This is a genomic window from Pseudarthrobacter sp. R1, assembly GCF_024494415.1.
In the GTDB taxonomy this organism is placed as follows: Bacteria; Actinomycetota; Actinomycetes; order Actinomycetales; family Micrococcaceae; genus Arthrobacter.
In genome coordinates, this window is sequence record NZ_JAMKFI010000007.1 from 1 (window position 1) to 57,179 (window position 57,179).

The 57,179-nt window shown below is 65.3% G+C and carries 52 protein-coding genes, 1 tRNA gene and 2 rRNA genes (1 of these 55 running past the window's edge); 37 read left to right on the top strand and 18 right to left on the bottom strand.

Going from position 1 to position 57,179, the window contains the following annotated elements; all coding sequences use genetic code 11:
* From M8J71_RS07865 to xerD, 11 genes are all read left to right on the top strand, one after another.
* Positions 1-239 (top strand): 23S ribosomal RNA (locus M8J71_RS07865); the annotation flags it as partial.
* Between the two features lie 235 nt (positions 240-474).
* Positions 475-591: ribosomal RNA gene (gene rrf, locus M8J71_RS07870) — 5S ribosomal RNA — on the top strand.
* Between the two features lie 670 nt (positions 592-1,261).
* Positions 1,262-3,211 (top strand): hypothetical protein, encoded by a 1,950-nt coding sequence (locus M8J71_RS07875; protein WP_256247391.1) that lies wholly within the window; start codon positions 1,262-1,264, stop codon positions 3,209-3,211.
* A gap of 5 nt (positions 3,212-3,216) precedes the next feature.
* Entirely contained in the window at positions 3,217-4,206 is a 990-nt protein-coding gene (locus M8J71_RS07880) for an HAD-IIA family hydrolase (RefSeq protein WP_256247392.1), read from the top strand.
* A gap of 9 nt (positions 4,207-4,215) precedes the next feature.
* The gene (locus tag M8J71_RS07885; protein ID WP_256247393.1) at positions 4,216-4,470 is read left to right on the top strand and encodes a hypothetical protein; all 255 of its coding nucleotides are present in this window, start codon (positions 4,216-4,218) and stop codon (positions 4,468-4,470) included.
* Positions 4,470-5,285, top strand: coding sequence for a TlyA family RNA methyltransferase (locus M8J71_RS07890; protein ID WP_256247394.1), 816 nt, complete (start codon positions 4,470-4,472; stop codon positions 5,283-5,285). Before M8J71_RS07885 ends, M8J71_RS07890 begins: the two co-directional genes overlap by 1 nt.
* 13 nt (positions 5,286-5,298) lie before the next feature.
* Positions 5,299-6,324: an NAD kinase gene (locus tag M8J71_RS07895; protein ID WP_163162955.1), complete on the top strand. Its 1,026-nt coding sequence runs from the start codon at positions 5,299-5,301 to the stop codon at positions 6,322-6,324.
* A 3-nt stretch (positions 6,325-6,327) separates the two neighbouring features.
* On the top strand, positions 6,328-8,067 hold the full coding sequence (gene recN, locus M8J71_RS07900) for a DNA repair protein RecN (RefSeq protein ID WP_256247395.1): 1,740 nt from the start codon (positions 6,328-6,330) through the stop codon (positions 8,065-8,067).
* 112 nt (positions 8,068-8,179) lie between these two features.
* Entirely contained in the window at positions 8,180-9,949 is a 1,770-nt protein-coding gene (locus tag M8J71_RS07905; protein WP_256247396.1) for a CTP synthase, read from the top strand.
* A 26-nt stretch (positions 9,950-9,975) separates the two neighbouring features.
* Positions 9,976-10,635, top strand: a complete 660-nt coding sequence (locus tag M8J71_RS07910) for an NUDIX domain-containing protein (RefSeq protein ID WP_256247397.1) — start codon at positions 9,976-9,978, stop codon at positions 10,633-10,635.
* Complete coding sequence (xerD, locus tag M8J71_RS07915; protein WP_256247398.1) at positions 10,635-11,702, top strand: site-specific tyrosine recombinase XerD; 1,068 nt, start codon at positions 10,635-10,637, stop codon at positions 11,700-11,702. The genes M8J71_RS07910 and xerD overlap by 1 nt, the downstream gene beginning before the upstream one ends.
* Positions 11,703-11,753: 51 nt before the next feature.
* Here xerD and M8J71_RS07920 read toward each other — a convergent pair whose 3' ends face one another.
* On the bottom strand, positions 11,754-12,443 hold the full coding sequence (locus tag M8J71_RS07920; protein WP_256247399.1) for a hypothetical protein: 690 nt from the start codon (positions 12,441-12,443) through the stop codon (positions 11,754-11,756).
* A gap of 75 nt (positions 12,444-12,518) precedes the next feature.
* On the opposite strand from M8J71_RS07920, the gene M8J71_RS07925 reads away from it, so the two are divergent.
* Positions 12,519-13,001, top strand: a complete 483-nt coding sequence (locus M8J71_RS07925; protein ID WP_256247400.1) for an 8-oxo-dGTP diphosphatase — start codon at positions 12,519-12,521, stop codon at positions 12,999-13,001.
* A 69-nt stretch (positions 13,002-13,070) separates the two neighbouring features.
* On the opposite strand, the gene M8J71_RS07930 is transcribed toward M8J71_RS07925, so the two are convergent.
* The 6 genes from M8J71_RS07930 to M8J71_RS07955 form a co-directional block, all read right to left on the bottom strand.
* The gene (locus M8J71_RS07930) at positions 13,071-14,210 is read right to left on the bottom strand and encodes a bifunctional 2-methylcitrate synthase/citrate synthase (RefSeq protein WP_163162965.1); all 1,140 of its coding nucleotides are present in this window, start codon (positions 14,208-14,210) and stop codon (positions 13,071-13,073) included.
* A 58-nt stretch (positions 14,211-14,268) separates the two neighbouring features.
* Positions 14,269-15,171 (bottom strand): methylisocitrate lyase, encoded by a 903-nt coding sequence (gene prpB, locus M8J71_RS07935; protein ID WP_256247401.1) that lies wholly within the window; start codon positions 15,169-15,171, stop codon positions 14,269-14,271.
* On the bottom strand, positions 15,171-16,691 hold the full coding sequence (locus tag M8J71_RS07940; RefSeq protein ID WP_256247402.1) for an MmgE/PrpD family protein: 1,521 nt from the start codon (positions 16,689-16,691) through the stop codon (positions 15,171-15,173). The genes prpB and M8J71_RS07940 overlap by 1 nt, the downstream gene beginning before the upstream one ends.
* A gap of 9 nt (positions 16,692-16,700) precedes the next feature.
* Positions 16,701-17,342, bottom strand: a complete 642-nt coding sequence (locus M8J71_RS07945; RefSeq protein ID WP_256247859.1) for a GntR family transcriptional regulator — start codon at positions 17,340-17,342, stop codon at positions 16,701-16,703.
* Between the two features lie 130 nt (positions 17,343-17,472).
* Positions 17,473-18,186 carry a response regulator gene (locus M8J71_RS07950; protein ID WP_256247403.1) on the bottom strand — a complete coding sequence of 238 codons (714 nt, stop codon included), beginning with the start codon at positions 18,184-18,186 and terminating at the stop codon, positions 17,473-17,475.
* The gene (locus M8J71_RS07955; protein ID WP_256247404.1) at positions 18,183-19,817 is read right to left on the bottom strand and encodes a sensor histidine kinase; all 1,635 of its coding nucleotides are present in this window, start codon (positions 19,815-19,817) and stop codon (positions 18,183-18,185) included. The genes M8J71_RS07950 and M8J71_RS07955 overlap by 4 nt, the downstream gene beginning before the upstream one ends.
* Before the next feature lie 165 nt (positions 19,818-19,982).
* On the opposite strand from M8J71_RS07955, the gene M8J71_RS07960 reads away from it, so the two are divergent.
* The 10 genes from M8J71_RS07960 to M8J71_RS08005 all read left to right on the top strand — a co-directional run bounded on the left by M8J71_RS07960 (position 19,983) and on the right by M8J71_RS08005 (position 29,615).
* Complete coding sequence (locus M8J71_RS07960; protein ID WP_256247405.1) at positions 19,983-21,329, top strand: cation:dicarboxylate symporter family transporter; 1,347 nt, start codon at positions 19,983-19,985, stop codon at positions 21,327-21,329.
* A gap of 234 nt (positions 21,330-21,563) precedes the next feature.
* Positions 21,564-22,463, top strand: coding sequence for a ParA family protein (locus M8J71_RS07965; protein ID WP_104045332.1), 900 nt, complete (start codon positions 21,564-21,566; stop codon positions 22,461-22,463).
* A 7-nt stretch (positions 22,464-22,470) separates the two neighbouring features.
* On the top strand, positions 22,471-23,283 hold the full coding sequence (locus M8J71_RS07970; protein ID WP_256247406.1) for a segregation and condensation protein A: 813 nt from the start codon (positions 22,471-22,473) through the stop codon (positions 23,281-23,283).
* On the top strand, positions 23,280-23,942 hold the full coding sequence (scpB, locus tag M8J71_RS07975) for an SMC-Scp complex subunit ScpB (RefSeq protein ID WP_256247407.1): 663 nt from the start codon (positions 23,280-23,282) through the stop codon (positions 23,940-23,942). Before M8J71_RS07970 ends, scpB begins: the two co-directional genes overlap by 4 nt.
* 114 nt (positions 23,943-24,056) lie before the next feature.
* On the top strand, positions 24,057-25,265 hold the full coding sequence (locus M8J71_RS07980; protein WP_256247408.1) for a pseudouridine synthase: 1,209 nt from the start codon (positions 24,057-24,059) through the stop codon (positions 25,263-25,265).
* Between the two features lie 3 nt (positions 25,266-25,268).
* Entirely contained in the window at positions 25,269-26,378 is a 1,110-nt protein-coding gene (locus M8J71_RS07985; RefSeq protein WP_256247409.1) for a prephenate dehydrogenase, read from the top strand.
* A complete protein-coding gene (gene cmk / locus M8J71_RS07990; protein WP_256247410.1) occupies positions 26,378-27,091 on the top strand; it encodes a (d)CMP kinase in 714 nt (237 codons plus the stop codon). Before M8J71_RS07985 ends, cmk begins: the two co-directional genes overlap by 1 nt.
* Before the next feature lie 46 nt (positions 27,092-27,137).
* Entirely contained in the window at positions 27,138-27,818 is a 681-nt protein-coding gene (locus M8J71_RS07995; protein ID WP_256247860.1) for a lysophospholipid acyltransferase family protein, read from the top strand.
* A gap of 10 nt (positions 27,819-27,828) precedes the next feature.
* Entirely contained in the window at positions 27,829-29,379 is a 1,551-nt protein-coding gene (der, locus tag M8J71_RS08000; protein ID WP_256247411.1) for a ribosome biogenesis GTPase Der, read from the top strand.
* 159 nt (positions 29,380-29,538) lie between these two features.
* Positions 29,539-29,615 (top strand) — tRNA-Pro (locus M8J71_RS08005).
* 102 nt (positions 29,616-29,717) lie between these two features.
* On the opposite strand, the gene M8J71_RS08010 is transcribed toward M8J71_RS08005, so the two are convergent.
* The gene (locus M8J71_RS08010; protein WP_256247412.1) at positions 29,718-30,080 is read right to left on the bottom strand and encodes a hypothetical protein; all 363 of its coding nucleotides are present in this window, start codon (positions 30,078-30,080) and stop codon (positions 29,718-29,720) included.
* Positions 30,081-30,403: 323 nt separating this feature from the next.
* On the bottom strand, positions 30,404-31,273 hold the full coding sequence (locus M8J71_RS08015; RefSeq protein WP_256247413.1) for an Fpg/Nei family DNA glycosylase: 870 nt from the start codon (positions 31,271-31,273) through the stop codon (positions 30,404-30,406).
* Positions 31,274-31,436: 163 nt separating this feature from the next.
* Here M8J71_RS08015 and gcvH point away from each other — a divergent pair, with 163 nt between their 5' ends.
* The 5 genes from gcvH (at position 31,437) to M8J71_RS08040 (ending at position 34,526) form a co-directional block, all read left to right on the top strand.
* Positions 31,437-31,823 carry a glycine cleavage system protein GcvH gene (gene gcvH / locus M8J71_RS08020; RefSeq protein WP_163162994.1) on the top strand — a complete coding sequence of 129 codons (387 nt, stop codon included), beginning with the start codon at positions 31,437-31,439 and terminating at the stop codon, positions 31,821-31,823.
* Between the two features lie 153 nt (positions 31,824-31,976).
* The gene (locus M8J71_RS08025; protein WP_163162996.1) at positions 31,977-32,453 is read left to right on the top strand and encodes an FHA domain-containing protein; all 477 of its coding nucleotides are present in this window, start codon (positions 31,977-31,979) and stop codon (positions 32,451-32,453) included.
* A gap of 23 nt (positions 32,454-32,476) precedes the next feature.
* Positions 32,477-33,193, top strand: a complete 717-nt coding sequence (ftsR, locus tag M8J71_RS08030) for a transcriptional regulator FtsR (RefSeq protein ID WP_256247414.1) — start codon at positions 32,477-32,479, stop codon at positions 33,191-33,193.
* Positions 33,193-33,696 (top strand): bifunctional nuclease family protein, encoded by a 504-nt coding sequence (locus M8J71_RS08035; protein ID WP_138135016.1) that lies wholly within the window; start codon positions 33,193-33,195, stop codon positions 33,694-33,696. Before ftsR ends, M8J71_RS08035 begins: the two co-directional genes overlap by 1 nt.
* 236 nt (positions 33,697-33,932) lie before the next feature.
* Positions 33,933-34,526, top strand: a complete 594-nt coding sequence (locus M8J71_RS08040; protein ID WP_163163000.1) for a MerR family transcriptional regulator — start codon at positions 33,933-33,935, stop codon at positions 34,524-34,526.
* 81 nt (positions 34,527-34,607) lie between these two features.
* On the opposite strand, the gene M8J71_RS08045 is transcribed toward M8J71_RS08040, so the two are convergent.
* Positions 34,608-35,426 carry a ParA family protein gene (locus tag M8J71_RS08045; protein ID WP_256247415.1) on the bottom strand — a complete coding sequence of 273 codons (819 nt, stop codon included), beginning with the start codon at positions 35,424-35,426 and terminating at the stop codon, positions 34,608-34,610.
* 301 nt (positions 35,427-35,727) lie between these two features.
* On the opposite strand from M8J71_RS08045, the gene M8J71_RS08050 reads away from it, so the two are divergent.
* Positions 35,728-39,126, top strand: a complete 3,399-nt coding sequence (locus tag M8J71_RS08050; RefSeq protein ID WP_256247416.1) for a pyruvate carboxylase — start codon at positions 35,728-35,730, stop codon at positions 39,124-39,126.
* Between the two features lie 258 nt (positions 39,127-39,384).
* Here M8J71_RS08050 and M8J71_RS08055 read toward each other — a convergent pair whose 3' ends face one another.
* Positions 39,385-41,193, bottom strand: coding sequence for an AMP-dependent synthetase/ligase (locus tag M8J71_RS08055; RefSeq protein ID WP_256247417.1), 1,809 nt, complete (start codon positions 41,191-41,193; stop codon positions 39,385-39,387).
* A 178-nt stretch (positions 41,194-41,371) separates the two neighbouring features.
* On the opposite strand from M8J71_RS08055, the gene M8J71_RS08060 reads away from it, so the two are divergent.
* On the top strand, positions 41,372-42,463 hold the full coding sequence (locus tag M8J71_RS08060) for an ROK family glucokinase (RefSeq protein ID WP_256247418.1): 1,092 nt from the start codon (positions 41,372-41,374) through the stop codon (positions 42,461-42,463).
* Positions 42,464-42,467: 4 nt separating this feature from the next.
* Here the strand turns inward: M8J71_RS08060 and M8J71_RS08065 are convergent, their stop codons facing one another.
* The 3 genes from M8J71_RS08065 to M8J71_RS08075 are packed head-to-tail and all read right to left on the bottom strand — an operon-like array spanning position 42,468 to position 44,630.
* Positions 42,468-43,046, bottom strand: coding sequence for a hypothetical protein (locus tag M8J71_RS08065; protein ID WP_256247419.1), 579 nt, complete (start codon positions 43,044-43,046; stop codon positions 42,468-42,470).
* The gene (locus tag M8J71_RS08070; protein WP_256247420.1) at positions 43,033-43,845 is read right to left on the bottom strand and encodes an alpha/beta hydrolase; all 813 of its coding nucleotides are present in this window, start codon (positions 43,843-43,845) and stop codon (positions 43,033-43,035) included. The genes M8J71_RS08065 and M8J71_RS08070 overlap by 14 nt, the downstream gene beginning before the upstream one ends.
* Positions 43,842-44,630: an alpha/beta hydrolase gene (locus M8J71_RS08075; protein ID WP_256247421.1), complete on the bottom strand. Its 789-nt coding sequence runs from the start codon at positions 44,628-44,630 to the stop codon at positions 43,842-43,844. The genes M8J71_RS08070 and M8J71_RS08075 overlap by 4 nt, the downstream gene beginning before the upstream one ends.
* A 111-nt stretch (positions 44,631-44,741) precedes the next feature.
* Here M8J71_RS08075 and M8J71_RS08080 point away from each other — a divergent pair, with 111 nt between their 5' ends.
* Entirely contained in the window at positions 44,742-45,599 is an 858-nt protein-coding gene (locus M8J71_RS08080) for a 1-acyl-sn-glycerol-3-phosphate acyltransferase (protein WP_256247422.1), read from the top strand.
* 116 nt (positions 45,600-45,715) lie between these two features.
* Positions 45,716-47,107 carry a class II 3-deoxy-7-phosphoheptulonate synthase gene (locus M8J71_RS08085; protein ID WP_256247423.1) on the top strand — a complete coding sequence of 464 codons (1,392 nt, stop codon included), beginning with the start codon at positions 45,716-45,718 and terminating at the stop codon, positions 47,105-47,107.
* Positions 47,108-47,206: 99 nt separating this feature from the next.
* Here the strand turns inward: M8J71_RS08085 and pknB are convergent, their stop codons facing one another.
* Complete coding sequence (gene pknB, locus M8J71_RS08090) at positions 47,207-49,306, bottom strand: Stk1 family PASTA domain-containing Ser/Thr kinase (RefSeq protein WP_256247424.1); 2,100 nt, start codon at positions 49,304-49,306, stop codon at positions 47,207-47,209.
* A 104-nt stretch (positions 49,307-49,410) separates the two neighbouring features.
* Positions 49,411-50,793 (bottom strand): lytic transglycosylase domain-containing protein, encoded by a 1,383-nt coding sequence (locus tag M8J71_RS08095; RefSeq protein WP_256247425.1) that lies wholly within the window; start codon positions 50,791-50,793, stop codon positions 49,411-49,413.
* A gap of 242 nt (positions 50,794-51,035) precedes the next feature.
* Here M8J71_RS08095 and M8J71_RS08100 point away from each other — a divergent pair, with 242 nt between their 5' ends.
* Positions 51,036-51,389 carry an Rv2175c family DNA-binding protein gene (locus M8J71_RS08100; RefSeq protein WP_205484251.1) on the top strand — a complete coding sequence of 118 codons (354 nt, stop codon included), beginning with the start codon at positions 51,036-51,038 and terminating at the stop codon, positions 51,387-51,389.
* Between the two features lie 34 nt (positions 51,390-51,423).
* On the opposite strand, the gene M8J71_RS08105 is transcribed toward M8J71_RS08100, so the two are convergent.
* The gene (locus M8J71_RS08105; RefSeq protein ID WP_256247426.1) at positions 51,424-52,518 is read right to left on the bottom strand and encodes a polyprenyl synthetase family protein; all 1,095 of its coding nucleotides are present in this window, start codon (positions 52,516-52,518) and stop codon (positions 51,424-51,426) included.
* A complete protein-coding gene (locus tag M8J71_RS08110; RefSeq protein ID WP_256247427.1) occupies positions 52,515-53,042 on the bottom strand; it encodes a hypothetical protein in 528 nt (175 codons plus the stop codon). The genes M8J71_RS08105 and M8J71_RS08110 overlap by 4 nt, the downstream gene beginning before the upstream one ends.
* Before the next feature lie 140 nt (positions 53,043-53,182).
* Between M8J71_RS08110 and dinB the strand changes: the two genes are divergently transcribed.
* The 5 genes from dinB to M8J71_RS08135 form a co-directional block, all read left to right on the top strand.
* The gene (gene dinB, locus M8J71_RS08115; protein ID WP_256247428.1) at positions 53,183-54,340 is read left to right on the top strand and encodes a DNA polymerase IV; all 1,158 of its coding nucleotides are present in this window, start codon (positions 53,183-53,185) and stop codon (positions 54,338-54,340) included.
* Positions 54,341-54,615: 275 nt separating this feature from the next.
* Complete coding sequence (locus M8J71_RS08120) at positions 54,616-54,990, top strand: DUF3040 domain-containing protein (RefSeq protein WP_256247429.1); 375 nt, start codon at positions 54,616-54,618, stop codon at positions 54,988-54,990.
* 371 nt (positions 54,991-55,361) lie between these two features.
* A complete protein-coding gene (mraZ, locus tag M8J71_RS08125; RefSeq protein ID WP_256247430.1) occupies positions 55,362-55,790 on the top strand; it encodes a division/cell wall cluster transcriptional repressor MraZ in 429 nt (142 codons plus the stop codon).
* A 166-nt stretch (positions 55,791-55,956) separates the two neighbouring features.
* Positions 55,957-56,946, top strand: coding sequence for a 16S rRNA (cytosine(1402)-N(4))-methyltransferase RsmH (rsmH, locus tag M8J71_RS08130; protein WP_256247431.1), 990 nt, complete (start codon positions 55,957-55,959; stop codon positions 56,944-56,946).
* Positions 56,946-57,179: the 5' portion of a hypothetical protein gene (locus M8J71_RS08135; protein WP_256247432.1), read on the top strand. The gene runs 444 nt beyond the window's last position; 234 of the gene's 678 nt are visible here — the first part of the coding sequence; it begins with the start codon at positions 56,946-56,948; its stop codon lies beyond the right edge, outside the window. Before rsmH ends, M8J71_RS08135 begins: the two co-directional genes overlap by 1 nt.

The window sequence follows — 57,179 nt, forward strand, 5'->3', positions numbered from 1 at the left end:
GGACGGACGAACCTCTGGTGTGTCAGTTGTACTGCCAAGTGCACCGCTGATTAGCTACGTTCGGATGGGATAACCGCTGAAAGCATCTAAGCGGGAAGCTCGCTTCAAGATGAGATTTCCATACACCTCGTGTGTGAGAGGCCCCCAGCCAGACCACTGGGTTGATAGGCCGGATGTGGAAGCGAGGACTAACGACTCGTGAAGCTGACCGGTACTAATAGGCCGATAACTTACACCACACACCACCCCCGCAAACGGATTCAAAAGCGTTTGCACCCAAGGGGTTGGTACAAAGATAAACAAGAATGCTTGCGTCCACTATGTGGTTCCCAAACAACAAACCAAACCGGTACGTTGCTTGAGAACCAAACAACTGAATAACAACACCACAGCACCCGCAAGGGAGCACACAATTGTTGTAACCACACAAGATTTCCCACCCCCGGCAGCATCGCAGGGGTGCGGGGCAAGGGTTACGGCGGTCATAGCGTGGGGGAAACGCCCGGTCCCATTCCGAACCCGGAAGCTAAGACCCACAGCGCCGATGGTACTGCACCCTGGAGGGTGTGGGAGAGTAGGTCACCGCCGGACAACCATTAGGTCGAGGCCCCAACCACCAGGTTGGGGCCTCCCACATTTAACAAACAGTACCCCCGGGACCCTCTCTCACTTAACGCGGGTTTTTCCCGGTCCTTCTCTCACCCGACGCGGGTTTTCCCCGGTCCCTCTCTCACCTGACGCGGGTTTGTTCCCGGTCCTTCTCTCACCTGACGCGGGTTTTTCCCGGTCCTTCTCTCACCTGACGTGTTCCCGCAACCAACGGTCTCTCACCCGTCCATGCGCTCGAGGCTCCGGTCGGCAGCATCCCAAACCAGCCGCCGTCGAACGCCCCCTCACACCGAAGAGCAACACCTGGAACACCCCGCCAACTGAGCGAGCATCACCCCAAAACCGGCATCGAGTGAGAGAGCGTCACCGAAGGCCACATCAACTGAGAGAGCGTCACCCAAAGGGCCACATCAAGTGAGAGAGCGTCACCCAAAAACCCACATCGAGTGAGAGAGGGTCCTGGGGAGTGTGAATATTGCCACGATGCTGGTCCCTGGCCCTGCCCGGTCCTGCCATGTTGGGCAACTCCACTAGAATTGATGAAGATGTACGGACTTCGAAGCGCTTGATTTCGGGTTGCGTAGGAAAACGAAACACGGATACGAGCGGCTGCAGTTGCGCCAGTGGTCGGCTCACAACAGGAGGAATCCACATGGCTGAGCACAACGGCGGCAACCGCGGCGGAAATGACCGTGGCGGGTTCCGCGGTAACAACAATTCCGGTGGTGATCCCCGCGGATTCCGCTCCCGGGCCAACCGCGACAACGCAGGTTCCGATCGGTCAGCCGGCGGGGGAGAGCGTAAGCCGTTCGGTGACCGTGACAGGAAACCGTTCGGCGATCGTCCGCGCCGTGATGGTGAGGGGGACCGTCGCGGTTCAGGTGCCGGCGAGCGTAAGCCCTTCAGCGGTGGTGAGCGTAAGCCGTTCGGGGACCGGGATCGCAAGCCCTTTGGTGACCGCGACAAGAAGCCGTTTGGTGATCGCCCGCGGCGGGATGGTGAGGGGGACCGTCGTAGCTTCGGCGGTGGTGAGCGTAAGCCGTTCGGGGACCGCGACCGCAAGCCCTACGGTGACCGCGACAACCGGTCCTTCAACGACCGCCCGCGCCGCGACGGTGAAGGCGACCGCCCCCGCCGGGATGGCGAGGGGGACCGTCGTAGCTTTGGTGGCGGTGAGCGTAAGCCGTTCGGGGACCGCGACCGCAAGCCCTACGGTGACCGTGACAACCGTTCCTTCAGCGACCGTCCGCGCCGGGACGGCGAAGGTGACCGCCGCGGGTTTGCCGGCGGCGAGAACAGGAAGCCCTTCGGCGACCGGAGCGACCGCCCCAGCCGTGGGGGTGACCGCCAGGACCGGGGACCCCGCAATTTCGACCGCGACGCCGGTCCCCGCAGTTTCGACCGTGACTCCAGTCGTGCCGCCGGTCCCCGCAGTTTTGACCGTGATGCCAACCGCGACGCCGGTCCCCGCACCTTTGGGCGGGACCGCCAGGAAGATCGTCCGGCCCGCGTCCCGAATGTGCGTGACCTTCGCAGCGCCAACCGCCCGGACCGAGAACGGTCGCCTCAGATAGACGAGGATGTCACGGGTAAGGAGCTGGACCGAGCCACACAGCACCAGATCAAGACGCTTGAGGCTAACAGCGCCGAGTGGGTGGCGCGCCACCTGGTGATGGCCGGCCGCCTGATTGACGACGAGCCCGAACTGGCCTTCCAGCACGCCCTGGCCGCGAGCCGGCGCGGCGGCCGGCTGGCTGCTGTCCGGGAAGCGGTGGGGCTCACAGCCTATGCCGCCGGCCACTACGGCGAAGCGCTGAGGGAATTCCGGACGTACCGCCGGATCAGCGGCTCCAACGTGCACCTGCCGGTGATGGCAGACTGCGAGCGTGGGCTTGGCCGTCCCGACCGCGCACTCGATGTGGTCCGCTCCGAGGAAGCCCAGGACCTGGACGCGCCAGGCAAAGCTGAACTCGCCATCGTGGCCGCCGGGGCTCGCGCCGACCTCGGCCAGCTCGACGCCGCCGTGGCGGAACTGGAGATCCCGCAGCTGGACATCAACCGCGCGTTCTCCTACAGCCCGCGCCTCTTCCGCGCCTACGCCGACGCACTCGCCGCCGTGGGCCGCACAGCGGAGTCGGAGAAATGGCAAAAGCAGGCCGTCGTGGCGGAAAATGCACTGGGCCTGGGCGTTGACGAAGAACCGGACATCATCGACTTGGGCTGGGACGAGGAAGAGGAAGCCCGCGAAGAGAAAGAACGCCGCCGCCTCCTGGAGCGGGCATCCACCGCTTCGGGTGCTGCCGCTGAAGCTTCGCCCGCAACAGCAACTGACGCTGCCGGCAGGTCCACCGCAGCCGTCACGTCCACCGCCGCCAGCGAGGAGACGCCCGCTGGTTCCGGCGAAGCCGTCGAGGCCAGCATCGACGACCAGGAGCCGGATTACTTCGTATCCGACGACGCTGAGTCCGACGAGGACTCGGCGGAGTCCGACGAGGACTCCGTGGAGGCCAACGAACTGGACCACGACGAACTGGACCACAACGGAGAGGGCCTGCCGGACAGCGCAACTCCGGAGGACCACCAGGATCGCCGGGAAGACTAAAGCGGATGACTGAAGCCACCCTGATTTCCCTGTTCGATGCGCTGCTCGCGGACCTCGACGGCGTGGTCTATGCGGGCCCGCACGCCATTCCGGGTGCGGTGGAATCACTGCAGCAGCTGGAAGGCCTCGGAGTTGGCCTGGGCTACGTGACGAACAATGCGTCGCGCACTCCTGCCGACGTCGCAGCCCACCTCCGTGAGCTCGGCGCGCCGGCGGCTGACAACCAGGTAGTCAGCTCCTCCCAGGCCGCTGCGGAGCTGCTCGCCTCGGAGCTGCCCCCGGGTTCGAGGGTGCTGATCACCGGAAGCCCGGCGCTTGCGCAGGAGATCGAATTGGTGGGCCTGGTGCCCGTGTACGGCCAGGACGAGGATCCGGTGGCAGTGGTGCAGGGCTTCAACCCAGCCATTGGCTGGAAGGAACTCGCCGAGGCAGCTTACGTGGTGTCGGCCGGGGCCGTCTGGGTGGCCACCAACACGGACATGTCCATCCCGCAGGCCCGTGGCATCGCGCCGGGCAACGGCACCCTCGTTGCCGCGGTCACCGCAGCCACTGGCCAAACGCCCCGCGTCGCCGGCAAACCGGAAGCGCCGCTGTTCCACTCGGCCGCCAAGCGCCTCGCCGCAGAGCGCCCCCTCGTGGTCGGTGACCGGCTGGACACTGACATCCTGGGCGGCAACAACGCAGGCTTCGCAACGGTTGCCGTACTGACCGGCGTCGACACACGGGAATCCATCCTGGCTGCCAAGGCCGCCGAACGGCCCAATTACATCATCAAGGACCTGACGGAGCTGTACAGCCCCTACCCCGAGGTGAGGCACGACGACGGCACGTACTTGTGCGGCGAGGCGACGGCGCGGGTGGCCAATGGTGCGGTGGGCATCATTGGCAGCCAGGACAACCTGGACTCCTGGCGGGCAGCGTGCGCAGCCTGGTGGGCGGCCACTCCGGATGCGTCCACGGCGCAGGCGCCGCAGCTCGTGTGGCTGGATCACTAGACTGGTTGGATGACTGAGCTGAGCCCCCCTGACGAGTCCGCAGCAGCCCAGCCTTCCTTGGACTGGCCGCGGATAAACCACGACGAGGTGCCGGATCATCTGGTGCAACAGTCCCTGGCGCGTCTGGACGGTGTGCCCGGGACACCGGTTGCAGAGCACGAAGCGGCCTACAGTGAACTCCACGACGAACTGCGCGCTGCCCTGGACGCCGACCCGGCGGAGCAAACCCGCCCCCGCATCAACCTCCCGGAGAGTGGCGCCTGATGCCCGTGCGCCTTGACCAGGCGTTGGTTGCGCGCGGCCTTGCCAGGTCCCGCACCCATGCCGCCACGCTCATCGCTGAAGGAAAAGTAAGTTCCGCCGGGCAGGTCCTGAGCAAGGCATCCGTCCAGGTCCCGGAGGACAGGGACCTGGTGGTCCAGCATGATGAGCAGGACACCTACGTGAGCCGGGCGGGCCACAAACTGGCCGGCGCCCTTGACGCCTTTCCCGACGTTTCGCCGGGCGGGAAAAGGTGCCTCGACGCCGGCGCCTCCACCGGCGGCTTCACTGATGTCCTGCTCCGGCGCGGCGCGGCGCATGTCGTGGCGGTCGACGTCGGGCACGGCCAGCTGGTGCCCCAGCTGCGGGAAGATCCCCGGGTGGAAGTCCATGAGGGGCTCAACGTCCGGTACATGTCGCCCGAGGACATCGGCGGCCCCGTAGCGCTCACGGTGGCTGACCTGTCCTTCATCTCCCTGACCCTGGTGGTCCGGCCCCTGGCCCTGTGCACGGAGCCGGGCGGTGACCTGGTGCTGATGGTGAAGCCACAATTCGAAATCGGCAAGGACCGGCTGGGACGGACCGGTGTGGTGAATTCCGAGCGGGAGCGTCGGATGGCAGTGGAAAAAGTGGCTCGGGCAGCCTTCGAGGCCGGCCTGGACCTCCTCGGCCTCGCGCAGAGCCCGCTTCCCGGCCAGGACGGAAACGTCGAATACTTCCTGTGGATAAAGCGCAGGATCAGCGAAGAGTTGCCTAAGATCGAAGAGCGAGACGCAGCCACCGCTGCGCTGCTCGGAACGATCTGGCACAACCACTAGAGAGCGGAACCTGATGAGCAGGCGCGTATTGGTCCTCGCCCACACCGGCCGCGAGGAATCACTGAAGGCCGCCTGGGAGGCCTGCGCGTTGCTGCACGCCTCCGGCATCGTCCCGGTGATGCAGGACTCCGAGCTGGACGACATGGAACGGTTCTTCGGGCACCTGTCCCAGCCCGTGGAGGTGCTGCACGACCACGTCCAGCTCCCCGACGTTGAACTGGTGATGGTTTTGGGCGGCGACGGCACCATCCTCCGCGCGGCCGAGCTGGTCCGCGAAGTGGACGTGCCGCTGCTGGGCGTGAACCTGGGCCATGTGGGCTTCCTGGCCGAGAGCGAGCGGGCGGACCTGGCCCAGACCGTTGAATGGATTGCCAGCCGGGACTACACGGTGGAAGAGCGCATGACCATCGATGTCCAGGTGTGGGTCCGGGGACAGAAGATCTGGCACACGTGGGCCCTGAACGAGGCTGCAATCGAAAAGGCCAACCGGGAGCGAATGCTGGAAGTGGTCACCGAGGTGGACGAGCGTCCGCTCACGACTTTCGGCTGCGACGGCATTGTGCTGGCGACCCCCACGGGTTCCACGGCCTACGCGTTCTCTGCCGGGGGCCCGGTGGTGTGGCCGGAGGTGGAGGCCCTGGTGATTGTTCCCATCAGTGCGCATGCGCTGTTCGCCAAGCCGCTGGTGGTATCGCCGCGCTCACGCCTCGCCGTTGAAGTCCTGGGCCGGACAGATGCCCAGGGCGTGTTGTGGTGTGATGGCCGGCGTTCGGTGGACCTGCCGCCGGGTGCCCGGGTGGAGGTCACGAAGTCAGCTACCCCCGTGCGCCTGGCACGGACCCATCAGACCCCGTTCTCGGCCCGGCTGGTGCGGAAGTTCGAACTGCCCATCCACGGCTGGCGGGGGCCGGTCCCCAAGGCTGACGCCATCCACACCGGCCCCATCCCCATCGTCCGGACACCGCGGCCGATGCCGCCGCTTCAGCTGCCGCACACCGGGCAGCCGGACGTCGATCCCGATCCCTCAACCGCAAAGTGAACCATGCTTGAAGAACTGAGAATCCGCGATCTGGGCGTCATCACCGACGCAACACTGCCGCTGGGCCCCGGGCTGAGCGTGGTGACCGGCGAGACCGGCGCGGGCAAAACCATGGTGGTCACCGCCGTCGGCCTCCTCCTGGGAGCCCGTTCGGATGCCGGTGCCGTCCGGAGCGGCGCCAAGAGCGCAACCGCCGAGGCCGTACTGAAGCTCGACGCCGGACACCCCGCCATCGCGCGCGCACTGGAGGCAGGCGCCGAGGCGGAAGAGTTCGACGGCGGCGCTGAGCTTATCCTCGCCCGCCGGCTGGGCGCGGATGGCCGCAGCCGTGCTTTCCTGGGCGGGCGGGCCGCCCCCGTCGGCGTCCTCGCCGAGATCGGCGAAACGCTTGTGGTGGTCCATGGCCAGTCGGACCAGATCCGGCTCAAGGGTGCCGTAGCCCAGCGCGGCGCGCTGGACAAGTTCGCCGGGGAAACGCTGGCCGGGCCCCTCGCCAACTACCAGGGCCTGTATAACCACTGGAAATCAAGCCAGTCGGAGCTTGATGCACTCCGCAGTGCCGCCCGGGACCGGCTCCGCGAAGCCGAATCCCTCGAGGCAGCACTGGCCGAGATCGACGACGTGGACCCGCAGCCCGGCGAGGATGAACTCCTCAAGGCAGAGGCAGTAAAGCTGGCCAATGTCGAGGAACTGCGGATCGCGGCGAGCACGGCCCACCAGGCCCTGATCGCCGAGGACTTCGGCGAAGCGGGTGACGCCACCACCCTTGTGGACGCTGCGAAGCGGACCCTCGAGCACGTGGCCGAGCACGACGCCGAACTCGGTTCCGCAGCAGCGCGCCTGGCCGAGGTGGGCTTCCTGCTGAACGACATCGCCACCGAACTGGCGAGCTACCAGGCCGGGCTGGACAGCGAAGGACCGGAACGCCTGGCGGAGATCGAGGACCGGCGCGCCGTCCTGGCCAAGCTGATCCGAAAATATGCCCCGTCCATTGACGAAGTCCTCCAGTGGGCTGAAAACGCCCGGGTGCGCTTTGACGAGCTCCAGGACGATTCAACCCGCATCGAAACACTGGACGCGGAAGTGGTAAGGGCCGAGGCTGACCTGCAGAAGCAGGCCGCTGCCATCACCAGGATCAGGACCAAAGCCGCCAAGGAGCTCTCCTCCCGGGTCAGCGCCGAACTGAAGGCCCTGGCCATGGCAGACGCCACGCTGGTGATCACTCTCGAGCCGACCGGCCAGCTTGGACCGCACGGCGCGGACGAAATCAGTTTCCTGCTGCAGCCGCACTCAGGGGCTCCGGCCCGGCCGCTAGGCAAGGGGGCGTCGGGTGGCGAACTCTCCAGGGTCATGCTGGCCATCGAAGTGGTGCTGGCCGCCGTCGACCCCGTTCCCACGTTCGTCTTTGACGAGGTGGACGCCGGAGTGGGCGGACGCGCCGCCGTTGAAATTGGGCGAAGGCTCGCCATGCTGGCGCGGCACGTCCAGGTGCTTGTGGTCACGCACCTTCCGCAGGTGGCAGCCTTCGCGGACCAGCACATCACGGTCACCAAAACCTCGGTCCGGGGAGCCGACGGCAAAACGGCAACCGGGTTCACATCAAGTGATGTCCGCCTCCTTGACGGCCCCGAGCGGGTCCGCGAACTGGCCCGGATGCTTGCCGGCCAGGAGGACTCGGAGTCGGCGCAGGCGCACGCCCAGGAGTTGCTGGACGACGCCAAACTGCTGCCACAGCGGGCGTAAGCGCGCCCCTCGCGGGGATCGTCCAACGGAGCGGCCCTTGCCTACGGGACGACCGGACGCGCAGACTGGATCATTTGCGGAAGCAGTTCCCGACCCGTGGAAGGCTCATTTGATGATAGGCTCGAATTCCGTGGTGCAGCGATCAAATTCCCGTGTAAATTCCCGGTTCCCGGGCTCGTCCAAGACGACCAAACACATCTTCGTAACCGGTGGTGTGGCGTCCTCGCTCGGTAAGGGACTGACGGCCTCAAGCCTCGGTCATCTCCTGCGGGCACGCGGCCTGTCTGTAACTATGCAGAAGCTCGATCCCTACCTGAACGTGGATCCGGGCACGATGAACCCCTTCCAGCACGGCGAAGTCTTTGTCACCGACGACGGTGCTGAGACGGACCTGGACATCGGACACTACGAGCGCTTCCTCGACGAAAACCTTGAGGGCTCGGCCAACGTCACCACGGGACAGGTGTACTCCACCGTTATCGCCAAGGAACGCCGCGGCGAGTACCTCGGCGACACCGTGCAGGTCATCCCGCACATCACCGATGAGATCAAGCGCCGGATGCGGCTGCCCGCCGAAGGCAAGAACGCTCCGGACGTCATCATCACCGAAATCGGCGGCACCGTGGGCGACATCGAGTCCCAGCCGTTCCTCGAATCGGCCCGCCAGGTCCGCCAGGACATCGGCCGCACCAACGTCTTCTTCCTGCACGTCTCGCTGGTCCCGTACATCGGACCGTCCCAGGAACTGAAGACCAAGCCCACGCAGCACTCCGTCGCAGCCCTGCGCTCCATCGGCATCCAGCCCGAAGCGATCGTCATCCGCTCTGACCGCGAAGTGCCGGACGCCATGCGCGAGAAGATCGGCCGGATGTGCGACGTCGACATTGACGCCGTCGTGAACGCCGCTGATGCGCCCAGCATCTACGACATCCCCAAGACCCTGCATTCCCAGGGCCTGGACTCCTACATCGTGCGCGCCCTGGACCTTCCGTTCAAGGACGTGGACTGGACCAGCTGGGACAAGCTGCTGGAGGCCGTCCACAACCCCAAGCACCATGTTGAAATCGCCCTCGTCGGCAAGTACATCGACCTTCCGGACGCCTACCTGTCCGTCACCGAGGCCCTGCGCGCCGGCGGCTTCGCCAACGACACCAAGGTCAAGATCCGCTGGGTCCCCTCCGACGAGTGCGAAACCCGGGAAGGCGCCATCAAGGCACTGGACGGCGTCAACGCCATTTGCGTCCCCGGCGGCTTCGGCATCCGCGGCCTGGAGGGCAAGCTCGGTGCGCTGAAATTCGCCCGCGAGACCAAGCTGCCCGTCCTGGGACTTTGCCTGGGCCTGCAGTGCATGGTCATCGAGTACGCCCGCAACGTGGTGGGACTGGAAGGTGCGTCCTCCAGCGAGTTCGAGCCGGATTCGAAGTACCCCGTCATCGCCACCATGGAAGAGCAGCTCGACATCGTCGAAGGCCGCGGCGACCTTGGCGGCACCATGCGCCTTGGCCTGTACGAGGCCAAGCTCGACGCCGGTTCGGTCATCGCCGGTACGTACGGCAAGACCACCGTCAGCGAACGCCACCGCCACCGCTACGAGGTGAACAACAAGTACCGCGACCAGATCGCGGCCGAAGGGCTGGTCTTCTCCGGCACGTCCCCTGACGGCAAGCTCGTGGAGTTCGTTGAGCTTCCCGCCGACGTTCACCCGTACTACGTGGCCACCCAGGCGCACCCTGAGCTGAGCTCGCGCCCCACCCGGCCGCACCCGCTGTTCGCCGGGCTCGTGAAAGCAGCCCTGGACCACCAGGAAGGCGCCGACACGGCCGCAGGCCTGGGTGCTGTTGCCCCCGAAGCCGAGCAGTCCGGTACGGTAGCCGCTAAGTAGTTCCGCACGACACAAAGGACGGCGCGATGCCCGGTACACCTGAAGCCACCCACGTAGTAAAGGTTTCGGATGCACCGAGCCCGCGCCGTCTTTTGTCTACCGAGAAGGTCTACGAAGGCCGGATCTGGGACGTGGTCAGCGACAGCTTCCAACTGCAGGAAACGGGCGAGGCCCTCACCCGGGACTACATTGAACACCCGGGTGCCGTGGCCGTCCTGCCCATGAACGACGACGGCGAGATCCTCCTTCTCAAGCAGTACCGGCACCCCGTGGGCATGGACCTCTGGGAGATTCCCGCCGGACTGCTCGATATCGAAGGCGAGGACTTCGTGGCGGGCGCTGCCCGCGAACTCGCCGAGGAAGCGGACATTGCGGCCAGCACCTGGAACGTCCTGGCCGACTTCTTCAACTCGCCCGGTTCCTCCAGCGAGGCCATCAGGATCTACCTGGCCCGGGACCTCACCGACGTCCCGCACCATGAACGCCATGAGCGGACGGACGAGGAAGCCGAGATCGAGTTCCACTGGATCAAGCTGGACGACGCCGTGGAGTCGGTGCTGGCAGGGAGGCTCCACAACCCGTCCGCCGTCGTCGGGATCCTTGCCGCCGCAGCCGCCCGCGCTGGGGGATATACAAATCTCCGCCCCGCAGACGCGCCCTGGCCCGCGCACCCCAGCCAGCGCTGATGGTCCCTGGTCCCTCTGCTGAGCTGGCACCCGCTGGGCTGCACCCCGCTGAGGCCGCTCCCGCTGGACCGGCCGCGCCGGGACCGGTTCGTGACGCCCCGCCGCCGGCTTCACCGCCGCCGGCTTCCCCGCCACCAGCCATCGAGCGCGCCATCACCGATTACCTTCAGCACATGGGCGTGGAACGCGGCGTGGCCGCCAATACGCTCGCCGCTTACCGCAGGGACCTGGCCCGCTACTCCCGCTACCTGGCAGCCGCCGGGTGCAGCCGCCCCCAGGACATCACCCGCCACCACGTGACCGGTTACGTCCGGGCGCTGACGGACGGTTCCGACGGCGGTTCGGCCCTTGGTGTGCGGTCCGCGGCGCGGACTGTGGTCGCCGTCAGGGGGCTGCACAAGTTCTGGGCCCTGGAAGGGTTCACGCCAACCGACCCCGCCAGCGACGTCCATCCGCCCATGCCCGGAAAGCGGCTGCCGAAGGCCATCAGCGTGGACGAAGTAACCAGGATCCTGGAGGCGGCGGGGACCGACACGGCAACGGGGCTGCGCGACCGCGCCCTCCTGGAGTTCCTGTACTCCACCGGTGCGCGGATCAGTGAGGCCGTGGGCCTGGACGTGGACGATATTTCCCTGCAGGAGGCGGAAACCGGGCCAGCCATCGTCCGGCTCTTCGGCAAGGGCTCCAAGGAACGGCTGGTGCCGCTGGGGTCCTACGGCGCCCGCGCCCTCGACGCCTACCTGGTCCGGGGACGCCCGCTGCTCGCGGCCAAGGGAAAGGGCACGCCGGCGTTGTTCCTGAATGCCCGCGGCGGCCGGATCAGCCGCCAGAGTGCCTGGACCATCCTGAAGGCCGCAGCCGACAAGGCCAACATCACCAAGGACGTCTCACCGCACACCCTGCGTCACTCCTTCGCCACCCACCTGCTCGAAGGCGGCGCCGACGTCCGCGTAGTCCAGGAGCTGCTGGGCCATGCGTCGGTGACCACCACCCAGGTCTATACCCTGGTCACAGCGGACACCTTGCGTGAGATCTACGCGGCCGCACACCCCCGGGCCCTCGGCTGAGCTTGCCCCAAGCACAGTCCCGGGCGGCACAGATGTACTGCCCGGGGACACCTAGAGCAGCGCCTCGATAGTCAGTTCCACCGGCGCCAGCAGGAAAGCCAGCGCCGACGTGCCCATCCCCGCGAGCAACATCAGTCCCGGATGTGCCAGGCCGATCACCACCCGGCGCAGGCGCGCCCGGCCGCGGAGGAACGATTTCGGCACCCTTGAGAATGCAGGAACCTGCCGCCAGCCGCGCAGCCTCCGCAGGAACCAGGCGCACCTGGCGACAAAGGCCAGCCACAGGACGGCCACCACAACCGGGAACAGGGCCGCCATCAGGTTGAAACCCAGGGCTGTCACCTCACGCTCGGAGTCACCCGCCACCGCCTGGATGGTGGTGGAGATGGACGCGCTCAGCACCACCGACATGGCCCACACTATGAAGGCCGCAACGAGTGCCAGGAAACGCACGAAGAACAGGCCCAAAACCGATTCCCGGGCGGCCTTCACTTGCTGCCGGGGAGTCACGTGCAGCACGGCCAGTGTGCTGAGCAATGTGGGCAGGGCGGCCGCGGCCACCAGCAGATACCATGTCCAGCCTGCCAGGTCCACGAATTCATCCACAACAATCAGCACCGTCCAGAAACAGGCCCAGGCCCAGCCCCAGTACAAAGGGTTGCGCACCAGCCACTCCGGCAGGCGGGCGTCGAGGGTCGAGATACGGGCCGGCCGTATCCCGGGTGCAGTTTCGGGAGCCACACGTAGAGCTTGGCATATTCAGCCCCCGATGGCGCTTCCTCGCCGGCAACCCGCCCACCCCATAGGCTTGAACGCATGACTGCAGCAAGGGTGACTCTCTGCTTCCTGCTCCGTGACGGGGATTCCGGCCCGGAGGTGCTGCTGGGCCTCAAACGGACAGGTTTCGGCACTGGAAAGATCGTGGGCATCGGCGGACACGTCGAACCGGGGGAGAGCGAGGCCGAAGCCGTAGTCCGCGAAGTCAGGGAAGAAACCGGCGTGACGGTCCGCCAGGAAGACCTCGCGGACGCCGGCGTCGTGCAGTTTGTGTTCCCGGCCAAACCGGCGTGGGACATGCACACCCGCCTCTTCACCGCCCGGCGATGGGTGGGGGAGCCGGAAGAAAGCGACGAGATCATGCCCCAGTGGTTCCAGACCGGCATCCTGCCGGTGGACCGTATGTGGCAGGACGCCGATCACTGGCTTCCAGTGGTGCTCGAAGGCGGCAGGGTCAATGTGGTGGTCACGCTGAACAGCGACAACGAAACTGTCGCGTCGTCCGTGAGCCTCCTGCCCTAGCCGTTAAGGACCGACGGCGGGATGTCCACCTGCGTGGCCGTCCCGCCGTCGTACGCTTTGCCCTTCAGCCTACGGAACGTGCCGTTCCTCGGGACCGACGTATTCGCTCAACGGGCGGATCAGGGAGTTTGAATCCAACTGCTCCATGATGTGCGCCGTCCACCCGGTGATGCGGCTGGCCACGAACAGGGGAGTGAACGTGGCGGTATCGAACCCCATCAGGTGGTAGGTGGGGCCGGCAGGATAGTCGAGGTTGGGCTTGATGGCCTTGGCTTCGTCCATGGCCTTCTCCAGGCCCTGGTAGAGGCCCAGCAATTCGGGCCGGCCGTAGTGGGCCACCATCTTGTCCAGGGCAGCCTTCATGGTGGGCACGCGCGAGTCGCCGTGCTTGTACACGCGGTGCCCGAAGCCCATCACCTTCTTTTTCTGGGCCAGGGCGTTCTCCATCCACGTCTTGGCACGGGCAGCCGCTTCCTCCAGGGACTCCTGCGGGCGGATGCCGATTTCGTCGAAGGTGTGCATCACGGCCTCGTTGGCACCGCCGTGCAGCGGTCCCTTCAAAGCGCCGATGGCCCCCGTGACGGCCGAGTGCAGGTCCGCCAGCGTCGACGTGATCACCCTGGCCGTAAAGGTGGAGGCGTTGAAGGAGTGCTCGGCGTAGAGGATCATCGAGACGTTGAACGCCTCCACCACCTCCGGCACCTGCTCCTCCCCGAAGGTCATCCACAGGAAGTTGGCCGAATAGCCCAGGTCGTCGCGCGGCTCAATGACATCCTGCCCGTGGCGGCGGCGCTGGTCGTAGGCCACGACGCCCGGCATGGCCGAGAACAAGTCGATGGCTTTGGCCATGTTGGCCTCGCGGGAGGAGTCTTCCGCCAGCGGGTGCCGGGCGCCCATCACCGAGGCAGCGGTCCGGCAAACATCCATGGGATGGGAGCTCTCCGGCAGGGCATCGATCACCTGCTTGACCACCGGATCCAGGGCCCGGCCGGCGCGCTCCCGTGCAGTAAACTCCACCAGCTCCTGTTCCGTGGGAAGTTCACCGTTCCAGAGCAGGTAGGCCACCTCCTCGAAGCTGCACCTCGCGGCGAGCTCCTGGACCGGGTAGCCCCGGTACAGCAGGGAATTGGTATCCGGGTTGACCTTCGAGACGGACGTGTAATCCACCACGACGCCGGCAAGACCTTTTTTGATGTCCTCTTCAGCCATGCTGAAACTCCTTCGTTCCTGTCGCCTGTTGTGCCGGCCGGAGCCGGCGCGGTTTTCCCTACTCCCCGGGGACCCGGAAATTGAACACTCCGCTGTCGAAGCGGTTGTAGCCTTCGTAGTCAACAAGATCGTATAAGCGTGCGCGGGTGAGCATGCTGCCCACCTGCGCCTCCTGCGTGCCCTCAGCCTTGATCGCTTCCAGCGTACGCTCGGCAGCACCCATGGCACTACGGAGGAGGGTGACGGGATAGATCACCATATTCACCCCGACGCCCTGGAGCTGGTCCACGGTGAACAGTTCGCTCTTGCCGAACTCTGTCATGTTGGCCAGGATCGGGACGTCGACGGCGTCGCGGATGGCCTGGAACTCAGCCAGGTCCTTCATGGCCTCCGGGAAGATGGCGTCCGCTCCTGCTTCCACGAGCGCCCGGGCCCGGTCCTGCGCAGCTTGGAGTCCGTCGGTGGCGCGGATGTCGGTGCGGGCCATGATGAGGAAGTTCGGGTCGCGGCGGGCGTCGGCAGCGGCACGGATGCGCTTGGTTGCCGTCTCCAAATCCACCACGTTCTTGCCGTCGAGGTGGCCGCAGCGCTTGGGGTTGAACTGGTCCTCGATGTGCAGCCCTGCCAGTCCGGCGTTCTCAAGTTCTTGGACAGTGCGGGCCACGTTCATTGGTTCGCCGAAGCCGGTGTCGGCGTCCACGATCGCGGGCAGGTCTGTCATGCGGGCGATCTGCCCGGCCCGGGTGACCACCTCAGTAAGGGTGGTCAGCCCGATGTCCGGCAAACCAAGATCGTTGGCCAGGACCGCACCGGAAATGTAGACCCCGGCGAAGCCCTTCTCCTCGATCAGCCGGGCCGAGAGCGGGTTGAAGGCGCCGGGAAACTGCTGGACGGTCCCGGATGCCAAAAGCTCCCGGAACCGGAGGCGCTTCTGCTCCGGCGTGACCTTGGAATACAGCATCAGAAAAGTCCCTTCGGTGCGGCAGCGAGGTCGATCACGCCCGGGGCTGCCGTGATGTTCAGCTGGTCCAGCTCGCCTGCCGCGAGTTCCGGCAGGCGTTCGACGGCGGCGAGGAACCGTTCGATTTCGGCTTCCTCCACGAGGCCGGCGGCCAGGGTGCGGAACTTGTTGATGTACTCCTCGCGGCCGAAGGGGCGGGCACCCAGGGGGTGGGCGTCGGCAACGGCGATTTCATCACGGACCACAGTGCCGTCGGCCAGGGTGATCTCTACGGAGCCGCCGAAGGCCTTTTCTGCGATGTCCAGGGAGTGGTAGCGGCGGGTCCACTCGGGGTCTTCCTCGGTGGTGACCTTCTGCCACAGGTCCACGGTGTCCGGCCGGGCGGCCCGTTCGGGGGAGTAGGAGTCCACGTGGTGCCAGGCGCCGTCCTGCAGGGCCACGGTGAAGATGTACGGGATGGAGTGGTCCAGGGTTTCCCGGGAGGCGGTGGGGCTGTATTTTTGGGGATCGTTCGCTCCGGAGCCGATGACGTAGTGGGTGTGGTGGCTGGTCCTGATCAGCACGGATTTCACATTCGCCGGGTCGGTGGCCTCCGGGTGCTCACGATTCAGCTTCCGGGCCAGGTCGATCCAGGCCTGCGCCTGGTATTCGGCGGAGTGTTCCTTGGTGTAGGTGTCCAGGATGGCACGCTTGGCTTCGCCGGCTTCGGGCAGGGGCACCAGATAGGAGGCGTCGGGACCGTCCAGCAGCCAGGCGATCACCCCGTCCTCGCCTTCGTAGATCGGCACGGGGGAGGTCTGGCCGCGCATCGCCCGGTCTGCCGCCTCAACGGCCATCTTCCCCGCAAAGGCCGGCGCGTGCGCCTTCCAGGTGGAGATCTCGCCCTTACGGGACTGGCGAGTCGCCGTCGTCGTGTGCAGGGCCTGCCCCACGGACTGGAAGATGGTCTCGACGTCCAGTCCCAGCAGGGTGCCGATGCCGGCAGCTGCGGACGGGCCAAGGTGGGCGACGTGGTCGATCTTGTGCTTATGCAGGCAGATCGCCTTCACCAGGTTCACCTGGATCTCATATCCCGTGGCGATGGCCCGCACCAGGTCCCGGCCGTTTGAGCCAACGTGCTGGCCCACAGCGAGGATCGGCGGAATGTTGTCGCCAGGGTGGGAGTAGTCAGCAGCAAGGAAGGTGTCGTGGTAATCCAGTTCGCGCACCGCCACGCCGTTGGCCCACGCGGCCCATTCCGGTGAGACGCGCTCGCCGATACCGAAGACCTTGGCGCCCTTTCCACCGGAACTGGGACCATGGGTGAGGGCCTGCGCCCGGGCTGCCACGATCGGTGCCCTGTTGAGCGAAGCCACGGCCACTGAAGCATTGTCGATCACCCTGTTGATGACCATGTCGGTGACCTCGGCAGGCACCTCCACGGGGTCGGCGGCCACCCTGGCGATTTTGTGCGCAAGCTGGTCCTCGCGGGGCAGGTTTTCTTCGCTCTTGTAGACGCGGACGTGGTGTTCCTTGACCATGGTGCTCCTTCAGCGGGATGGATGGGTGGCTTTGATGTGGGACAGGCTGCGGTGCAGGTGGAGGGTGGTCGCTGCCTGCGCCAGGCGGGGATTGCCGATGGCAATGGCCTCGGCGATGGCTGCATGTTCGGCTGCTGCGGCTGTGAGCCGTGCTGCGTCGTCTGCGGCGAGGCGGCGGATACGGACCAGGTGCACCCGGAGGCTGCGCATGGCCTGGGCCAGGTAGGAGTTGGAAATTGCGGCATCAACGGCGGAGTCCAGCCGGTCCACCAGCAGGTAATAGTCCTGCAGTGCGGGTGCCGGCCCGGTAATGAGTAATGGCGCTGCCCGGAATTCCGCTTCAAGCGTGCGGAACGTTTCCGGAGCGCCCCGCTCGGCAGCCAGGGCGGCGGCCTTTCCTTCCAGCGTCTCGCGGAGCTCGAACAGTTCGTCGATATCCGCCAGAGAGATGCCGGTGACGACGACGCCGCGGCCGCCTGCCGCCGTCGTCAGTCCTTCCGCCGTGAGCCGGCCCAGCGCCTCCCGGAGGGGCGTGCGGGAGACCCCCAGCCGTTCTGCCTGTTCCACCTCGGCAAGCAGGGCTCCGGGCTGGAGCCGCCACTGGACGATGTCATCGCGGAGTGCGGCATAGGCCCGGTCGCTGGCTCGCACTGGCTGTCCCTTCGTTGGCATTGAGCCCAGTGTATACACAGGTGGGTTCTTGTGGCGGAGTTCGGGGCGAATTCCTTTAGTTAAACTATCCCTTGTATACAGTGGCTCGTCCCGCGAAGATTCTGCCTGGTCAGCGGCCGCCCCAGCGGTATTCGTTTTCCGGCCGCCCGGGTGTGCCATAACGGGCGGTCCTGGAGACTGTTCCGGCGTCGGCCAGATACTCGAGGTAACGGCGCGCCGTGACCCGCGACATCCCCAGTGCATCCATGACCTCAGTGGCGGACACGGCGCCCTTTTGCAGCTTCATGAATTCCTGGACGGACGCCAGCGTGGAAACTGAAAGGCCCTTGGGTAGGGGCAGTTCGGATGGTGCGCGGAGGCTGGCGAACGCCTGGTCCACGTCGGTTTGGGAGGCCCCAGCCTTCCCGGACCCGGCCTGCGGGCCCGCCAATTGCTGCCGGAACTGCTGATAACTTGCCAGCTTGTCCGCGAAGGTGGCATAGGTGAACGGCTTGATTAGGTACTGGACAACGCCAATGGCAACTGCGCTGCGCACAATGGCCAGCTCACGGACGGCTGTGATGGCGATGATGTCCGCCAGTATTCCCGCAGCCCTCATCCGGCGCGCAATGTCCAGGCCGTGAAGGTCGGGCAGGTTCATGTCCAGCAGGACAAGTTCCACAGGGTTCCCCGCAGCAGCAAACTCGTTAAGGAGCCGCAGGGCGGACTGGCCGTCCGGTGCGGTGCCGGCGAGCTCGAAGCCCGGCAGCCGTCCCACGTATGCTGCATGCGCGGCGGCCGCGATGGTCTCGTCCTCGACGACGAGGACCCGGATGTTGCTCACTGTTCGTGCTCCTTCTGTGCCGGCACCGCTGCGGGGAGGAACACTTCGAACTTGGCGCCGCGCCGTCCGTTGATGGTCAGGGTACCTCCCAGGCGCTGTACCGCCTGCCGCACCAGGGCGAGCCCGATGCCCCGGCCGCCGGGGCCCGCCGGCTTTGTACTGTATCCGTGGCGGAAGATGTTCGCCGCAGCGGATGGATCAAGCGGCGCTCCGGAGTCGTGGACAGAGATGTCGAGGCCTTCCTCATCGGACTCCACCGTCAGTTCCACCCGTCGTGGAGCGGGACCCTCCGCCGCGGCATCGATCGCGTTGTCCAGCAGGTTCCCCAGGATAGTGACCAGGTCCTGCACGGCTATGCCTGCCGCCGTACCTGGTCCCAGGGTGGCGACATCCAACTGAACGCCCCGCTCATGGGCTTCGGCCACCTTGCCCATCACCAGCGCGCCCAGTACCGGCTCGTCCACTGAGCTCACCATGTCATCCGTTAGCTGCTGGCTGAGTTCCAGGTCCTTGGTGGCAAAGTCCAAGGCCTCTTGGGTGCGCCCAAGCTCCAGTAGTGAAACCATTGTATGGAGCCGGTTTGCATGCTCGTGGGTCTGCGCCCGCAGCGCGTCGGAGAGGGTCCGCATGGTTGCCAGTTCGTTTCCCAGCGCCTCGATCTCTGTCCGGTCCCGCAGCGTGGCCACCGTGCCGTACACAGGGGTCCTGCCACGGCTGCCGGCGGTCTCCGGCCCCTTGGCAGGCCCCTGGTTCACCACCAGGACCCGCGATCCGGCCAGGACGATCTCGTCCTTGGCCGTGCGGCCGGACTCGAACAGGCCGCGGAGTTCATCATCGAGGGGAAGGTCGGCCAGCGATGGCGGTCGGATGGGATCCCTGGTGCCGGCTTCATCAAGGCCCAGCAGTTCGGCGGCCTGGTCGTTGTACATAACAACACTGCCTTTGGTGTCGATAAGGATCAGGCCCTCACGCACCGAGTGCAGCACGGACTCGTAGTAGGCAAACAACTGCGCCAGTTGCTCCGGCCCCCAGCCCCGCGTGACACGGCGCAGATACCGGCCCAACAGCCAGGATGCCACGGAGCCGCCCACCAGGAGGGCAAGGCCGATGGCCAACAGGGCTGGCAGGCGGGCGGCGAAGGCAACATCCACGGTTCCCACTGTGACCCCGGCGGCCACCAATGCCCTGACCGCACCGCCGGCATCCTTGACCGGAACGATGGTCCTTACGGACGGCCCAAGGGTGCCCGCGGTGACCTCGGTGAGGGTTCCGCCCTTGAGCGCTGCGTCAACGGAGCCGATGTAGGGGCGCCCTATTTCCTCGTCACGCGGATGGGTCCAGCGGGTACGGTCCGGGGCCATGATGGTGATGAAGTCGACGTCGGCCGCGGCCAAAACGTCGCGCGTATAGGGCTGCAGGAGGGCCGTGGGGTCCGGAGCCGCAGCCGCTTCCAGAACCAGTGGATTTGCCGCCACCGAGGCCGCGATTCCTGCCATCCGCCGGCCAGCCTCGTCATAGGTACGGTCCCGGGCGTCCACGTACGTGGCCGACCCAACGATGGCGATGAATACCACCACAATCAGCAGGTTCGCCACGAAGAGCCGTCGGGCGATACTCCAACGGTGGATCATCCGTACCTCCCGGCATCTTCCGCACAAATATGTGCTCCACGACCAATATGAACGCAACGGTGAGCTGGGTCACCACCTGCCCAATGATGGATATCACACCGGAGGACGCGTTCAGCCCAGAGATTGTGCCGCAGCGTCTATCAGATTATCCAAAGGAGACACATCATGGCTTCTCAACGAGGAGAGTCGCTTGACACCGTGAAGACGCGGCGCAAGGGCATCGACAAATCGCACTACCTCTACATCGCAGTTATCGCCGCCGTTATCCTCGGCGCGTTGGTGGGACTGATGTTCCCTGAGGTGGGCAAGTCCATGAAGCCGCTCGGCGACGGCTTCATCAAACTCATCAAGATGATGATCGCTCCGGTCATCTTCTGCACCATCGTCCTGGGCATCGGCTCGATCGCGAAGGCTGCCACCGTAGGCAAGGTAGGCGGCCTGGCGCTGGGTTACTTCGTCCTCATGTCGACATTCGCGCTCGCCATCGGCCTGGTGGTCGGCAACTTGATCCACCCGGGCGAGGGCCTGAAGCTTGCCCCCTACGACCCCAACAAGAAGGCGGAAGTAGACAGCACCGTTGCCTTCCTCCTTGGCATCATTCCAGGAGATATTCCCGTTCTCCCCACCCTCTTTGCTGCAATCCTCGTAGGGTTTGCCCTCCAGAAGATGGGCCCGCAGGGCGCTCCCATCCTCAAGGCCATCGGCCACGGCCAGGTCCTCGTATTCCGCATCCTGATCATGATCATGTGGCTTGCCCCCGTTGGCGCCTTCGGTGCCATCGCCGCCGTCGTGGGAGCTACCGGCGTCCAGGCCATTGTCAGCATGTTCACCCTGATGGCTGCCTTCTACATCACTTGCGCACTGTTCATCGTGGTCATCCTGGGCGGCCTGCTCAAGGTGGTTACGGGCGTCAACATCTTCAAGCTGATGAAGTACCTGGGCCGCGAGTACCTGCTCATCTTCTCCACGTCATCCTCCGAAGCTGCCCTGCCCCGCTTGATCGCCAAGATGGAACACCTCGGTGTCTCCAAGCCCGTTGTGGGCGTCACGGTACCCACCGGCTACTCCTTCAACCTTGACGGAACGGCCATCTACCTGACCATGGCCTCCCTGTTCGTTGCCAACGCGATGGGCACGCCGCTGGACCTGGGCGCACAGGTCTCCCTGCTCATCTTCATGATCATTGCTTCAAAGGGTGCAGCCGGTGTCACCGGTGCCGGCCTTGCCACGCTCGCTGCCGGCCTGCAGGCCCACAAGCCCGAGCTGCTGGGCGGCGTGGGCATGATCGTAGGCATCGACCGGTTCATGTCCGAGGCCCGCGCCCTGACCAACTTCACCGGCAACGCCGTGGCAACCGTCCTGATCGGCACGTGGGTCAAGGAGATCGACGGTGGCCAGGTCAACCAAGTGCTCTCCGGTGAACTGCCCTTCGACGAGCAGACCATGATTGCCGGCCACGCGGAGCCTGCAGTTACTGAAACCGAAGCACGGCCGGTGCCTGCGAACGCCTAGGCCGCAGCACCCCGGAGCCACCGCCACTGCCCCCGCAGCCTTATGCTGCGGGGGCAGTTGCGTGCAGGGAAAAAGGCAACCTTCGACCTCAGCTAGAGGGTCAAGGCTCAACATCCGGGGAAAGTCAAGTTGCCTGGAATACCGTGTCGGGCGCTGTAACCTTGGGGAGAAGAAGGAGCGTTGCTGGCCAGCCAGCGGCAGGAAATCACCGTCATCGAAAGTGTGGATAGATACGTGAGCAGCGAACAGGGTTCGGCAACTCTGGAGGGCACGCAATTCGACCTGGAAGACGCGGTGATGGGACCCACGGGGCGCCCATACCGCGAGTTCCCGGAACCTGCGCCCCTGGCCTCCCACGGTCCGGCCCGCGTCATCGCCATGGTGAACCAGAAGGGTGGGGTCGGAAAGACCACGTCCACCATCAACCTTGCTGCAGCGCTGGCTGAGTACGGCCGGCGCGTGCTTTTGGTCGACTTCGATCCCCAGGGCGCCCTGTCGGCCGGGCTGGGCGTGAATCCGCATGAACTCGACCTCACCGTGTACAACGTGCTGATGGACCGCAAGGTGGACATCCGCGATGCCATCCACCAGACCGGCGTCGAAAACGTGGACCTCCTGCCCGCAAACATCGACCTCTCCGCGGCTGAAGTCCAGTTGGTCAACGAGGTGGCCCGCGAGCAGGTCCTGGACCGCGCCCTCAAGAAAGTCGAAGACGATTACGACGTCGTCCTCATCGACTGCCAGCCATCCCTTGGCCTCCTGACCGTTAATGCCCTCACGGCGGCGCACGGTGTCATCATCCCGCTGATCTGCGAGTTCTTTGCCCTCCGTGCCGTGGCACTGCTCGTGGAGACCATCGACAAGGTCCAGGACAGGCTCAACCCCCGCCTGCAGGTGGACGGCGTGCTGGCCACCATGTACGACGCCCGCACACTGCACAGCCGCGAAGTCATTACCCGGCTGGTGGAGGCCTTCGGCGACAAGGTCTTCGAGACCGTCATCAAGCGCTCCATCAAGTTCGCCGACGCCACCGTTGCCGCGGAGCCGATCACCAGCTACGCCGGCAATCACGTAGGCGCCGACGCCTACCGCCGGCTCGCCAAGGAACTGATCTCGCGCGGCGGCGCACCCTAGCTACCCGGTGGCCGAATCCAAGCCCGGCTTTGAGGTGCGGCTGGCCAACTTCACGGGTCCCTTCGACCTCCTGCTCGGACTGATCGCCAAGCACCAGCTGGACATCACCGAGGTAGCCATCGCCACGGTGACCGACGAATTCATTAAGTACATCCGGAACCTGCAGAAGCTGGGCGAGGAGTGGGCCTTGGATGAGGCCAGCGAATTCCTGGTGATTGCCGCAACGCTGCTGGACCTCAAGGCTGCCCGGCTCCTTCCTGCGGGGGAAGTTGAAAACGATGAAGACATCGCGTTGCTCGAAGCCAGGGACCTGCTTTTCGCGCGGCTGCTCCAGTACAAGGCCTTCAAGCACGTGGCGGGACTGCTCGGCGAATCCCTCCACCACGAGGCCCTGCGGTTCCCCCGGCAGGTCGCCCTGGAGGAACACTTCGCGGCCATGCTTCCCGAGCTGGTCTGGAAACACAGTCCGGAACAGTTCGCCCGCCTGGCCGAAGCCGCGCTGCAGCCCAAGGTTCCGAAGCAAACAGAAGTAGGACTGGCACACCTGCACGGCGGCAATGTCAGCGTGAAGGAGCAGGCAGAAGCAATGGGCCTGCGGCTTCAGGTTGAATCACCGCTGACCTTCCGGGCCTTGATTGCCGATGCAGAGTCCACCCTGGTAGTGGTTGCACGGTTCCTTGCCCTCCTGGAGTTGTTCCGGGACAAGGCGGTTTCCTTCGACCAGTTGTCGCCGCTGGGGGACCTGGCCGTGCATTGGAATGCCGGGAACGGGGAATGGTCGGCGGAAAACCTGAGCGAAGAATTTGAGGAGCAGCTGTGACCGGGCAGGCAACAGAAGGTACCAGCGAAGGGGAGCCGGAGGTCGCAAACCTTCCGGGTGGGGCCAAAGCCGCCCTTGAAGCGGTGCTGATGGTGATAGACCAACCTGCCACGGAGGAGGAACTGGCCGCCGGACTCGAACTTCCCGTTGACGCGGTCGGTGCCCTGCTTGCAGAACTTCAGCGGGATTATAGCGGCTATACTGTTAAAGCCCCGGATATGGATCAAGCCAGTGGAACTGGTTTTGGCTCCAGCCCCCGGGGTTTTGAATTGCGGAAGGTCGCCGGCGGCTGGCGGATCTACTCCCGTACTGAATTCGCCCACATCGTGGGCAAATATGTGCTGGAGGGCCAAACAGCCAGGCTTACCCAGGCCGCCCTGGAAACGCTCGCGGTCATTGCATACCGCCAGCCGGTCTCCAGGGCCAGGGTTTCCGCAATCAGGGGAGTCAATGTTGACTCCGTCGTACGGACGCTTGCCCAGCGCGGACTCATCGAGGACTCGGGAACGGATCCGGAGTCCGGCGCGGTCCTCTACCGGACCACCTCATATTTCCTGGAACGGATGGGAATCAGTTCGGTGGCTGAGCTGCCGCAGCTGTCTCCGCACCTCCCGGGGCTGGACGGGATTGCGGAGTTCTACGACGCCGAAGGAATGTAGCCGGGGCGCCGCCCTGGCGGCACGTAAGAGTACTTATAAGGGCAGATTATTTCTGCACGGCTGGTTAAGGTTGTCCTTGGACACCTTTCCGGTCAACATATCGAAGGACGGGTCATGACACAGGCGGGACGCCAGGGTTCACCACGTAAAGGTTCGGGACGCGACAGTACCGAACGCAACACATCACAGCGCAGCACCTCCCAGGGCGGCGCTTCCGGCGGCGGGTTCCGCGGCGGGGCCGCCAAGCGCGGCGGCGGATTCGGCAGCGACCGCCCCCACCGCGCACCCAAGCCGCGCGAGGAGCGGTTCATCGATCCGGACCAGGCACCAGCCGGTGGCCAGGGAGGCCGCGGAGCAACGGAACCCAAGTCTGCAAAGCCTTCCTCCCGGAAGCCTGCAGTACGCAAGCCGGGTGCCAAGAAGGCACCGGGAACGCCGGGCGCGCTGAAGCCAAAACCACGGACCGGCGCCCCGGGCGCGGCAGCTTCCCGTGCTTTCGGCAGCGAACGTTTCGGCCAGAACCTGGGTCCGGTACGCCGGCCAAGCCGAAAGAAAGGCCCCCGCGGCGAGGTTCCCCAGTCGGAACTCCACGATGCCGACGGCGTGCGCCTGCAGAAGGTCATGGCCTCCGCGGGCGTAGCGTCACGCCGCGTCTGCGAGGAGATGATTGCCGAGGGCCGCGTGGAAGTGGACGGCCAGGTAGTCACCGAGCTCGGCGTCCGCGTCGATCCCAAGACCGCCGTCATCCACGTTGACGGACTGCGGATCCAGTTGGACGAGAACCTGGTGTACATGGTGTTCAACAAGCCCAAGGGCGTCGTCTCCACCATGGAAGACCCCGAGGGCCGCCCGTGCATCAGTGACTTCCTTCGCCACCAGCACGGCGAACGCCTGTTCCATGTGGGCCGGCTCGACGTCGCCACCGAGGGGCTGCTGCTGCTGACGAACGACGGCGAACTTGCCAACCGCCTCACGCACCCCTCCTACGAGGTGCCCAAGACCTACCTGGTCCAGGTCCGGGGCCCCTTTCCGCAGGGAATCGGCGCCCAGCTCAAGGAAGGTGTGGAACTGGAGGACGGCTTTGCCTCGGTGGATTCCTTCCGCCTCGTAGACTCCACTCCCGGCCACGTCCTGATCGAGGTAGTACTGCACTCGGGCAAGAACCGCATCGTCCGCCGGCTGTTCGACGCCGTCGGATTCCCGGTCCTGCGGCTTGTCCGCGTCAAGGTGGGACCCATCGGTTTGGGCGACCAGCGCCAGGGAAGCATCCGCAACCTCGGCAAGCAGGAAGTCGGCCATCTGCTGGCATCCGTAGGGCTCTGAGGCATGTCCGCTTTCCACAGCCAGGGCCGCGGGCACCTGGACGGGCCCGTGGTGGTCATCGGCACGGGGCTGCTGGGCACCAGCATAGGGCTGGGCCTGCGCGGCCGCGGCGTTCCGGTTTACCTGTCCGACCCTTCGCCCACCAACCAGGCGGTTGCGGTGGATATCGGTGCAGGCCAGCCCCTGGCCGGGCTTGCGGGTGGTGCGCCGCAGCTGGTGGTTGTCGCCGTCCCGCCGGACGTCACGGCCGATGTTGTGGCAAAGGCCCTGGCTGATTACCCGGACTCAGTGGTGGTGGACATCGCAAGTGTCAAGGCGGAGATCCTCTCGGCGCTGCGCAGCCGCGGCGTGGACCTCTCCCGCTACGTGGGCACACACCCCATGGCCGGACGGGAAAAGTCCGGGCCGGTGGCAGCCCGCGGGGAGCTCTTCACCTCGATGCCCTGGGTGGTGTGCCCGTCGGAGGAAACCTCCGGCGCAGCCCTTCAGACGGCCCGCTCGCTCGCCACGGACCTGGGGGCTGTTGTTTCCCAGTTCACCGCCGACGAACACGACGAAGCCGTGGCCCTGGTATCGCACCTGCCTCAGGTTATGTCATCGCTCTTGGCCAGCCGGCTGCAGGGAACGCCGCTGCACGCGTTGTCCCTGGCGGGCAACGGACTGCGCGACGTCACCCGGATCGCTGCCAGTGATCCCTCCCTGTGGGTGCAGATCCTGGGCGGCAATGCAGCCAAGGTGGTGGAGATCCTTTACGGCGTGCGGGAGGACCTCAACCGCCTCATCGGCACACTGGAGGAGCCCACCGCACCGGGCGCCCGGCTTGACCTCGCACAACTAATGAGTGAAGGCAACGCCGGCCAGGCCAGGATTCCGGGCAAGCACGGCGGTCCCCCCCAGGCGTATTCGTGGCTTACCGTCCTGGTGGACGACACGCCGGGCCAGATTGCCCGGCTCCTTACGGAAATAGGGGAGATCGGCGTGAACCTCGAGGACCTGCGCCTGGACCACTCGTCGGGCCAGAACGTGGGTATGGTGGAAATCTCCGTGTTGCCGAACAAGCATGACCACCTGATCGAAGCACTTAACGACCGCGGATGGCGGGTACTCCAGTAATGACACAAGAACTTCTTGACACCCTGCCCGCGCTCCGGATCGGCCGGCCGCTGGTGGTGGCCATCGACGGGCCGTCGGGCTCCGGAAAGTCCAGTGTCAGCAAGGAAGTGGCCCGCCGGCTCCGGCTCGCCTACTTGGACACCGGTGCCATGTACCGGGCACTGACCTGGTTCTGCGTCACCAAGGGCATCGACCTGGAGGACAGTGCGTCTGTGGAGCAGGCGTCCCGGGACCTGGTCCTGGACCTGAGTACAAGCCCCCAGGTGGAGTACGTCCGCGTGGACGGGGTTGACGTCACCGACGCAATCCGTGAGCCTGCCATCTCCTCAGCTGTCAGTTCCGTGGCCACCACCTTGGGAGCCAGGACGGAGCTCATCCGGCGCCAGCGCGAACTGATCGAAAAGCACCACCGCCGGATGGTGGTGGAAGGCAGGGACATCACTACCGTCGTCGCGCCCGGGGCTGAAGTGCGGATGCTGCTCACCGCCAGCGAGGAAGCACGGCTGCGCCGGCGCGGAATCCAGCTCGGCGGCACCCAGGATGCCGAGCAACTGGCGGCTCAGGTGACCCACCGCGACGCCAAAGACTCCACGGTGGTCAACTTCACGCAGGCCGCTTCCGGCGTGGTCACCCTGGATTCTTCGGACCTGGACTTCGACCAGACGGTTGCTGCGGCCCTCGTGATAGTGACCAAGGTTTTGAACCGTGACTGAGCCAATCGTCCGAAAGCCCAGGCCGGAGATCCCGTCCGGTTGGTCCATGGCCTGGAGCAGGCCTGTTGGCTGGGCCCTCGACCACCTGGTGTACAGGACGTCCGTCACGGGCCGGGACAACGTTCCCACCGGCGGGCCCGTGATTTTTGCCGGCAACCACATCAGCTTCCTGGACGGGCCGGTGATGTTCGGCGCGTCGCCGCGGCCCATGCACATCCTGGTGAAACAGGAGATGTTCCAAGGCTTCCTGGGCCGGGTGCTGACGGCGTCCGGTCAGCTGCCTGTCGACCGCACTGGGGACCGTGCTGCGCTGCAGCGCTGCAAGGAAGTGCTCGACGCCGGACGTTGCGTCGGGATTCTTCCCGAAGGCACACGGGGGAGCGGGGCAGCGGCTGACATCAACGGCGGCGTGGCGTGGCTCGCGCTGAACTCCGGCGCTCCGGTGGTGCCCGTCGCGATCCTGGGCACGCGCAAGGGCAACGAGCACCTCGATTCGGTGCCGCGGCCCGGCAGGCGTTTCCATGTCAGCTTCGGTAATGCGCTGACGCTGGGCCGCCGGGCCGGGGAAAGCGGGCGTGCTTCAATGGACAGGGCGGCGCTGGAGATCCGGGCCGCATTGTCAGGGCACGTGCAGGATTCCATCCAGCTCACGGGGCAGCCCTTGCCGGCGGCAGATTTTTCCAAAGACTTCACAGCAGTAGCCGGGAGGCCGGCAGATGACCACTAAGGACAATGCAATGAGCGATACAACCCAAACTTCCGGCCACTCCGGCGCCGGCGATGACGAATACACCCCCTCCGGCACCGACCAGGTGGCCGAGCGGCTGGCGGCGATAGACGACGACGAAGCCGAACTCCGTGCCGCGTCCCTCCGTGCCGGCCTGGAGGACTACGAGCTTGACGAGGATGACGCCGCGCTGCTTAGCGGTGAATACGACGACGAGGACTATGACGGTCCGGTCAAGCTCGATCCGGTCCTGGCCATTATCGGGCGTCCCAACGTGGGCAAGTCCACCCTGGTCAACCGTATCCTTGGCCGCCGTGAAGCAGTGGTGGAAGACACCCCTGGCGTTACCCGTGACCGCGTGATGTACTCCGCCCACTGGAACGGGCGCAACTTCACCCTCGTGGACACCGGCGGCTGGGAACACGACGCCCGCGGCATCCACGCGCGCGTGGCCGAGCAGGCCGAGATGGCCGTGGAACTCGCGGACGCGGTCCTCTTCGTCGTCGACTCCGCTGTCGGCGCCACCGCCACCGACGAAGGCGTGATGAAGATGCTGCGCCGCAGCAAGAAGCCCGTCATCATGGTGGCCAACAAGGTGGACGACTTCGCCCAGGAGGCCGACTCCGCCGCCCTGTGGGGCCTGGGCTTCGGCGAGCCCTACCCTGTCTCGGCGCTGCACGGCCGGGGCGTGGCCGACCTGCTTGACCACGTGATGGATACCCTTCCCGAGTTCTCCACCATCGAAGGACTGGAGCGTTCCGGCGGCCCCCGCCGCATCGCGCTGATCGGGCGCCCCAACGTGGGCAAGTCGTCTTTGCTGAACAAGCTGGCCGGTACCGAGCGCGTGGTGGTGGACAACACTGCCGGCACTACCCGCGACCCGGTGGATGAATTTATTGAACTCGGCGGGCGCACCTGGCGGTTCGTGGACACGGCAGGCATCCGCCGCCGCCAGCACATGGCCCAGGGCGCGGACTACTACGCCTCCCTGCGGACCCAGGCCGCGCTCGAAAAGGCGGAGGTCGCCGTCGTGCTCCTCGCCGTGGACGAGGTCCTCAGCGAGCAGGACGTCCGGATCCTGCAGCTCGCCATTGAGTCAGGCCGCGCCCTGGTGCTGGCGTTCAACAAGTGGGACCTGCTCGACGACGAACGCCGGCGCTACCTCGAGCGCGAGATTGAACAGGACCTCGCCCACGTGGAGTGGGCGCCCCGCGTCAACATTTCGGCCAAGACCGGGTGGCACAAGGACCGCCTGGTTCCTGCCCTGAACCTGGCGCTGGAAAACTGGGACAAGCGCATTGCCACCGGCCGCCTGAACGCCTTCCTCGGCGAGCTCGTGGCCGCACACCCGCACCCCGTCCGCGGCGGCAAGCAGCCGCGCATCCTCTTCGGCACCCAGGCCTCGAGCAGGCCGCCGAAGTTCGTGCTGTTCACCACCGGATTCCTGGACCCCGGTTACCGCCGTTTCATCACCCGCCGGCTGCGGGAAACCTTTGGCTTCGAGGGCACCCCCATCGAGGTCAACATGCGGGTGCGGGAAAAGCGCGGCAAGAAGCGCTAGGCATCGTGATCTCCGCGACACGCGGAGCTGCGAAATCCGGAAAGTGTCACTTGCACCCTCCGGAATCGTGTAAGCTCTTCTAGGTGGTTCGGCCGGACTGCTGGTGGAAATTCCCGGGTCAGCCCGGGGATGAAGCACAGCGGAGAACGGCGGAACTAACGGGCTGTAGCGCAGCTTGGTAGCGCACTTGACTGGGGGTCAAGGGGTCGCAGGTTCAAATCCTGTCAGCCCGACCAAAAAAGGCCGGAACCACGCGGAAACGCGTGGTTCCGGTTTTTTTGGGTACGGCTAATCAGCCTTCATGCGGAGGCCTGCGGGAGCACCACCACGCTTCGGAATCAGTGTTGGTACACGATCACGATGATGAACTGCCACTGTCCGTGATTATTCTTGTACCACGCACGGTGATACTTGCCGTTGCAGTCGTCGTCGTGATCCTTGTGGTCGTAAACGTACTTGTAGTCGCCCCGATGATCATTGTCCTTGTCCGACTTGTGATCGTGGCCGTCGTCCGACTTGTGATCGTGGCCGTTTTGATCTTTCCAGTCGTGTTTACGCTTGTCGTCGTCGTCGTGCCCGTTATAGTTCGAGCGATCGTAATCGTCGCCGGCATACGCAGCACCGGCCGTAAGGGCCGATCCGCCTACGGTCAGGCCGGCCACCAGGGCAGCGGAGCCGAAGAAGCGGGATACTTTGTTCATTGTATTTTCCTGTCGTGCATCAACTGATGTACCGCAGGAGCGGGAGAGCATGCAGAGTGGCACGGTCGTCGAACATGGTTTTGAGAGTCGCCGTCGACGCCTCCCCAGTGGGTTTGCGCCGGTTTCCAGGCTACTCACCGGTATAACGGCAACTGGCACACCTTCAACGCGTGAATGTTACGCAGCCCTCCGCACGCGGCAGGTCGAACACAGCCTGTTCAGGTGGGACAGACCTTGCACAAAGGGCCGGAATTGCCGCCGGGGGCCCACTTGGCCCATCCGCCAGGGGGCAGCCAGGGCTGGCCCTGCTTCCGGGGTCTGCCCTACTTTAGGAATTTGGATGTCCTGCGGTCGGCCAGGATCTTGCCCTTCGTCTGGCAGGTGGGGCAGTACTGCAGTGCAGTATCGGCAAAAGATACTTCCCGCACGGTGTCCCCACACACCGGGCAGGGCTCGCCGGTCCGGGCATGGACGCGCATGTGGCTGCGCTTAACGTCTTTCAGGTCCTTGGGCGGCTTGCCGCTTGCCTCAGCCAGTGCCGTGCCCAGCACATCGTGGATGGAATCATAGAGGACCTGCACCGCTTCCCGGTCCAGTGATTTGGCGGTGGCGAAAGGGGAAATGCGGGCGGCGTGCAGGATCTCGTCACTGTAGGCGTTGCCAATGCCGGCGATCACGCTCTGGCTCCTTAGGAGCCCCTTGATCTGCTGGGAACTGCCGGCGAGGATTTCGGCCAGCATGTCGGCGTCGAACGCCTCGGTGAACGGGTCCGGTCCCAGGGTGGCGATGCCCGGCACGTCCTGGGGATCCCGCACCACATAGACGGCCAGGCTCTTCTTGGTACCGGCCTCGGTGAGGTCCACGCCCCGCAATCCATCCGGGCCGGTAAAGGCAAAACGCGCCGCGATGTGGCCCTTGCCCATCCGCAGCTGCGCATCGGCGGGGGAGTCCGTGAAGCGCACCCAGCCCGCCCTGGCCAGATGGAACACCAGCGAGATTCCGCCGGTGTCGATGCTGACGAACTTGCCGAAGCGCCGCACTCCGGTCACGGTCCGCCCCTCCAAGGCATTGAAGGGCGGATCAGCCGTCTTGAGCACGGCAAAGGAAACGATCTGCACCGTGGTCACTGAAGTTCCCCGCAGGTGCTCATCAAGAAATTCAGCCAGGCCCGCCACCTCCGGAAGTTCCGGCATGGCTTACCCTGCCGCTTCCCGGAGTGCTGGAAGGGTGCGTGCGCTCATGGGTCCCATCTTGTCAGAATCCCCGGCGAACGCCCCGCCAGTTGTGCCTATACTTTCAGCGGCGGCCCGTTTGGCCCCCGTTGACCTTGGTGTTCCACCTCATGAAAGGCCCCTGATGAGCAACATTCCCGAAGACCTGTCCTACACCGCCGAACATGAGTGGGTTTCTGCTCCCAGTGCCGACGGTGTGGTGCGGGTGGGCATCACCGACTTCGCCCAGGACGCCCTCGGCGATGTCGTTTACGCCCAGATGCCGGAAGTGGGCACCAAGATTACGGCGAACGAGGTTGTCGGCGAAGTTGAATCCACCAAAAGCGTCAGTGACATCTACGCGCCGGTCACCGGTGAGGTAGTGGCGCGCAATGAGTCCCTCGACACGGATTCGGCGCTGATCAACACCGATCCCTATGGCGACGGCTGGCTCATCGAAGTCAAACTTGCCGAAGCAGACGCTGTTGAGTCCTTGCTCAGTGCATCCGAGTACGAACAACAGGTAGGCTAAAAGCTATCCGGTAAATCCGGTTCGGCCAGCGGTGCGGACGCCACGTCTTCGCACGTCAGGCCGGATCCGGAGCCGGTGCCGGACCTGCGAGGCAGGCCCGGACGGCAAATGTTAATTGCAGGCATCAGAGCTGCAGCGGAAGAGGAGGAATCCATGGCTGGCCACACACACAACCCTGCCGATGGGGAATACGGCAATGGTGCGGCCAGGGCGTCGGAGACCACCTCGATCCACCTCACCCCGGTGCGGGATGAACCGACTATCGCCCCCAAGCTCTCATCCGAAGAGCGCAATTCCGTCGAGGCGCTGCCGGCCGGGTCTGCACTCCTCGTTGCGCACAGTGGCCCGAACGCCGGTGCCCGGTTCCTGCTGGACTCCGACGTCACCACTGCCGGCCGCCACCCCGACGCCGACATCTTCCTGGACGACGTCACGGTCTCCCGCCGGCACGTCGAATTCCGGCGCACGGCGCGCAGCTTCGAGGTAGTGGACAAGAACAGCCTGAACGGCACCTACGTTAACCACGACCGCGTTGACAGCGTCGAGCTCAAGTCCGGCAGTGAAGTCCAGATCGGCAAGTTCCGCCTCACCTTCTACCTGAGCCCTGCCAGCGCTGCAGGCCGCGGCTGATCCGGGGACCGCTGCCTGTGGCAATGGCACAACCGGAACGCCGGGGACCTCAGGTCCTGAACATCGGGGAAGTCCTCGCCCAGCTCAGCGGCGACTTCCCCGGCATGACAGCGTCAAAAATCAGGTTCCTTGAGGAAAAAGGGCTGATCAATCCCCGCCGCACCCCGGCGGGCTACCGGCAGTATTCCGACGGCGACGTGGAGCGGCTGCGTTTTGTCCTGGCTTTGCAGCGGGACCAGTACCTTCCCCTGAAGGTCATCAAGGACTACCTGGACGCCATCGACAGGGGAGAGCGCCCCGAAAGCCTGCCGCCAGGGGTTGTGGTGTCCCCGCGGATTGTCTCGGACGAACTGGCCGCGGAACTGCAGAGCCGGGGGCGCAAGCTCACCGAGGAGCAGCTGCGCGCGGAATCCGGAGCCAGCGTACCCCTGCTCCAGGCCCTGCTGAGTTTCGGCCTCATCAGCCATTCCAACGGGCAGTTTGATGAACACGCCCTGCAGGTGGCCAGGGCCTGCGTGCAGTTGGAAAGCCACGGGCTCGAACCCCGCCACCTCCGGCCCTTCCAGGCAGCTGCAGAAAGGGAGTTCGGACTCGTGGAACGCGCCGTGGCGCCGCTTGCTTCCCGCAGGGACGCCGCCTCCCAGGCGCGGGCGGCGGAGGCTGCCCGCGAAATCAGCGACCTCTGCCTCACCCTGCACCGGGCTCTGGTGCAGGACCACATCTCACGCATGGACATCTGATGATTGAAGTCGAGATCGTAGGCGTTCGGATCGAACTGCCTTCCAACCAGCCACTGGTCCTCCTGCGGGAGATGCATGGGGAACGCCACGTACCCATCTGGATCGGCACCCCTGAAGCAAGCGCCATCGCCCTGGCCCAGCAGGGTGTGGTTCCGCCGCGGCCCATGACGCACGACCTCCTGGTGGACGTGGTGGAGTCGCTGGGCCACTCCGTGGTCAGCGTGAACATCGTGGCGGTGGAGGACAATATCTTCTACGGCCAGCTCCAGTTCGAGAACGGCACCACGGTCAGTTCGCGCGCCTCCGATGCCCTCGCCGTCGCCCTTCGGGCCAAGTGCCGGATCTGGTGCGCGGATTCCGTGATGGACGAAGCCGGCGTGCGGATCACGGAGCACGATGAGGGCGAGGACACGGAGCCGGGCCCCACCGTCGACGAGGAGCGCGAACTGCGCCGGTTCAGGGAGTTCCTGGACGACGTGGAACCCGAGGATTTCGACGGCTAAGGTCACGTTAAGGTTAAAGTTAAGGATGAAGGTTCCGACACGCCTCTTCGAAGGGGCCAACGTCTTTGACCTGGGTTCCCCGCGGGCCTAACGTCTAAGTATCGAGTTCCCATTGCTTACAGCAGCCGCGCAGGTCACACTGGAAGGTGCGCCCCGCGGAAATTACAGGGATGATCTTCATTCCTGTTAAAGCTGCTGCAGTTCTTCTCGGGGAGCTTATGACAAGGAGGATCCAGGTGAGTCCCAAAGGCGAAGCAGGCGGGCTGAAACAGCCCACGGCCGGTGTTGCTGTGCCCGCAAGCGGTGCCCAGGGCCTCCTGTTCACCGAAGACCTCCCCGTCCTGGATGAAGACGCCGGCTACAGGGGTCCCACCGCCTGCAAGGCAGCAGGCATCACCTACCGCCAGCTGGATTACTGGGCGCGCACCGGACTTGTCGAACCCGCCGTCCGCGGTGCCGCCGGCTCGGGATCCCAGCGGCTCTACGGCTTCCGCGACATCCTCGTCCTCAAGGTCGTCAAGCGCCTGCTGGACACCGGCGTGTCGCTGCAGCAGATCCGCACGGCCGTGGAACACCTGCGCGAACGCGGCGTGGAGGACCTGGCCCAGATCACGCTGATGAGCGATGGCGCCAGCGTTTACGAGTGCACGTCCGCGGACGAAGTCATCGACCTCGTCCAGGGTGGCCAGGGCGTGTTCGGCATCGCCGTTGGCCGCGTGTGGCGCGAGGTGGAAGGCAGCCTGGCGTCGCTCCCGAGCGAACATGCCACGGAGCAGTCCTTTCCCGACGACGAATTGAGCAAGCGGCGGGCAGCCCGCAAGATCAGCTGACGCTGCATCACGGGCTTCAGCCTTAACAGCAGAGGCCGCTCTCCACAGGGAGAGCGGCCTCTGCTATTAACGTTCCGTTTCCTACCTGGCCCGGCTGCGCAGGCCGCTGCCTACCGCCATGACATTGGCCAGCAGGTCATCGAAGAGGGCCGCGGCGGCTTTGGCGGAGTCGCCGGGCCAGTGGTGCACCGGGTGGGCGGCGCCCTGGATTTGCTGCCAGTTGGCCTGTTCCGGAATCCGAGGGCTCAAAAGGAGCTCGCCGAACATCGACTCCATCTCCGCCAGCCGGTAGCTGTGCTCGGAGGACCCTGACCGCACCCGGTTGGCTATGATGCCGGCCGGTGAAAGGTTGGGCGCGAACTCCTGGCGAAAAAGCTGGATAGCCCTCATGGTCCGTTCGGTACCGGCAACGGAAAACAGCCCCGGCTCGGCAACAAGCGCCACCTTGTCGCTGGCCGACCACGCCATTCGGGTCAGGCCATTCAGGGACGGCGGGCAGTCGATCAGGACGAGCTGGTAGTTGTCTGCGGCGGCCAACACTGAAGACAACCGCCGCAGGTCGCGGCGGCTCAGGTCCGGCCTGTCGTAGATTCCCGTGTAGGCAGAGCCGACGGCGACGTCCAGGACCGCGGGGCCGGAGCCGTTGGAAGGGGCCCGCTCCGTCCAGCTGCTGCCCACCACATTCTCGGCGAGCTTGGCCCGGCGGGGGCTCTTGAGCATCCTGCCGATATCGAGCTGGTCGCCCGGTTGCACGCCCAGGGCGGTAGTCGCGTCCGCGTGGGGATCAAGATCCACCACCAGCGTCCGAATGCCTGCGGCAAGGGCTGCAGACGCCAATCCTGTGGTGACGGAAGTCTTGCCGACTCCACCCTTGAGGCTGCTGATGCTGACTACTTGCACTTGAGAGACCAAAACCTAACGCCGGATGCCGTGTTGGGAGTAATGTTTGCTCCGGCAGTGCCGAAGCCGGACGGTCCTGCCGCCCTACTCATCATATGTGGATGCGTCGGCGATTCCTGCTTTAAAGGGCGTCGGCATGGCACCAGCTATGCTGCCGGGGCGGTTTCCGCCAGGGCCGGCAGAAGGGCTCGGGACATGACGGGGAAATCTGTGATGGTGGCCACAAAGATTTGTGTTTGCCCTTGTAGGTCCTAGACACTGTGACCACTCACCGATCCACCCGCAATGATGCAGGAGAAGTATGTTTTCCAAAGTTCTGGTGGCCAACCGCGGCGAAATCGCGATCAGGGCCTTCCGCGCCGGCTACGAGCTGGGCGCAAAGACCGTTGCCGTATTCCCCCAAGAGGACAGGAACTCGATCCACCGCCAGAAGGCGGACGAGGCCTACCTGATTGGCGAAGAGGGCCACCCTGTCCGTGCTTACCTTGATGTTGCCGAAGTGGTGCGGGTAGCAAAGGAGTCCGGTGCGGACGCCATCTACCCCGGATACGGCTTCCTCTCGGAAAACCCGGACCTTGCCCGCGCGGCCAAGGACGCCGGTATTACCTTTGTCGGTCCGCCGGCCGAGGTGCTGGAACTTGCCGGCAACAAGGTGGCAGCCCTGAAGGCTGCCCGGGACGCCGGTGTTCCCGTCCTGAAGTCCAGCGCGCCCTCCAAGGACCTGGACGAGCTCATTGCGGCAGCCGATGAGATCGGTTTCCCCATCTTCGCCAAAGCCGTGGCTGGCGGCGGCGGGCGCGGCATGCGACGGGTGGATACCCGCGAGGCACTGCCGGAGGCCCTGCAGTCCGCCATGCGCGAGGCGGACGCGGCATTCGGTGACCCCACCATGTTCCTGGAGCAGGCTGTCCTGCGCCCGCGGCACATCGAAGTGCAGATCCTGGCGGACGCCGAGGGCAACGTGATGCACCTCTTCGAGCGGGACTGCTCCATCCAGCGCCGCCACCAAAAGGTTATTGAGATCGCCCCGGCCCCCAACCTGGACGAAGGCATCCGACAGGCGCTGTACCGGGACGCCGTCAAGTTCGCCAAGGCCCTGAACTACGTCAACGCCGGCACGGTGGAGTTCCTCGTCGACACGGTGGGCGAGCGTGCCGGCCAGCACGTTTTCATCGAAATGAACCCCCGCATCCAGGTGGAGCACACCGTTACCGAGGAAGTCACCGACGTCGACCTCGTCCAGGCCCAGATGCGCATTGCCGCCGGCGAAACGCTGGCGGACCTCGGCCTCTCCCAGGAGACAGTCAAGCTGCGCGGCGCGGCGCTGCAGAGCCGCATCACCACCGAGGACCCCGCCAACGGGTTCCGGCCCGACGTCGGAAAGATCACCGGCTACCGCTCTGCCGGCGGAGCCGGTGTACGGCTCGACGGCGGCACTGTCTACTCGGGTGCCGAAATCAGCCCGCACTTCGACTCCATGCTCGTGAAGCTCACCTGCCGCGGCAGGGACTACCCGGCCGCCGTCGCCCGTGCCCGCCGCGCCCTTGCCGAATTCCGTATCCGCGGTGTCTCCACGAACATCTCCTTCCTCCAGGCGGTGCTCGACGACCCCGACTTCATCGCCGGGGACGTGGCCACGTCCTTCATCGACGAGCGCCCGCAGCTGCTCAAGGCGCGTGTCTCTGCCGACCGCGGCACCAAGCTCCTCACCTGGCTTGCTGAAGTCACGGTCAACAAGCCGAACGGCGAACTGACCGTGCACTCGAATCCTGCCAGCAAGCTCCCGTCGGTCAAGGACAAGCAGGCAGCACCGGGATCACGCCAGAGGCTGCTCGAGCTGGGCCCTGAAGGTTTCGCCAGGGCGCTTCGTGAACAGAACGCAGTGGCCGTCACCGACACCACCTTCCGGGACGCCCACCAGTCGCTCCTGGCCACCCGCGTCCGAACCCGCGACCTCGTGGCAGCCGGCCCCGCGGTTACGGCGCTCATGCCGGAGCTGCTTTCCGTTGAGGCCTGGGGCGGCGCCACGTATGACGTCGCCCTTCGGTTCCTGGGCGAGGACCCCTGGGACCGGCTCGCCGCCCTTCGCCAGGCGCTCCCGAATGTGTGCCTCCAGATGCTCCTCCGCGGCCGAAACACAGTGGGTTACACGCCCTACCCGGAAGAGGTCACCGAAGCCTTCGTCAACGAGGCCGCGGCCACGGGCATTGATATCTTCCGCATCTTCGACGCCCTGAACGATGTCAGCCAGATGGCACCTGCCATCCGCGCTGTCCGGGCAACAGGCACCGCCGTCGCCGAAGTGGCGCTCTGCTACACCGGCGACATGCTGGATCCCGAAGAGACGCTCTACACGCTGGACTACTACCTTGGCCTGGCCCAGAAGATCGTGGACGCCGGAGCCCACATCCTGGCCATCAAGGACATGGCAGGCCTGCTCCGTCCCGCCGCCGCGGCTAAGCTCGTCTCCGCCCTTCGGGAACGCTTCGACCTGCCGGTGCACCTGCACACCCATGACACGGCAGGAGGCCAGCTGGCCACCCTGCTGGCCGCCGTGGACGCCGGCGTCGACGCCGTGGATGTCGCCTCCGCATCCCTGGCCGGAACCACCAGCCAACCGTCGGCCTCCGCCCTGGTTGCAGCACTGGCACACACGCCGCGGGATACCGGCCTGAGCCTGGCCGCCGTCAGCTCGCTGGAACCGTACTGGGAAGCGGTCCGCCGCGTGTACGCGCCGTTCGAGTCGGGCCTCCCGGGCCCCACCGGCCGCGTGTACCAGCACGAAATCCCCGGCGGGCAGCTCTCCAACCTCCGCCAGCAGGCCATGGCACTCGGACTGGGGGAGCGCTTTGAGGCGATCGAGGACATGTACACCGCCGCCGACCGCATCCTGGGCCACCTGGTCAAGGTCACGCCGTCCTCCAAGGTGGTGGGCGACCTCGCCCTGCACCTGGTGGGCCTGAACGCGGACCCCGCGGATTTCAACGAGAACCCGCAGAACTACGACATCCCGGATTCAGTCATCGGATTCCTTTCCGGTGAACTGGGTGACCCGCCGGGAGGCTGGCCCGAGCCCTTCCGCACCAAGGCCCTCCAAGGCAGGAGCGTGAAGGTCCGCGACGTGGAGCTCAGCGCCGAGGACAGTGCCGCCTTGAAGTCCGACTCCAAGACCCGCCAGCACACCCTGAACAGGCTGCTCTTCGACGGACCCACCAAGGACTACCTGAAGAGCGTGGAGACGTACGGCAACATCTCTGTGCTGGACACCCGGGACTACCTCTACGGACTCCAGCGCGGCGCCGAGCACGAGATCCAGCTGGAGAAGGGCGTGCGGCTGATTGCGTCCCTCGAAGCCGTCTCCGAGCCTGACGAAAAGGGCATGCGCACGGTCATGTGCACCCTCAACGGCCAGTCCCGGCCGGTGGTGGTCCGGGACCGTTCGGTGGTCAGCAATGTCAAGGCAGCCGAGAAGGCCGACCCCGGCCAGCCCGGCCACGTGGCAGCACCGTTCGCCGGTGCCGTTACGGTGACGGTCAAGCAGGGCGACGAGGTCAAAGCCGGCGACACGGTAGCCACCATCGAAGCGATGAAGATGGAGGCATCCATTACGACGCCGGTGGCCGGCAAGGTCGCGCGGCTCGCCATCTCCTCCGTCGAGCAGGTAGAGGGCGGGGACCTGCTGCTGGTAGTGGAGCAGTAGAGCCACTTATAGAGTGATGCAACGAGAGGGCCCTCCGTCAGGAGGGCCCTCTCGTTGCATTGCGGTAGTGGTTGAGGAAGGCCCAGGTCCTCTGCGTGCTATTCCCCACGCCCCGCTGAGGCCGCTTCGCGGCGAGCCGGGGCGCGGGGCCCCTTTTACGCACGCTGCCGGACCGGAGCCTTCCTCATGCGATGCCTGCTACGAGGGCGGGGCCCTTGGCGCTTGTTGCCGAATCGGGGCCGGCGTCCTACGTCGGCGTCAGGAGCGTGGCGCCGAGTACATCTCTTCGATGACCGTCTCGAAGTCCTTCATTACTTGGGCGCGCTTGACCTTCATCGAGGGGGTCAGGTGCCCGGAGGCTTCGGTGAAGTCGGCGGGCACAATACGGAAGGACTTGATCGCTTCGGCCTGCGATACGGAGGCGTTCGCTGCGGTGATCAGGTCCTGGACGGCTGCTTTGACCACCGGGTTGTTGGCCGCATCCTCCAGGGAAGTGTCGGCCGGAAGGTTGTGGCGCTGCAGCCAGCCGGGCAGGGCTTCCTGGTCCAGGGTGACCAGGGCCCCGATAAACGGCCTGTTGTCACCGACCACCAGCACCTGGGAGACCAGGGCATCGGCACGGATCTGGTCCTCAAGCAATGCGGGGATGACGTTCTTGCCGCCGGCGGTGACGATGATTTCCTTTTTGCGGCCGGTGATCCACACAAAGCCGTCATCGTCGAGGCGGCCGATGTCGCCGGTGCGGAACCAGCCGTCGGCGAAGGTTTCCGAGGTAAGGTCCTCCCGCTGGTAGTAGCCGCGCATCACGCAAACGCCCTTGGCGAGGATTTCGCCGTCCTCGGCAATCCGGACTGCGTTCCCGGGCAGCGGCTTGCCCACGGACCCGATCTTGATCAGCGACGGCGTGTTGACGGAGATGGGGGCTGTGGTTTCAGTCAGGCCATAGCCTTCGAGTACCTGCAGGCCGATGCCTTGGAAGAAGTGGCCCAGGCGTTCACCCAGCGGGCCGCCACCGGAGACGGCATGGGCAACGTGGCCGCCCATGGCAGCCCGAAGCTTGCTGTACACCAGCTTGTCGAAGAGGGCGTGGCGGAGCTTGAGGCCAAGGCCCACCCGCCCGTCCTGGCGCGCCTTTGAAAAGGCGATGGCAGTGTCAGCGGCCTTGTGGAAGATGGCGCCCTTGCCGCCGTCCTCGGCCTTGGTCAGCGCGGAGTTGTAGACCTTCTCGAAGACGCGGGGTACGGCAAGGATGAAGGTTGGCTCGTAGCTTTGCAGGTCAGCGAGGAGGTTCTTGATGTCCGGTGTATGGGCCACCGTTGTTCCGGCGGCCATGGCCAAAACGGAGATGAAGCGTGCAAAAACGTGGGCCAGTGGCAGGAACATGATGGTCTTGGCGTTCTCATGGACGATCTCGCCGATGATGGCGAGGGCGTTGTCCGAGAGTTCAACGAAGTTTCCGTGCGTCAGTTCGCAGCCCTTGGGGCGGCCGGTGGTGCCCGAGGTGTAAATGATGGTGGCGACGTCGTCCAGGGTGGCCGTCGCGCGGCGCGCCTCGAGATCCGCGTCGCTGACGTCGCGGCCGGCTTCACGGAGGGCGTCCAGCCCCTGGCCTTCCAGTTGCCACACGTGCTGGAGCGCAGTGAGGCCCTCGGCCGTAACCGCCTGGCGGATCACGTCCTCATGGTGCGCTGCTTCGCCGAAGGCTGCCACCGCGCCGGAGTCACCGAGGTTCCAGGCGACCTGCGACGGGGAGGAGGTCTCGTAGATCGGAACGGATACTGCTCCCGCAAACCAGATGGCAAAGTCCACCAGGGACCATTCGTAGCGGGTGCGGGACATGATGCCTACCCGGTCACCCGCAGCCACGCCGCTTGCCATCAGTCCCTTGGCCAGGGCCGAGACGTCGGCCAGGAAGTCCGTAGCCTGGATGTCCTGCCAGGCACCGGCGGAACCGCGCCGCGAAAACAGTGCCGGGTTGCTGGGCTTTGCAGCCTGCCGCAATACCAGATCAGTGATGTTGGTTTCCGGTGGGACAACAACAAGAGGCGGAACACTGAATTCGCGCACTATAGCTCCTTTGATATCCGAAGACCCGCGCAGGGGTATGCCTAAGACTAGTACGCCTGTACCGGGCCATGCAGTATCTAAACCTACTGACGAGTAACTTTGGCGTCAATGGTGGCCGGCGGGACATGCAGGGACGGCCTCCTTCACCGCCTGAACCGCCAGCCTAGAATGGTTGACTATGTATGCACCGCCCCCCGGCGAACAGGCCGGCCCCTTGCCACGACCGGTTCCGTGGAGGCGGCGCCCAACCACTGGCCGGACCAGGTTGCGCCACGGCGAAGGCCTGCGCGAGCACCTGCGCCTTGGCCGGAAGGGCCTTGCCATCGGGATCGACATCGGGGGCACCAAGGTGGCTGCCGGCGTGGTGGATGCCGAAGGCCGGATCCTCAACGAGGCGCGCCGCTCGACTCCCGGCACGGATCCGCGGGCAGTGGAACAGGTGATTGTGGAGCTCGTGGAAGAGCTCGGCCGGGGGCACCGGATCTGGTCGGTCGGGATCGGCGCCGCCGGGTGGATGGACCTCGACGGCGGCACGGTGCTTTTTAGCCCGCATCTCGCCTGGCGGAACGAGCCGCTCCGGAAAAACCTGCAGAACCTGTTGCGCCGTCCCGTCCTGCTCGCCAACGATGCCGACGCCGCAGCGTGGGCGGAGTGGCGCTTTGGTGCCGGGCAGGGTGAAGCCCGGCTGGTGTGCATCACCCTGGGCACGGGAATCGGCGGGGCCATGGTGATGGACGGGCGGGTGGAGCGCGGCAGGTTTGGCGTGGCCGGCGAGTTCGGCCACCAGATCATCATGCCCGGCGGCCACCGGTGCGAGTGTGGGAACCGGGGGTGCTGGGAGCAGTACGCGTCCGGCAATGCGCTGGGGCGTGAAGCCCGGATCCTGGCGCGGGCCAACTCCCCGGTGGCCCAGGACCTGCTCGCAGCTGTGGGTGGCAACACCGATACGATCACCGGTGCGATCGTCACCGAGTTGGCCCTTGCCGGCGACGCTGCTTCCCGTGAACTTATCGACGAAGTAGGTGACTGGCTCGGGCTCGGGCTGGCGAACCTGGCCGCGGCGCTGGATCCCGGCCTGTTTGTTATCGGCGGCGGCCTCTGCTCAGCAGGGGACCTGCTGGTGGAACCTGCCCGAAAGGCCTTCGCCCGCAACCTGACCGGCCGCGGCTTCCGGCCTGCTGCCGGTATTCAGCTGGCGGCCCTGGGACCGAACGCCGGCCTGATCGGGGCGGCGGACCTCTCCCGGGTGAGCAGCAGGGTGCGCGCCTGAGGCACTAGACGCGGGCGCCGTCGTCGTTCTCGTCTTTTTCCTGCGGAAGCTTCATGATCAGGTAGACCGTCCCCAGGACAAACACGGCCACGATGCCCACGATCGCGAGCATCGGGGCGGAGCGCCAGAACATGGCCGACAGCAGCAGGGCCACGGGCCCGCCCACCGCGGCCAGCCAGGCCAGCATGGTCAGCGGGTCGGTTCCGGCCAGGCTCGGCGGCTCCTCGGGAATGAATTCGCCGTCGTCCCCGTCCACGTCATAGTCGCGTGGCCCCGCGGCCGCGTTGCCGTTCGCGGCGTCACCGGTGGTGGCTGCCGACTCCTGCCGCTCGGCGGCCGAAAGCTCGGTGGGGGCGGACCCGGCAAGTCCCAGGGGGTCGAAGTCGCGGAAAGTGGCGGACCTGCCCGCGGGAGCGGGAGTGCCTTCGGGCGCCTCCGGGTCGTCGGCATTGTCTGTACCGGCAGTACCTGTACCGGCAGGGCCTGCCGGCGAGTCTGCTTCGAGGCGGGCCACGAGGTCAAGCCAGACGGCGTCGTCGTGGTTGGAGCCCTGGTCGGGGGAGCCGGAGTCAGGCCTGTTCATGGGAAGCCTCCTGGACCGGCGCAGCTGAAGCGGACGCAGCGCCGGCAGCAGACACCACGCTGCGGACGAAGTCCACGGATCCAGCAAAAATTTGGTCGGCGTCGTTGTCCAAAGTGGCCACGTGGTAGCTGTTTTCCAGCCGGACCAGCTCAAGGGGCGCATGGGTGAGGCCGCGGCGCAGCGCCACGATGCTGGAGTCGGACACCACATGGTCAACCGTGGAGCGGTAGACCTGTACGGGAGCAGTGACCCTGGGCAGGATCCTGATGGTGTCCTTGAACATCTTGTTGAGTTCGTGGGCGGCCGCTACCGGAGTGCGTGGATAGGCGCCCTCATCCATGCCTTCTTTCAGGATGTCGTTCGCGATGGCCGGTGTGCTTTTCATGACCAGCTTCAGGATTCCGGCGAGCGGAGCCCGGGGATCGTCAATCACCAGCCCCGGATTCACCAGGACCACCCCTGCCACCGGACGTGTGGCGGCGATGCGCAGCGCCAGCGCTCCGCCCATGCTCAGGCCGGCGGCAAAGACGTAATCGCACTCCGCGTCCAGCTCCAGGTAGGCATCATCAAGTGCGGCATGCCACTGCTGCCACGTAGTCCGGGCCAGCTCCTGCCAACTGGTGCCGTGGCCCGGCAACAGCGGCATGCGGACAGCGAAGCCCGCGGCGGCGAAGGCGTGGGCCCAGGTACGCAGGCCGTGGGGGCTGCCGGTGAACCCGTGCGAGAGGACCACGCCGATCCGGGGCCCCTCGCCATTGAATGGACTGCTGTAGGGGCTGTGGTCCGGGCTGGAGGTCATGGGGTCTCCACTGAAGTGTTCTGGCGGGCGTGGGCATGGAAAAAGGCGCTGGATTTCGAAAAGATCTCCGGCGCGTCCACGTCCAGCGTAGCCACATGACCGCTGCTGGCAAGGCTGACTACCTCTTCAAGGTGCGTGCCCAGGCGGTTTTTCAGTACTGCCAGCGAGGTGGGCGGGACTACTGCGTCCGTGTGCGACTTGAATACCTGCACGGGAGCTGTAACGCGGGCCAGGCCCCGGGTGGCAGCCCCGAACAGTTTCTTCAGTTCGTGCACGGCGGAGAGCGGTGTGCGCGAATAGTCGCCGTCTTCGGTGACAACCGCCGTGGGCTGCTCCTCCTGGATGGGGAGGGTGGTCTTCTGGAAATACTTCAGCACGCCAATGACGCGTACCCGGCGGTCGTAGAAGCTTAGGCCGGGGTTCACCACCGAGACTCCCGCCACAGGGTGCCTGGAAGCAGCCAGCAGCGCGATGGCTCCGCCCATGGACAACCCGGCGACAAAACACGTATCCGTCCGCTCCGCAAGCTCCAGGTAGGCGCTTTCGAAACTGTTGTACCACTCGCTCCAGCGCGTCCGGGCAAGCTGGCGCCAGGTGGTCCCGTGCCCGGGCAACAGGGGAACGGTGACCGCGTAGCCTTGCGCAGCGAGGTGTTCCGCCCATGGCAGCACACTCAGGGGGCTGCCGGTGAAACCGTGGCAGATCGCCACACCGATGCGGGCGTTGGCTCCGTGGCCGGGATAGCTGAAAGCGGCAGGACGGGACGGGGTGCTGCTTTCGCTCATGACTCCATCGTGTCACTGTTCCGGGCAAATCTCACTAGAGTAGGGTTGCATTGAACTGCTGGCCAGGCCCGACGCGGGGCCTGAGGGCTGCCTTCCAGAGGGGTTTCGCACGTGTTCTATTGGGTGATGAAAAGGATCTTCCTGGGTCCGGTGCTGAAGCTGCTTTTCCGCCCGTGGGTGAAGGGCCTGGATAATATTCCGGCCGAGGGTGCCGCAATTATCGCCTCCAACCACCTCTCGTTTTCCGACTCGATTTTTATGCCGTTGATGGTCCGCCGTCCGGTGGTGTTCCTGGCCAAGTCCGAGTACTTCACGGGCACGGGAATCAAGGGCAGGCTGACGGCCCTGTTCTTCAGGCTCACCAACCAGTTGCCCATGGACCGGTCCGGCGGTGCCGCGTCGGAGGCGTCGCTGAGTGCGGGAATGGACGTCCTCACGCATGGCGGGCTGCTGGGCATCTACCCGGAGGGGACGCGCAGCCCCGATTCGCGCCTCTACCGGGGAAAGGTGGGCGTTGCCAGGCTCGCGCTCAAGGCCGGAGTCCCGGTGGTTCCGGTGGCAATGATCGGCACGGACAAAGTGCAGCCCATCGGCAAACGCCTGCCGAACATCCGCAGGATCGGCATGATTTTCGGTGAACCGCTGGACTTCAGCAGGTACCACGACCAGGCCGAGGACCGGCTGGTCCAGAGGCAGGTCACGGACGAAATCATGTTCGAGCTGATGCGCCTTTCCGGACAGGAATACGTGGATGAATACGCGGCCGTGGTGAAGCTCCGGCTCGCGGGAAAGCCCGTTGACCCTGCTGCGGCTGCGGAACCCCTTGCCACCCCCGTGCCTCCTGAGGGCACCCATGCCGGCCCGGATGCAGATGCTCCAGATGCCGGGGCCCCACATGCCGGTGCCGGGTACCTTGCCCCCGACCCCGGAAAGCAGCAGGACGACGGCGGGGCTGCCGCCACCGCCTGACCCGCGCGGGCTTCCCGGTGCCAGTCTTCCGGGCCCGGCGGATGTCTGTGACGCCAACGCCTGGATGCGTGACGCCGTGGTGTTCCCCGTGCCTGCGCGACCGTTAGTCTTAGAGGGTGACTGAGCTATCTGCAAAACCTGCCTTTTCGCTGTCCAGCACCGCCCAGAGCGGAGCGGCCAACTATCCCGGACTCGATGACTGGCGGGACCTGCCCATTTCCCAGCAGCCCAGCTGGCAGGACAGGGACGTATTCGATGCCTCGGTAAAGGAACTCTCCGTCCTTCCTCCGCTGGTCTTCGCCGGCGAGGTGGATGTCCTCCGCGAGCGGCTGGCTGCTGCTGCCCAGGGCAAGGCGTTCCTGCTGCAGGGCGGCGACTGCGCCGAAACCTTCGAAGCAGCCACGGCGGACAAGATCAGCGCCCGTGTCAAGACCATCCTCCAGATGGCAGTGGTCCTGACCTACGGCGCCGCGATGCCCGTCATCAAGATGGGCAGGATGGCAGGCCAGTTCGCCAAGCCCCGTTCCTCCAACGATGAAACGCGCGACGGCGTCACACTGCCCGCCTACCGCGGCGACATCGTGAACGGCTACGAGTTCACGCCCGAATCCCGCGGCCATGACGCCGCGCGGATGCTCCGCGCCTACCACACGTCCGCCTCCACGCTGAACCTCATCCGCGCCTTTACCCAGGGCGGATTCGCGGACCTGCGCTCGGTACACCAGTGGAACAAGGGCTTCACCGAGAACCCGGCCCACGCCCGCTACGAGTCGCTGGCGCGGGACATCGACCGGGCCATCATGTTCATGGAGTCTTGCGGTGCGGATTTCGAGGCGCTTAAGCGCGTTGAGTTCTTCGCCAGCCACGAGGCACTCCTCCTGGACTACGAACGCGCCCTCACCCGGATCGACTCCCGCACCGGCTTCCCGTACGACACCTCAGCGCACTTCCTTTGGATCGGGGAGCGGACCCGGGAACTGGACCACGCGCACGTCGATTTCCTGTCCCGCGTGCGGAACCCCCTCGGCGTCAAGCTGGGCCCGTCCACCACCGGTGACGATGCCCTCCGCCTGATCGACAGGCTGGATCCGGAGCGCGAGCCCGGCCGGCTGACCTTCATCACCCGCATGGGTGCCGGCAACATCCGCGAGAAGCTGCCCGCCGTCGTCGAAAAGGTCACCGCCTCAGGCGCGCAGGTCCTCTGGGTCACCGACCCCATGCATGGCAACACCGTGACGTCCCCGAACGGGTACAAGACCCGCAACTTCGACGACGTCATCGACGAAGTGCGCGGCTTCTTCGAGGTGCACCACGCCCTGGGCACTGTTCCAGGGGGACTGCACGTGGAAATGACGGGCGACGACGTGGCCGAGTGCCTCGGGGGAGCTGATCCGATCGACCAGGAAGCCTTCCTGGACCGCTACGAGTCAGTCTGCGACCCCCGGCTGAACCACATGCAGTCGCTGGAAATGGCGTTCCTGGTGGCCGGGGCACTCGCCAAGCACTGACCTGTTCCAAGCACTGAGCTGTTCCAGGCATTGAGCTGTTCCAAGCACTGATGTCCGGCCGGCACCTGCGGGTGCCTGGTGTGGGCGGGCCCGTCCCGCCTACACCACGGTCAGTGTGATGACTGATCCTTCAGGTACTTCTGTATCCACAGGGTCCTGGTCGCGGACGGTGCCGAAGAAGCCGCCCAGGATGTTGTTCACCTGCACGCGGAAGCCCAGGGCCTCAAGGGCCCGCTTCGCCTCCGTTGCCTGCTTGCCGATGTAGCTGGGTACCTCCACCATCCTGGGCCCCTTCGAGATGGTCAGGGTGACCGTTGCGCCGCGGGTGAGGGTCCCGTTGGCCGGGGACTGGCTGACCACGGCGCCCTCGGGGATGTTCCGGTCGAACACTTCTTCGCGCGCAACGTCAGCCTTCAGCCCGGCCGCTTCGATGGCGTCCTTCGCGTCAGCCTCATCCTGGCCCACTACATCGGGCACCGGGATCGGTTCGGGGCCCTTCGAGACCACCAGGTTGACGGGCGTTCCCCGCCGGGCAGGGGTATCGGCTGCCGGATCCTGCGACAGGACAACGCCCGCGGCTGCGGCTTCATCAAACTGCTCGGTGACGGTCCCAAGCGCCATCCCGGCGGCGTTGAGGCTGATCTTGGCTTCCTCCAGCGTGCCGGCCGTCAGCCCGGGCAGCGGGAATAGTTGCGGACCCTTCGAGACAAACACCGAGACCGGCTGGAACTTCCGGATCTCCGAGCCGGCCGGCGGTTCAGTGCCCACCACCAGCCCGCTGGGAACATCCTCGTCGAAAACATCCCTGGTGGTGGACCGGAATCCTGCCTGGCTCAGGAGTTCCTGGGCCTGTGCCACCGTCTTGTTTGCCACGGTCGGGATGGCCGCGGCCGAGCCGGGACCCATGCCGAAGAACCAGCCGGCACCCGTGGCAAGCAGCGCGGCGATGACCAGGACCACCACCCACAGGACCCCACGGCGGCGCGGGCTCCCTTCGCGGAGGTTCCGTGCCGGAGTGGCTGCAGCGCGGGCCCGGGCTTTCTCCTCCTCCTTGTCGGCCTTGCGCTGCGCCCGCTTGCTCATAGGCGCCGGCGCCGCGGCCGCCCACGGGGCGTCGTCGTCCTTGTCGGGTGGAGTCAGAAGGAGGTTCCGGTGAGCGGCCTCCGCGCGCGGCGCCTCCCGGCCGGGAGCCTGACCTGCCTGCGGCTGCAGCGGCTGGTACGGTGGCGCGGCGGGCCGGCCAAACGGCATAACGCTTGTTGGATTATTTGTGCGGGATATGACTTCGGTCCGGTTCTGGTTCCCGGCGGGGCCGCCGGCGTCCATGGCCGCGGGAGGCTGCAGGTCCAGTTCCCGATCGCTGAGGTTGGTCCTGATGTGGCGCAGTTCCTGGAGCAGCGCATTCCCGTCGATGGGGCGGTTCTCGGGATCGTTTGCCGTGCACCACTGCACCAGTTCGTCCACCTCCGACGCCAGGCCCGGCACCAGGGCCGAAGGAGGCCCCACGACGCCATTGACGTGCTGGTAAGCCACCTGGATCGGGACCTCACCGGTGAACGGCTGTTGGCCGGTCAGCATCTCGTACAGCATGATGCCCACGGAGTACACGTCGCTCCGCGCGTCCGCGGATCTACCGAGGACGAGTTCGGGGGAGAGGTAGGCAACGGTTCCCAGCAGGGCGCCCGTACTGGTGGAGGTGGTGACTGCGCGGGCCAGACCGAAGTCGCCGATCTTGATTCTGCCGTCATCGGCGATCAGGACGTTCTCGGGTTTCACGTCCCGGTGGATGAACCCGGCTGCGTGGGCGGCGCCGAGGCCTTCCACCACGGGGTCGATCAGCGCCAAAGCAAGCCGGGGCGGAAGCGCACCTTTGTCCCTGATAACCTCCCGCAGCGTATGGCCTTTGATGTACTCCATGACCAGGTACGCGGTATGGGCGTCAGTGCCCTGGTCCAGCACTCCCACTACGTGGGGGTGGGACAGCCGGGCGGCAGCCTTGGCCTCGCGGCCCAGCCTGTCCAGGAAATTCTCGTCGGCCGAGAGGTGCGGGTGCAGCACCTTCAGGGCCACGTCCCGCTCCAACCTCTGGTCCGTCGCCACATAGACAGTGGACATGCCGCCGCGCGCCAGCCTGGACCTGACGGCGTACCGGTTGTCCACCAGGGTTCCTACCAGGGGGTCTGACACGTGTTCCTGCACCCTACGATCGTAATCCAGCAATGAAACGGGTCCGAACCGATACCGGTCCGGACCCGTGCCGAGTTCTTCTTGCCGCTCCCCATGCCGGGAAGCGGACGGCGGCGCTAGCCGAAGTTCTTCTGGTGTGCCTTGATGGCCGCGACGTAGGCCTTGGTGTCGTCGTACATGCCGTACTTGCTCACAGAATACTGGCCCTGGTAGTAGCCGGCGATGGCTGTGTCCCGGTCCTTGCTGGTGGCGAGGAGCTGGCGGATGATCGCCACCCCGGCCGTCGCATTGTCATAGGGATCAAGGAGGTTCAGCTTCCGTCCCACCAGGTCCGATGCCCACTGGCCCGAGCTGGGGATGACCTGCATGGTACCGATGGCGTTGGCAGGGGATACCGCGCGCTGGTCGAAGCCGGACTCCTGGTGGGCGAAGGCTAGGGCGAGTGAAGGCTCCACACCCATGGCGCGCGCGGTGTCGGCAACGATGCCGCGCATCTGCTCCCGGGAGGGGACGGGCGAAGCGTTCAGGAGGGCCTTGTTTTCGTTTGCAGAGCTCACCACTGCTGCCGGGTAGCTGAAGCCAAGGAAGGAACTGGGCACCAGCGGCGTGACGGAGGCCGCTGGCTGCGGGGCCTGCTGGCCGGCACCGGGGATGGCCAGCTTGTTGCCCGGGTAGATCACGGTGCCCATGTTCATGCGGTTGGCGGAAAGGAGCTCCGACAGCTTGACACCGTGGCGTGAAGCGATGGCGGAAAGCGTGTCGCCTGCTTTGACCGTGTACGAGCCTGATGCCGGGGCAGTGGCGGAGGAGTTTGCCAGGGCCGGGGCGGGTGCTGCCGGGGCAGGAGCCGGGGCGGCCGGGGCCGGAGCGGCATCACCACCGCCGACTTTGACTTTCTGCCCGGGGTAGATGATGGAACGCATGTTGAGGTTGTTCCAGGCGAAGACGTCGGCCAGGCTCACCTTGTGCTTTGCAGCTATGGCACCCAGCGTGTCGCCAGGCTTCACGGTGTAGGTGGCACCGCCACCGGCAGTGGAGGGGGCGGCGGGAGCAGCTGCCGGCGCCGGGGCTGCCGGCGCGGCGGCCGAACCTGACAGCTTGATCTTCTGTCCGGGGTAAATGATGGTGTTCGCCTGCAGGTTGTTAAGCTTCAGGATTTCGCCCGTGTTCAGCCCGAACCTGCCCGCAATGGCACTGATGGTGTCGCCCCGGGCGATCGTGTACTCAGCCGGTGCGGCCGGCTGTGCCGGCTTGAAGGCCGTGGGGATGGCAGTGGAGACGGACGAGGCCGGGATGACAGCCGCCGTCGCCTGCGCTGCCGCCTGTGCTTTCATCGCCGCGGCCAGCGTGGCAGGCACGGCGCGGGCAGGCTGCTCCGCGGCGGCGGGCTGGGCGAGGGCCAAGGATGACAATACGACCGCTGGCAGCGCTGCCGTAGTGGCAGCGATCATAGGCAGACTCGGCTTGGGGGGCTGCTTGGGCGAGCGGGACATCGTCATGGAAAGAATCCTCTTCTCAACTGCGGGCGCGGGCGGGGATGCCGCTGTCATTTCGATACTACTGTTACAGATGTTATTGCTGTTACGAATGTGATCTATGTGAATCTCTCACGAATTTGCAGTTAGCACAAGAAATCCCGCATTACCCGCAAGGAGTAATCCGTGGAGTGTCCGCAGGTCAGGGCCGCTCCGGGAATTTTCCCGACTAGGCGCGGCGGTATGCCCCATGGCAACCTTGATCCGTGAGTAATGTAGAAAACCTCGTGGGCGAATGGTTGCCCTTGCCCGACGTCGCCCGTTTATTGGATGTTTCGATCACCAGAGTCCATAGTTTGCTTGACGAACATGCTTTGGCGGCTTTGCGTGTGGGAGAGCGGAATATCCGGTCGGTTCCGGCTGAATTCATTCAGGACGGCCAGGTGGTTGACAGCCTTAAAGGCACCATTGTTGTGCTCGCAGACGCCGGCTATTCGGACGAGGACCTTATCGTGTGGCTTTTCACGCCTGACGAGTCACTGCGCGGACGTCCCATTGACGCCCTGCGGGAGGGCCGCAAAACAGAAATCAGGCGCAGGGCGCAGACCCTGGCCTGGTAGCTGTCCGGCTTTGCCTCCTGCTTGTCCGCCTTAGTCAGGAGGCGCGGCTGACGGTTGCTTCAGCCAGCCTGCGCAGGGCGGTTTTCGGCAGTTCATGCAGTGGAAGCGCCTCGAGGGCGTCGAATGCTGCCGCGCCGAATTCATTGATCAGGACCTCCGTGGCCTGCAAGGCTCCCGACTCGTCGATGATCCGGCGGATCTCAAGAATGTCTTCATCGGAGAGGTCGGGGCTGCCCAGCCTGGCGTCGATAAAGGCAGATTCGGCTTCCGACGCCTGGTCCAAAGCCAGCGCCACCAACACAGTCCGCTTTCCTTCGCGCAGGTCGTCGCCGGCGGGCTTGCCGGTGGTAAGCGGATCGCCGAAGACGCCCAGCACGTCGTCCCGAAGCTGGAAGGCCTCGCCAAGGGGCAAGGCGAATGCCGAGTAACCGCGGAGCAGTTCGTTTGAGGCTCCGGCGAGTGCTCCGCCGAGCGCCAGCGGATGTTCCGTTGAATACTTGGCGGACTTAAACCTGATGATCGACTGCGCCCTGCTGACCGCACCTGCGCGGTCCCTAACCGGGCCCGCGACTTCCTCCAGGATGTCCAGGTACTGGCCGGCCATCACCTCTGCCCGCATCAGGTTGAAGATCAGCCGGGCACGGCTGCCGGCTGCGGCGTTCTCGCCAATATCCGTGAACGCTTCCTCACTGAAGGAGAGGCACAGGTCTCCAGTGAGGATTGCAGCGGCCTGCCCGAACCGCTCACTGTCCAGGGCCCAGCCGCGGGTTCCGTGGAGTTCGCTGAAGCGGCGATGGACACTGGGTCCGCCCCGCCTGGTGTCGGAGCGGTCAATGATGTCGTCATGGATCAGCGCGGCAGCCTGGAACAATTCCAGCGCCGCTCCGGCCGTCACTACCTGTCGGGCCGCCGGCTTGCCGCCGGCGCCCCGCCACCCCCAGTAGCACATCAGCGCCCGCAGGCGCTTTCCGCCGGTCACCAGGTTGGAGATGGAGCCCATGATCGGTTCGATGTCCGGTGAGATGGCGGACATAATGGACTGCCGGGACGTGAGAAAGTCAGTCAGTTCACCTGCCACTGCCGCCACAAAGGCTGCCTGTTCATTCCTTAACTGCTCAGCTGCCGTCACTTGGCTGACTCAGCTGCCACGTTGGCGCCGATGGTAAAAGTGACAACACCGGCCGCTTCCACGGCGGAGAGATTGACCGTCTCATTGTCTCCCCGGACAAAGTCCTTCGAAGCCACCGCCCCCACGGCTTCACCCGGGACTGCCTTAAACCCGCGGGCCTCCAGTTCCTTGGTGTAGAAGTCCAGGACGGCCGCAGCGGGAGAGGTGATGGTGGCAACCAGGGCGGCGGTGGCCGGCGTCGATGCCTTGTCGAAGCTGCTGGAGACCACGCTCGCGCCCGGCATGAGCGGCACGAGCTGCTGGGGGAATCCTTCGACGACGGCGCCTACCGTGGCGGACGTGTTGGGCGCGGCGGAGGGGCTGGCCGAGGCTGTCATGGTGGACTGGGCAGTTTCCGGCGCAGAAGCGGAGGCGGCGGGATCCGGTGTTCCTGAGGGCGTTGGGCTGCAGGCAGCGAGGGCCAATGCTGCCCCGGCAGCGAAAGCCGCCAAGGCTGTTGGCTTAAGGTTTCCAATGACCGTCACAGGGACTTTCCTCCTGGTGTAGATGCCGGATTCAGCCTCCAGTTTAGTCAGTACAAAGCGATAGGATTGCAGCCGTGGGACCTGTTGGGACGAACGAGCCGGCTGGAGCAGGTCTTCAGCGCCGCAGGCGCAACTGCGTTATGCACGTTGACATGGACGCCTTTTTCGTCTCCGTGGAACTGCGCACGCGGCCCGAACTGCGGGGCAAACCCGTCATCGTTGGTTATCCGGCGGAGCGCTCGGTTGTTTTATCTGCGTCCTACGAAGCCAGGGCCTTCGGCGTTAAGTCCGCCATGCCTATGGCAGTGGCTATGCGCATGTGCCCCCAGGCAGTGATTATCGAGCCCCGGCACAAGGTGTACTACGAAGTTTCCGCCGAGCTGATGGCGATCTTCGGATCAGTTACCGAACTCGTCGAGCCGCTCAGCGTGGACGAAGCGTTCCTGGATGTCGGTGGTGCTATCCGCCGGCTGGGTCCGCCGCGGAGCATCGGTGAGCTGATCCGAAGCCGGGTAGCCGCGGACCTGGGCATCACCGCCTCCGTGGGGATCGCTGAGACAAAGTTTGTGGCAAAAATCGCATCCACCCGCTGCAAACCGGACGGTTTGCTCCTGATCGGGCCGGACGAAACCGTTCCCTACCTCCACAGCCTGCCGGTCGGGGCCCTCTGGGGAGTGGGCGCAAAAACCACGGATGTCCTGGCGCGGATGGGCATCAAAACCGTGGCGGACCTGGCAGCCACGCCGGTCTCCTCGCTCAAGAAGATGCTGGGCGCCACCGGGGTCCACGTACACCAGCTCGCGTGGGGGATAGACCCGCGTCCCGTGACGCCTGTCCGCCTTGAGAAGAGCATCGGGGCTGAGGAAACCTTTTCAGAGGACACCGCCGACGACGCCCTCCTCCACCGCGAACTGCTGCGGCTTTCGCACCGGACTGCAGAGCGGCTGCGAAGTTCCGGAATGGTGGCCCGAACCATCGCCTTGAAGCTGCGCTTCGCGGACTTTTCAACCATCACACGCAGCCGGACGGTTCAGACACCGGTGGACAGTGCGCAGCTCATTTATGGAGTGGCGCTTCAGCTCCTGGATTCCGTGGCCAGGCCAATGGCTGTCAGGCTGGTAGGAGTGCGCGCCGAGCAGCTTGAAGAAGCAGCGCGGACCTCGCTCCAGCTGAGTATCGACCGCAGGGATGACAACTGGCGGGCTGCTGAGCAGGCCGTTGACCAGGTAGCGCGCAAATTCGGGGGTAATCCGGTCCTTCCGGCCCGGCTTCTGGAGCCGGGCAGCGGCTCCGGATAGACCCGGCAAACAAGCGGCCGGAAGCGCGCCGCGAAAGTCATTGCCGTCTTTCAGAACCGCCCTGAACAAACTATCCTTATAGATACAAAGTTTTTGAGTGACGGACTTACTGCCGGACTCTCTTGGACATGCTCCCGCTCCGGCGTCTGCATGCCAGGTTTGCGCTTTTCGCCATAGCCGGCGGAGGCGGGAACCACTAAGGCATGCCGGACGTTATCCGAGCAGAAGTAGTGGCTGGGATCAGCCCGGACGTTGGCCTACAAAAGGAGGTCGTGATGCCGCTGTCGGAGCACGAACAGAAGCTGCTTGAGCAGCTGGAGAAGCAGCTTCACGAGGATGACCCAAAGTTCGCGAATTCCATGGGGTCGGACCCAGGGCGATCGTGGTCGACGAGACACGTTGTGATCGGCGTCCTTTGTGCGCTGGCAGGCGTCTTCCTCTTACTGGTGGGCGTCACCCTCCAAAACATATTTGTTGGTGTCCTGGGCTTCGTTGTGATGGGCGGCGGCGTCTACTTCGCCACCATGCGCAGCAGCTCGTCCGGCGCGAAGGGCGCCAAGTCCGGCACGGGCAAAGCAGGCAAGCAGCGGAGTTCCTTCATGAGCAGCCTGGAGGAACGCTGGGACGAGAGGCGCAGGGGAGAGCCCTAGCCTCAAGGAGCGCCCCTGATCCGGGGCGCCCCCTGATCCCCCACTTTGCTCCCCCCGATGGGGGAGCGCACGAAAAGACCCGCTTCGGCGGGTCTTTTCGCGTTTAACGGGGCTCCAGGGCTGGCAGCGGCTAATCGCTGCGGTGCATTGGGTTCCGCTCCGGCGGATAGCGGTCATGCATGGGCAAAGTCCTCCACATCCCACCACCACCGCAACTCCGCGCAATTTAGCGGCTGAATTCCCAATATTTGCACCTCCATACCCCCTTTTCGCGTTGACTGTGGGGGAAAGTGGAGTAATGTGGAGGACATAAGAGGGTGGTTGCAACATAGGGGATGTGCAGTTCCTGACATCGGACAGGCGGTGGGCCAGTGTTTCTGGGCACGCATTCGCCACGTCTGGATGAAAAGGGACGGATCATTCTCCCCGCGAAGTTCCGGGAGGAACTTGCCAGCGGACTGGTTCTCACCAGGGGCCAGGAACGTTGCATCTACGTCTTCAGCGAGAAGGAATTTGCCCGGGTTCACGAGCAAATGCGGGAGGCGCCAATCTCCTCAAAACAGGCGCGGGACTATATCCGCGTCTTTCTCTCTGGAGCCTCTGACGAGGTACCTGACAAGCAGGGGCGCGTGACCATTCCACCGGCGCTCCGGGAGTACGCAGGGCTCGGGAGGGAACTGGCCGTCATTGGCGCCGGAACCCGCGCCGAGATCTGGGACGCCCAGGCTTGGAATGACTACCTCGCGGAGAAGGAGACAGCCTTCTCCGAAACCGATGACCCCATTCCGGGCATTCTCTGACCGGAAAAGGGCAGCGGGCAGCTTTCTTGGCTGAGATCTCCAGCCGGCCCATCGGCAGGCCAACCTGGCTCACTTCCCCGGAGCCAGGCGGGCACGGCGATAGGCGCGGATGGGGATCTGGGCCAAGAACCCATCAGGTGACAGCGACGGCGAGAGAGGACGAGGCATGAACGATCAACCGAAGCCCACGTCCGAACGCCATGTGCCGGTCCTGCGGGACCGGTGCATCAATTTGTTGGCTCCCGGTTTTGAAGCCGCCAGGAGCCGCGGTGAAACTCCGGTGGCCATCGATGCGACGCTGGGAATGGGCGGCCACTCCGAGGCCATGCTGCAGCGCTTTCCGGACCTGCACCTGATCGGCATCGACCGGGATGAAGAAGCCCTTGCCCTCGCGGGGGAACGGCTGGCGCCCTTTGAGGCACGGACCGACCTGGTGCACGCCGTCTACGACGAAATCCAGGAAGTCATCGCCGATTTCGGCGTCCCCGGAGTTCACGGAATCCTGATGGACCTGGGTGTTTCCTCGCTCCAGCTGGACGAGCGCGAACGGGGCTTTGCGTACTCGTTCGACGCCCCGTTGGACATGCGAATGGACACCAGCCGGGGCCAGACCGCAGCCGACGTCGTGAACAACTACAGCGAAGAGGAACTCGTCCGGATTATCCGGAAGTGGGGCGAAGAGAAGTTCGCTGGCCGAATTGCCAACAGGATCGTCGCCTCCCGGGCCGTCAAACCTTTCACTACAACTGGTGAACTGGTGGAGCAGATCCGCGCCGTCGTTCCCGCGGGCGCGGCGAAGTCCGGCGGCCATCCAGCCAAGAGGACCTTCCAGGCACTTCGGATTGAGGTCAACGAGGAACTCGATGTCCTGGAACGCGCCGTTCCCGCGGCCGTGGATTCCACTGCACTGGGCGGCCGCATTGTGGTGATGTCCTATCACTCGTTGGAGGACAAGATCGTCAAGGGAGTCTTCCAGGCCCGCTCCAAATCCTCCGCTCCTCTCGGTTTCCCCGTGGAGCTGGAAGAACATAAACCGGAACTGAAGACCCTGACCAAGGGCACTGAGGTGCCAACCGCCGTCGAAATCGCCGAAAACCCCCGCGCCGCCTCAGCAAGGCTGCGTGCGGTGGAACGTATCCGAACCAGGAGAGCTTAATGAGCACAGCTGCCGTCAAGAACTTTCCCGTCGTTTCCGGATCGGCCGCCAAGCAGCTTCCTGCGGGTTCGCCGGCCGGGCCGCGACGGAGCCGCACCCCGCTCTCGGTAGTCCGGACCGTTCCCCGCAAGCGCCGCGCCCCCTTCGTGGTGCTGTGCTTCGCCATGCTTGCCGTTGCCCTGATCGCCGTTCTTGTGCTGAACATTTCGGTGTCCACGGCGCAGTACCAGCTG

Bases quoted from the DNA above. Each gene is read 5' to 3' on its own strand.
- M8J71_RS07995 (WP_256247860.1), top strand. From the start codon at position 27,138: ATGGCCTGGAGCAGGCCTGTTGGCTGGGCCCTCGACCACCTGGTGTAC.
- M8J71_RS07985 (WP_256247409.1), top strand. From the start codon at position 25,269: ATGTCCGCTTTCCACAGCCAGGGCCGCGGGCACCTGGACGGGCCCGTG.
- M8J71_RS08095 (WP_256247425.1), bottom strand. From the start codon at position 50,793: ATGACGATGTCCCGCTCGCCCAAGCAGCCCCCCAAGCCGAGTCTGCCT.
- M8J71_RS07960 (WP_256247405.1), top strand. From the start codon at position 19,983: ATGGCTTCTCAACGAGGAGAGTCGCTTGACACCGTGAAGACGCGGCGC.
- ftsR (WP_256247414.1), top strand. From the start codon at position 32,477: ATGGCACAACCGGAACGCCGGGGACCTCAGGTCCTGAACATCGGGGAA.
- M8J71_RS07980 (WP_256247408.1), top strand. From the start codon at position 24,057: ATGACACAGGCGGGACGCCAGGGTTCACCACGTAAAGGTTCGGGACGC.
- M8J71_RS08050 (WP_256247416.1), top strand. From the start codon at position 35,728: ATGTTTTCCAAAGTTCTGGTGGCCAACCGCGGCGAAATCGCGATCAGG.
- M8J71_RS07925 (WP_256247400.1), top strand. From the start codon at position 12,519: ATGACTGCAGCAAGGGTGACTCTCTGCTTCCTGCTCCGTGACGGGGAT.
- M8J71_RS07880 (WP_256247392.1), top strand. From the start codon at position 3,217: ATGACTGAAGCCACCCTGATTTCCCTGTTCGATGCGCTGCTCGCGGAC.
- xerD (WP_256247398.1), top strand. From the start codon at position 10,635: ATGGTCCCTGGTCCCTCTGCTGAGCTGGCACCCGCTGGGCTGCACCCC.
- M8J71_RS08120 (WP_256247429.1), top strand. From the start codon at position 54,616: ATGCCGCTGTCGGAGCACGAACAGAAGCTGCTTGAGCAGCTGGAGAAG.
- rsmH (WP_256247431.1), top strand. From the start codon at position 55,957: ATGAACGATCAACCGAAGCCCACGTCCGAACGCCATGTGCCGGTCCTG.
- cmk (WP_256247410.1), top strand. From the start codon at position 26,378: ATGACACAAGAACTTCTTGACACCCTGCCCGCGCTCCGGATCGGCCGG.
- M8J71_RS08060 (WP_256247418.1), top strand. From the start codon at position 41,372: ATGTATGCACCGCCCCCCGGCGAACAGGCCGGCCCCTTGCCACGACCG.
- der (WP_256247411.1), top strand. From the start codon at position 27,829: ATGAGCGATACAACCCAAACTTCCGGCCACTCCGGCGCCGGCGATGAC.
- M8J71_RS07910 (WP_256247397.1), top strand. From the start codon at position 9,976: ATGCCCGGTACACCTGAAGCCACCCACGTAGTAAAGGTTTCGGATGCA.
- M8J71_RS07905 (WP_256247396.1), top strand. From the start codon at position 8,180: ATGATAGGCTCGAATTCCGTGGTGCAGCGATCAAATTCCCGTGTAAAT.
- M8J71_RS07890 (WP_256247394.1), top strand. From the start codon at position 4,470: ATGCCCGTGCGCCTTGACCAGGCGTTGGTTGCGCGCGGCCTTGCCAGG.
- M8J71_RS08010 (WP_256247412.1), bottom strand. From the start codon at position 30,080: ATGAACAAAGTATCCCGCTTCTTCGGCTCCGCTGCCCTGGTGGCCGGC.
- M8J71_RS08015 (WP_256247413.1), bottom strand. From the start codon at position 31,273: ATGCCGGAACTTCCGGAGGTGGCGGGCCTGGCTGAATTTCTTGATGAG.
- M8J71_RS07955 (WP_256247404.1), bottom strand. From the start codon at position 19,817: ATGATCCACCGTTGGAGTATCGCCCGACGGCTCTTCGTGGCGAACCTG.
- M8J71_RS08075 (WP_256247421.1), bottom strand. From the start codon at position 44,630: ATGAGCGAAAGCAGCACCCCGTCCCGTCCTGCCGCTTTCAGCTATCCC.
- M8J71_RS07885 (WP_256247393.1), top strand. From the start codon at position 4,216: ATGACTGAGCTGAGCCCCCCTGACGAGTCCGCAGCAGCCCAGCCTTCC.
- M8J71_RS08025 (WP_163162996.1), top strand. From the start codon at position 31,977: ATGGCTGGCCACACACACAACCCTGCCGATGGGGAATACGGCAATGGT.
- M8J71_RS08035 (WP_138135016.1), top strand. From the start codon at position 33,193: ATGATTGAAGTCGAGATCGTAGGCGTTCGGATCGAACTGCCTTCCAAC.
- M8J71_RS07930 (WP_163162965.1), bottom strand. From the start codon at position 14,210: ATGGCTGAAGAGGACATCAAAAAAGGTCTTGCCGGCGTCGTGGTGGAT.
- gcvH (WP_163162994.1), top strand. From the start codon at position 31,437: ATGAGCAACATTCCCGAAGACCTGTCCTACACCGCCGAACATGAGTGG.
- M8J71_RS07875 (WP_256247391.1), top strand. From the start codon at position 1,262: ATGGCTGAGCACAACGGCGGCAACCGCGGCGGAAATGACCGTGGCGGG.
- recN (WP_256247395.1), top strand. From the start codon at position 6,328: ATGCTTGAAGAACTGAGAATCCGCGATCTGGGCGTCATCACCGACGCA.
- M8J71_RS08065 (WP_256247419.1), bottom strand. From the start codon at position 43,046: ATGAACAGGCCTGACTCCGGCTCCCCCGACCAGGGCTCCAACCACGAC.
- dinB (WP_256247428.1), top strand. From the start codon at position 53,183: ATGCACGTTGACATGGACGCCTTTTTCGTCTCCGTGGAACTGCGCACG.
- M8J71_RS07895 (WP_163162955.1), top strand. From the start codon at position 5,299: ATGAGCAGGCGCGTATTGGTCCTCGCCCACACCGGCCGCGAGGAATCA.
- M8J71_RS08070 (WP_256247420.1), bottom strand. From the start codon at position 43,845: ATGACCTCCAGCCCGGACCACAGCCCCTACAGCAGTCCATTCAATGGC.
- M8J71_RS07940 (WP_256247402.1), bottom strand. From the start codon at position 16,691: ATGGTCAAGGAACACCACGTCCGCGTCTACAAGAGCGAAGAAAACCTG.
- prpB (WP_256247401.1), bottom strand. From the start codon at position 15,171: ATGCTGTATTCCAAGGTCACGCCGGAGCAGAAGCGCCTCCGGTTCCGG.